We start from the raw sequence: 57,671 nt of genomic DNA, 5'->3' as shown, positions 1-57,671 counted from the left end.
GCGACCCAGGCTTTCCGGCTGGTCATAGCCGGTCCACACGGTGGTCACGTAATCAGCGTTATAGCCGGAGAACCAGGCATCCTTGGATTCGTTGGTGGTACCGGTCTTGCCCGCAATATCCGGGCGACCCAGGGCCAGGGCGCGGCGGCCGGTGCCTTTCTTGATCACGTCTTCCAGGATGCTGTTGAGGATGTAGGTGGTACGGCCATCCACGATGCGCTCGGCCACGGCGGGCGCCTGCGGCTCGGTTGCAGCAGTATTGGTGGCAGGTGTGGTACCTGGAGTCGGCTCAATGGTGATGCCGCCATTGCTCGGTGCTGCCAGGCCATCAGTCGCCGCCACGCCGTTGACCACATCCCCCGGAACGCGTGGCGGGTTGGCAGTAAACAGGTTGTCGCCGTTGCGGCTTTCAATCTTGTCGATCAGGTACGGCGAGATCTTGTAGCCACCGTTGGCGAAGGTGCTCCAGCCGGTGGCAATCTCCATCGGCGTCAGCGTTGCGGTGCCCAGCGCCAAGGACAGGTTCGGCGGCAGGTCCGACTTGGCGAAGCCAAAGCGCGTCATGTAGTCGATGGTCTTGCCGACGCCCATGGCCTGCAGCAAGCGGATCGATACCAGGTTACGCGACTTGTACAGCGCTTCGCGGATACGGATCGGGCCGAGGAAGGTGTTGGTGTCGTTCTTCGGGCGCCACACCTTGTCCAGGTACTCGTCGACAAACACGATCGGCGCATCGTTGACCAGGCTGGCGGCGGTGTAGCCGTTATCCAAGGCAGCGCTGTAGATGAACGGCTTGAAGCTCGAACCCGGCTGGCGCTTGGCCTGGGTGGCGCGGTTGTAGTTGCTCTGCTCGAAGGCGAAGCCGCCGACCAGGGCGCGGATTGCACCATTCTGCGGGTCCAGGGACACCAGGGCACCTTGGGCCAGCGGCACTTGGCTGAACTTGAGGCTGTCGTCCTTCTGGCGTTGCACGCGGATCAAGTCACCCACCTGGGCTACGTCAGACGGCTGCTTGGGCAGCGCGCCCATGCTATTGGTGTTCAGGAACGGGCGTGCCCATTTCATGCTGTCCCATGCCACATGGGCTTCGCCGGTGCGGGTCAGCACCTGTACGCCATCTTTCTTCACCTGGGTGACGATGGCCGGTTCCAGCCCGCTGATTGCGCGTTGCTTGCCCAGCTCGGTGGTCCACGCGCTCAGGGTCTTGCCCGGTAGCCGCGACTCAGGGCCGCGATAGCCGTGGCGCTGGTCGTAGGTGATCAAGCCGGAATGCACCGAGTCATTGGCGATTTCCTGCAGGTTGCTTGGCACCGTGGTGGTCACCCGGAAACCTTCGGTGTAGGCCTCGCTGCCATAGCGGCCGACCATCTCGGCGCGCGCCATTTCAGCAATATAAGGCGCGTTCACTTCGGGCGTCGGCACGTGGTAGCTGGCGTTCAGCGGTTCGGCGATGGCGCTTTCGTAAGCGGCCTGGTCGATCTTGCCCAGCTTGTACATGCGGCCCAGGATCCAGTCGCGGCGTTCTTTGCTGCGCGCCGGGTTGGCCAGTGGGTTGAAGCGTGAAGGGGCTTTGGGCAGGCCGGCAATCATGGCCATCTGCGCCAGGCTGGCGTCACGGATGGACTTGCCGTAGTAGACCTGTGAAGCCGCCTCGATCCCGTAGGCACGGTTGCCCAGGTAGATCTTGTTGACGTACAGCTCAAGGATCTCGTCCTTGGTCAGCTGGCGTTCGATCTGCAGCGCCAGGAGGATCTCGGTGGCTTTACGCGAGAAGCTGCGCTCGCTGGTAAGGAAGAAGTTCTTCGCCACCTGCATGGTGATGGTGCTGCCGCCGGACTGAATGTGTCCGCTTTTTACCAGCTGTGTCGCCGCACGCACCAGGCTGCTGGGGTCGACGCCATAGTGGTTGGCAAAATTATCGTCTTCGGCCGACAGCAGGGCGCTGATGAAATTGGGTGGAATATCGGCAAAACGGATCGGTGTGCGGCGCATTTCGCCGAACTCCGCGATCAGTTTTTCATCGCTGCTGTAGACCCGCAAAGGAATCTGCAACTGGATACTTCTGAGGGCCTCTACCGAGGGCAAACCCGGACTAAGGTAGAGGTAGGCCCCGCTGAGCACGAGCAGCAGCCCGCAAACGATGGCGACAATGGAGTACCCGAAAAACTTCAGCAGACGAATCAAGGCTTTTGGATTTCCAGAGAAAAGAATGAGTTAGGCGTCGGGGCATGCATGGCAAACGATGGATCGACCCGAGCGGCAGATAAAAAGCGGAAAAAAACGCTGGGCATTAAAGCATTTTTCGACTTGGGACGTCATTCGCACCTGTTCAACAAGTCGACCGAATGCATGGCGCCCAGCGGCAATCAGGCGGTATGACAGGTAAAGCTTTAGGGAGTTTTATGGGAAAGGGATTTTTCACGGGAAAAGCCGGCACCTTGCTGGGTGTCGACATCAATGACACGGCCGTTCGCTTGATCGAACTCGGCCGTTCAGCTTCAGGCTACACCGTTCAGGGCTACGTGACGCAGACACTGCCGGCGCAAGCGGTAGTCGACGGCACACTCCTTGATCTTGAGGGCGTAGGGCGCGCCCTGCGCAGCGCGTGGTTGCGGTTGTCGACATCGGTTCGTGGTGCTGTAGCTGCCGTGGCCGGGCCCTCGGTGATCACCCGGATGATCGAAATGGACGCTGGGCTCTCAGACGATGAGATGACCTGGATGATCCAAATGGAGGCGGACCAGTACATTCCCTATCCGCTGGATGACGTGGCTATCGACTTTCAAGTGCGCGGGCCGACGGCCCTGGATCCGAATCGGGTCGAGGTATTGCTGGCCGCATGCTTGAAGGAACACGTTGACGCCCGTGAGGCGGTTTTGTCCTTGGCGGGGCTGGTGCCGAAGGTGATCGATATCGAAGCGTTTGCATTGGCGCGCGCTTGCCGTCAGGATTTCGCCAGCTTCACGCCGAGCCATCGCGTCGATGGTGCACAATGGGCCGTGGATGCCCAGGGGATGGGAATTGCTTGCGGGTTGGCCCTGAGGAGTTTCGCTTGAAGACACGAATCAACTTACTGCCTTGGCGCCAGGCGCTGGCAGAACGGCGCCGCAAGTACTTGCTGGCGTGCTTGCTAGCGTTCGCCTGCGCGGCGCTCGCGGCCGTGTGGCTGGCGGACCAGGTCATCGACCAGGCCATCGATCGTCAAGTGACCCGCAATGACCATTTGGGCAAGGAAGTCGCCCGCCTGGATTCAAGCATCAGGACCATCGATGATCTGCAGGAGCAAAGCCAGCAACTGGCGCAACGCATGAAGGTCGTGCAAGACCTGCATGATGCCCGCTCGTCCGGTGCTCAGTTGTTGGACCAACTGGCACGGGCGGTACCCGACGGCGTGCACCTGCATGAAGTGGTGGCCAAGGGCGATACGGTGAGTATCAGCGGCAGCGCTGAGTCCAGCCAGGACATCGCCCAATTGATGCGCCGCCTGGAAGCGGCGGAAGGTGCCCATTCCACGCGGTTGCAACATGTGCGAACGGATGGCGCGCGCGGCAACAATGAATTCCAGCTGATGGTGCGTCAGGGAGAGTCCTCCGAGGCTCAACCTTGAGCCTGCCAAGGCTCAATCTTTCCGCACTCACTCACAACGCTGCAAAATGGCCCCTGACTGGCAAGGCCCTGTTGGGCTGTGCGCTGGCGGGCGTGGTGTTTGTGGTGGGCGACCTTGTGTACCTGAGCCCTTCGCGGGAGCGGTTGCGTCAGGTCGAGGCGCGGGAAGTGGCCCTGCAACAGCAAATCGCGCACAAGGCTGGCCAGGCTGTCAGCCTTGAAGCGCGCACGCAACAGCTTCAACGGATGCAAGCGAAGGTCGATGAACTGTTGCGGGCGTTGCCTGGCGAGTCCGGAATGCCTGGCTTGTTGGAAGACATCGCGTCTCTGGCACTGGCCAATGGCTTGCTGGTCGAGAGTGTCACGCCATTGGATGAGCAGTCTCGACCGTTCTTTCGCGAACAACCCGTGCAAGTCGGCGTCATGGGCGCTTATCACGACCTGGCCATGTTCCTGACGGGCCTGGGCAGCCTGTCGCGCATCGCCACGGTGCACGATTTGGCCCTGCGGCGTGATGGCGGGCTGTTACGCCTTGACCTGTTGGCCAAGACTTACTGGCATGCGCAGGGCGGTGGGCGAGCTGTACAGAGGCAGCCTTTTGTCTACGACTCGTCCGGGGTGCGTGATCCATTTCAGCTGTACGCGGTACAGGTTGACCCTCTGAAGGGGCGACCGGCACCTGCGCCGGACCTCTCACGGCCACGTGGCGTTCTGGAGAGCCTCGCGGTGGGCCAGTTCGAAATGGTCGGCACGCTGTCCCGCGGCGGGCAGGTTTTTGCCCTGCTACGTGCTGCCTCCAAGGTGCATCGCCTGGCGGTCGGGGACTACCTAGGGCCGGACCATGGGCGGGTCACGGTCATCCATGAGCGCGCCATAGAACTGGTCGAACTGTTTCCCGATGGTCAGGGGGCATGGCTGGAACGCCCGCGAACCCTGTTGTTAAACATCAACTCATAACGGAATCAAACAATGAAAAGGACTTTCTCGTCCTTCGGTGTGGCGCTATGGATAGCGTTCACGGCACCGATGGCTGCTGCTGTGCCCAATCGTATGGATCTGATCCATTTGCCGCCTCCCGGCGTCGGCACACTGAGCGCCTACACAGGCGACAAGCTCACCCTCAACTTCCAGAGCATCGAGTTGCGTACGGCATTGCAACAAATTGCCGATGTGGCGGGACTCAACCTGGTTGCCAGTGACGATGTGCAGGGCTCGATCACTCTGCGCCTCAAGGAGGTGCCCTGGGATCAGGCCCTGGACCTGGTGCTGCAATCCAAGGGCTTGGATAAGCGGCTAAGGGCCGGCGTGTTGCTGGTAGCGCCGGCCGAGGAGCTGGCCGCGCGTGAGCTGCTCACGCTGGAATCGCGCAAACAGATGGCCGAGTTGGCGCCGTTGCGCCGGGAGCTGCTGCAAGTCAATTACGCCAAGGCGGCGGACTTGGCCAAGTTGTTCCAGTCTGTCACCGGCCTTGAAGGCGTGACGGATGAACGGGGTTCGGTGGCGGTGGATGATCGCACCAACAACATCATCGCCTACCAGACCGGGGAGCGGTTGGAGGAACTGCGGCGGATCGTGGCGCAACTGGATATTCCGGTGCGTCAGGTGATGATCGAGGCGCGGATCGTCGAGGCCAATGTCGATTACGACAAAAGCCTGGGCGCGCGCTGGGGTGGGCGGCTCAATCGCGGCAACTGGGGCGCGGGAGGCATTCCGAAACCTCAGCCTGAAGGCGCGGAACCGCCGGAAAACCCATCCAGTTCACCCTTTGTGGACTTGGGATCACTCACAGGCACCTCGGGCCTGGGCATCGCCTACATCACCGACAACCTGCTGCTGGACCTGGAGCTCACTGCCATGGAGAAAACCGGCAACGGCGAAATCGTCTCGCAACCCAAGGTGGTCACGTCCGACAAGGAAACCGCACGCATCCTCAAGGGCACCGAGATCCCCTACCAGGAATCCAGCTCCAGCGGTGCCACCTCGGTGTCGTTCAAGGAGGCCTCGCTGTCCCTGGAGGTCACCCCGCAAATCACCCCCGACGGCCACGTGATCATGGAGGTCAAGGTCACCAAGGACGAGCCCGACTACCTGAACAAACTCAACGACGTGCCGCCGATCAAGAAGAACGAGGTCAACGCCAAGGTGTTGGTCAAGGATGGCGAGACCATCGTTATCGGCGGGGTTTTCTCCAATACCCAAAGCAAAGTGGTAGATAAAGTGCCATTTTTGGGCGATGTGCCGTATCTTGGCCGCCTTTTCCGGCGCGATGTGCTGGCGGAGAAAAAATCCGAGCTGCTGGTATTCCTGACTCCGCGTATTATGAATAACCAGGCGATTGCTGTGAGTCGTTGATTCTGTGCGAAATTTGATTCTTGTAGGACCGATGGGCGCTGGAAAAAGCACCATCGGCCGTTTGCTGGCCAAAGAGCTGCGCCTGCCGTTCAAAGATTCCGACAAGGAAATTGAATTGCGCACGGGTGCCAATATCCCATGGATCTTCGATAAGGAAGGCGAACTGGGCTTTCGTGACCGCGAGCAGGCGATGATCGCCGAGTTGTGCGGCCTCGACGGCGTGGTATTGGCCACCGGCGGCGGCGCAGTGATGCGCGAAGAAAACCGCCGCGCGCTGCATGCCGGTGGTCGGGTGGTCTATCTGCATGCCTCGGTCGAGCAGCAGGTGGGCCGCACCGCCCGCGATCGCAATCGTCCGTTGCTGCGCACAGCCAACCCGGAGAAAACCCTGCGGGACCTGCTCACGCTGCGCGATCCGCTGTATCGGGAAATCGCCGATCTGGTGGTAGAAACCGATGAGCGGCCACCTCGGATGGTGGTCCTCGACATTCTTGAGCGCCTGCAACGGCTGCCACCCCGTTAAAGCCCGGCTCGAAATGCGCTATTCTCGGCGGCGCGCTATCACCCTGTGGGGTGTGGCGTAGAGCCATCAGGTGACGTCAGAACGTGACGTCATCGGTCGTCACACCATCTCTAACGCGGGGACACATGCAGACACTTAAGGTCGATCTAGGCGAGCGCAGCTACCCGATCCATATTGGCGAAGGTCTGCTGGACCAGCCCGAGTTGCTCGCACCGCATATTGCCGGGCGGCAAGTGGCGATCATCTCCAACGAAACGGTCGCGCCGCTGTATCTTGAGCGTCTGAGCCGCAGTCTGTCGGCCTATTCGGTGATCTCCGTGATCCTGCCCGACGGCGAAGCCCACAAGAACTGGGAAACCCTGCAACTGATCTTCGATGGCCTGCTCACCGCACGTCATGACCGCCGCACCACCGTGATCGCCCTGGGCGGCGGTGTGATCGGCGACATGGCCGGCTTTGCGGCGGCCTGTTACCAGCGTGGCGTGGACTTTATCCAAGTGCCGACCACCCTGTTGTCTCAGGTCGATTCGTCGGTGGGCGGCAAGACCGGCATCAACCACCCGCTGGGCAAGAACATGGTCGGCGCGTTCTACCAGCCCCAAGCCGTGCTGATCGACACCGCGACCCTCAATACCTTGCCGCCGCGCGAGCTGTCGGCGGGCCTGGCGGAAGTCATCAAGTACGGGTTGATCTGCGACGAGCCGTTCCTGACCTGGCTGGAAGAGCACGTGGATGCCCTGCGCAACCTCGACCAATTGGCACTCACCGAGGCGATTTCCCGCTCCTGCGCCGCCAAGGCGCTGGTGGTGAATGCCGACGAACGGGAGTCCGGTGTACGGGCCACCCTGAACCTGGGCCACACGTTCGGCCATGCGATCGAAACCCACATGGGCTATGGTGTGTGGTTGCATGGGGAAGCCGTAGCGGCTGGCACGGTGATGGCATTGGAGATGTCGCAGCGCCTGGGCTGGATCAGCGCCCAGGAGCGTGATCGTGGCATCCTCCTGTTCCAGCGCGCTGGCTTGCCGGTCATTCCGCCGGAGGAGATGACCGAGGCGGATTTCCTCGAACATATGGCGATAGACAAGAAAGTGATCGACGGTCGACTGCGACTGGTGCTGCTGCGCCATATGGGCGAAGCGGTGGTGACCGACGATTATCCGAAAGAGATTTTACAGGCCACGCTGGGAGCGGATTACCGCGCCCTGGCCCAGCTTAAAGGTTAATAAGATCCCGATGACTAGTTTGCATGCCGACGAGGCGTTCCTCGGCCATTACCAGTTAAGCCACGACCCTTTTGCTCCACGGGTGCCTGGCTTCAAATTTTTCCCGGCCCAGCGCAAGCCAGTGCTCGGCCAACTGCACCACCTCGCGCGCTACAGCCAACTGCTGCTAGTCGTGACCGGCCCGCTGGGCAGTGGCAAGACCTTGCTGCGCCAGGCCCTGGTGGCCAGTACCAACAAGCAGTCGGTACAGAGTGTGGTGGTATCGGCCCGCGGTGCCGGTGATGCCGCAGGCGTGCTGCGCCAGGTCGCCCAGGCGCTGGACGTGGCCACTGCCGAGCCGAATGCGATCCTCAAGCAAGTGGTGCAACTGGGCCTGACCGGCCAGGAAGTCTACCTGCTGGTGGATGACGCCGAGCAGCTCGACGAATCCGCCCTGGAAGCGCTGCTGGCGCTGGCAGCCGGTACGCCGGAAGGTCGCCCGCATGTGTTCCTGTTTGGTGAGTCGTCGCTGATCGCCGAGCTGGAGCAGATCAGCGGTGATCAAGAGCTGTTTCACGTCATCGAATTGCAGCCGTACGAAGAGGAAGAAACCCGCGAATACTTGGCTCAACGCCTGGAAGGCGCAGGGGCCGGTATCGAACTTTTCTCCGCTCAGCAGATCTCTGATATTCACGAAAGCTCCGACGGCTGGCCTGGCACCATCAACCAGGTTGCCCGCGATGCCATGATCGAAGCCATGATTGCCAGCCGCACTGCGGTCAAGCGTCCAAAGATGGGGTTCACTATGCCTAAGAAACACGTATTGGCTATTTCCGCCGTTGTCGTGGTCGCTGTCGCCGCCGCCTGGTTGATCCCAGGCCGCAGCAAGGCACCGACCACGGCCGGCGCGCCAACCGAACAGGCGCAGTTGCCACTGGGCAAACCCACGCCAAACGTCGAGTTCGCCAACTCCGGCCAGCCGACCAACCTGCCGATGGTCGGCCAACCGGTGATGCGTGGTCCGCTTGCCGAAGAGGCCGGTGGGATCTCCGAAGGCGACGACGGCGTGCCGGTGGAAGGCTCCAGCGCCACTCCACCAACCGTGACCACCACTGCCCCGCCTGTGGGCGTGCCAGCCGGTCAGCCGGCTGCAGTTGCCAAGCCGACCCCGGCACCGACTGTCGCCACCGCCAAGCCAGCGCCAGTGACCAAACCGGTTGTCGCAGCGCCTGCTGCCAAGCCAGCTCCGGCTCCGGCCGCCAAGCCTGCTGAAAAGCCGGCCGCCACCGTTGCCAAAGCCGGCGCCGCTGGCAGCAGCTGGTACGCCAGCCAGCCGACCGGCAACTTCGTCGTGCAGATTCTCGGCACCAGCTCCGAAGCCAACGCCCAGGCGTTCGTGAAAGAGCAGGGCGGCGAGTACCGTTATTTCAAGAAAGTGCTCAACGGCAAGCCTCTCTACGTGATCACCTACGGCAACTTCTCCAGCCGTGCAGCCGCCGATTCTGCGATCAAAACCTTGCCAGCGAAGGTCCAGGCTGGTAAACCTTGGCCTCGCACTGTTGCCAGCGTTCAACAAGAACTCGCAACAACTCGCTGAAGATCCGGCGGCCTTACCCAGGCCGCCCTCCCGGCACCTCAAAAAATAACCGCAAGTGCGTGCAGTCTCTAGAGACCGCGCGCTTTGTGGTGTCTGCGTCACAGTAGCTTTTGAGTCGTAGCGGTCAGAATTAAAAAAGTTTTGACTAGCACAGCATATCGCTTTAAACCTTTCATAAATGCGACATAGATTTGCGACATTTCGTCGCTAAATTTGTGAGCGTCTGTGTCGGTGTGTACAATGACCTCCCTTTTGCCCCCGCTAAGCCGGCGTACGTTCGGCGTGGAAGGTAACCGGTTGAATTGAAAAGAAATTTGCCTCGATATAAGAGGCAGCCTGGTGAGAAAGTGTCTATGAAAGCAGGTCTGTACCAACCCGATGAATTCAAGGATAACTGCGGTTTCGGCCTGATAGCCCATATGCAGGGCGAGCCCAGTCATACCCTTTTGCAAACGGCCATCGAGGCCCTGACCTGCATGACCCACCGCGGTGGGATCAACGCCGACGGCAAGACCGGTGACGGTTGCGGCTTGCTGATTCAAAAGCCCGACCGGTTCCTGCGCGCTGTCGCAAAAGAGCAATTTGCGGTCGACCTGCCCAAGCAGTACGCCGTGGGCATGGTGTTTTTCAACCAGGACCCGGTCAAAGCCGAAGCCGCTCGCGAGAACATGAACCGCGAGATCCTGGCCGCCGGCCTGCAACTTGTCGGCTGGCGCAAAGTGCCGATCGACACCAGCGTACTTGGCCGCCTGGCCAACGAGCGCCTGCCGCAGATCGAACAAGTGTTCATCGCCGGCGAAGGCCTGAGCGACCAGGACATGGCGATCAAGCTGTTCACCTCGCGTCGTCGTTCGTCGGTGTCCAATGCCGCCGACACCGACCACTACATCTGCAGCTTTTCCCACAAGACCATCATTTATAAAGGCCTGATGATGCCGGCGGACCTCACCGCCTTCTATCCAGACCTGAGCGATGAGCGCCTGCAAACCGCAATCTGCGTGTTCCACCAGCGCTTCTCCACCAACACCCTGCCGAAATGGCCGCTGGCCCAGCCATTCCGCTTCCTCGCCCACAACGGCGAGATCAACACCATCACTGGCAACCGCAACTGGGCCGTGGCCCGTCGCACCAAGTTCGCCAACGACTTGATGGACCTGGAAGAGCTCGGCCCGCTGGTCAACCGCGTGGGCTCCGACTCCTCCAGCATGGACAACATGCTCGAACTGATGGTCACCGGCGGCATCGACCTGTTCCGTGGCGTGCGCATGATCATTCCGCCAGCGTGGCAGAACGTCGAAACCATGGACCCGGACCTGCGTGCATTCTACGAGTACAACTCGATGCACATGGAGCCGTGGGACGGTCCGGCCGGCGTGGTCATGACCGACGGTCGCTACGCGGTGTGCCTGCTCGACCGTAACGGTCTGCGCCCGGCGCGTTGGGTCACCACCACCAACGGCTTCATCACCCTCGCGTCGGAAATCGGCGTGTGGAACTACCAGCCTGAAGACGTGATTGCCAAAGGCCGCGTTGGCCCTGGCCAGATCCTCGCCGTCGACACCGAAACCGGGCAGATCCTCGATACCGACGCCATCGACAACCGCCTGAAGTCACGTCACCCGTACAAGCAATGGCTGCGCAAGAACGCCCTGCGCATCCAGGCGACCATGGAAGACAACGACCACGGTTCGGCGTTCTACGACGTCGACCAGCTCAAGCAATACATGAAGATGTATCAGGTCACGTTCGAAGAGCGCGACCAGGTGCTGCGTCCGCTCGGCGAGCAAGGCTACGAGGCGGTCGGCTCCATGGGCGATGACACGCCGATGGCCGTACTGTCCCAGCGCGTGCGCACGCCGTACGACTACTTCCGCCAGCAGTTCGCCCAGGTGACCAACCCACCGATCGACCCGCTGCGCGAAGCCATCGTGATGTCCCTGGAAGTGTGCCTCGGTGCCGAGCGCAACATCTTCCAGGAGTCGCCTGAGCACGCTTCCCGTGTGATCCTCAGCTCGCCGGTTATTTCCCCGGCCAAGTGGCGTTCGTTGATGACCCTGGATCGTCCAGGCTTCGACCGCCAGATCATCGATCTGAACTACGACGAGAGCCTCGGCCTTGAAGCCGCTGTGCGTAACGTCGCCGACCAGGCCGAAGAAGCCGTGCGCGCCGGTCGTACCCAGATCGTGCTGACCGACCGCCACATTGCGCCGGGCAAGCTGCCGATCCATGCCTCGCTGGCGACCGGCGCGGTGCACCACCGACTGACCGAAAAAGGCCTGCGTTGCGACTCCAACATCCTCGTGGAAACCGCCACCGCTCGCGACCCGCATCACTTTGCGGTGCTGATCGGTTTCGGCGCCTCGGCGGTTTACCCGTTCCTCGCGTACGAAGTGCTGGGTGACCTGATCCGTACCGGTGAAGTGCTGGGCGACCTCTATGAGGTGTTCAAGAACTACCGTAAGGGCATCACCAAGGGCTTGCTGAAGATCCTGTCGAAGATGGGTATCTCCACCGTCACGTCCTATCGCGGCGCTCAATTGTTCGAAGCCATCGGCCTGTCCGAAGAAGTCTGCGATTTGAGCTTCCGTGGCGTGCCAAGCCGTATCAAGGGCGCGCGTTTCGTCGACATCGAAGCCGAGCAAAAAGCCCTGGCAGCCGAAGCCTGGAGTGCGCGCAAGCCGATCCAGCAAGGCGGCCTGCTCAAGTTCGTGCACGGTGGCGAATACCACGCGTACAACCCGGACGTGGTCAACACCCTGCAAGCCGCCGTGCAGCAGGGCGACTACGCCAAGTTCAAGGAATACACCTCGCTGGTGGATAACCGCCCGGTGTCGATGATCCGCGACCTGTTCAAGGTGAAGACCCTGGACACCGCGTTGGACATCAGCGAAATCGAACCGCTGGAATCGATCCTCAAGCGCTTCGACTCCGCCGGTATTTCACTGGGCGCCTTGTCGCCTGAGGCTCACGAAGCTCTGGCCGAAGCCATGAACCGCCTGGGTGCGCGTTCCAACTCCGGCGAAGGCGGTGAAGACCCGGCGCGCTACGGCACCATCAAGAGCTCGAAAATCAAGCAGGTCGCGACCGGCCGTTTCGGCGTAACCCCGGAATACCTGGTTAACGCCGAAGTGCTGCAGATCAAGGTGGCCCAGGGCGCCAAGCCCGGCGAAGGCGGCCAGCTGCCAGGTGGCAAGGTCAACGGTCTGATCGCCAAGCTGCGTTATGCAGTGCCGGGTGTGACGCTGATTTCGCCGCCGCCGCACCACGACATCTATTCGATCGAAGACCTGTCGCAGCTGATTTTCGACCTGAAACAAGTCAACCCGCAGGCCCTGGTCTCGGTGAAACTGGTAGCAGAAGCTGGCGTGGGCACCATCGCCGCCGGCGTGGCCAAGGCCTATGCCGACCTGATCACCATCTCCGGCTACGACGGCGGCACCGGCGCTTCACCGCTGACCTCCATCAAGTACGCGGGCGCACCGTGGGAACTCGGCTTGGCTGAAACCCACCAGACCCTGCGCGGCAACGACCTGCGCGGCAAGGTTCGGGTGCAGACCGACGGCGGCCTGAAAACCGGCCTCGATGTGATCAAGGCCGCGATCCTCGGCGCCGAAAGTTTCGGCTTCGGCACCGCGCCAATGATCGCCCTGGGCTGCAAATACCTGCGCATCTGCCACTTGAACAACTGTGCCACCGGCGTCGCCACTCAGAACGAGAAGCTGCGCAAGGATCACTACATTGGCACCGTCGACATGGTGGTGAACTTCTTCACCTACGTCGCCGAAGAAACCCGTGAGTGGCTGGCCAAGCTGGGCGTGCGTTCTCTTGAAGAGCTGATCGGTCGCACCGACCTGTTGGAAATCCTCGAAGGCCAGACCGCCAAGCAACATCACCTGGACCTGACGCCGCTGTTGGGCAGCGATCACATTCCGGCCGACAAACCGCAGTTCTGCGGCGTCGAGCGCAACCCGCCCTTCGACAAAGGCCTGCTGGCCGAGAAGATGGTGGAAATCGCCGGTTCGTCGATCAACGATGCCAGCGGTGGTGAGTTCGAACTGGATATCTGCAACTGCGACCGTTCCATCGGCGCACGGGTTTCCGGTGAGATCGCACGCAAGCACGGCAACCAGGGCATGGCGAAAGCGCCGATCACTTTCCGCTTCAAAGGCACTGCGGGCCAGAGCTTTGGCGTGTGGAACGCCGGCGGCCTGCACATGTACCTGGAAGGCGACGCCAACGACTACGTGGGCAAGGGCATGACCGGCGGCAAGCTGGTGATCGTTCCGCCTAAAGGCAGCGTCTACAAGACCCAGGACAGTGCCATCATCGGCAACACCTGCTTGTACGGCGCCACCGGTGGCAAGCTGTTCGCCGCCGGCACCGCCGGTGAGCGTTTCGCCGTGCGTAACTCCGGTGCCCACACCGTGGTGGAAGGCACTGGCGATCACTGCTGCGAGTACATGACCGGGGGCTTTGTCGCGGTACTGGGCAAGACCGGTTACAACTTCGGTTCGGGCATGACCGGCGGTTTCGCCTACGTGCTCGACCAGGACAACACCTTCGTCGACAAGGTCAACCACGAGTTGGTCGAGATCCAGCGGATCAGCGGCGAAGCCATGGAGTCCTACCGGAACCACTTGCAGCACGTGCTGGACGAGTACGTCGAGGAGACCGGCAGCGAATGGGGCCGCAACCTCGCCGAAAACCTCGATGATTACCTGCGTCGTTTCTGGCTGGTCAAGCCCAAGGCTGCCAACCTGAAATCGTTGCTTTCCAGCATCCGTGCCAACCCGCAGTGATATGCGCCTGAAGAGTTTGATGAGGTTTTAACATGGCTGAACGTCTGAATAACGACTTCCAGTTCATCGATGTCGGGCGCAAAGATCCGAAGAAGAAACTGTTGCGTCAACGCAAGAAAGAGTTCGTGGAAATCTACGAACCCTTCAAACCCCAGCACTCGGCCGACCAGGCCCACCGTTGCCTGGGGTGCGGTAACCCGTATTGCGAATGGAAGTGCCCGGTGCACAACTTCATTCCCAACTGGCTGAAGCTGGTGGCCGAGGGCAACATCCTCGCCGCTGCCGAACTGTCGCACCAGACCAACACCCTGCCGGAAGTGTGCGGCCGGGTGTGCCCGCAAGACCGTCTGTGCGAGGGTGCCTGCACCCTTAACGACGGCTTTGGCGCGGTGACCATCGGTTCGGTGGAGAAGTACATCACTGACACCGCGTTCGCCATGGGCTGGCGTCCCGACATGTCCAAGGTCAAGCCGACTGGCAAGCGCGTCGCCATCATCGGCGCCGGTCCTGCCGGCCTGGGCTGCGCCGACGTATTGGTGCGCGGCGGCGTGACCCCGGTGGTGTTCGACAAGAACCCGGAGATCGGCGGCCTGCTGACCTTCGGTATCCCCGAGTTCAAGCTGGAAAAAACCGTCCTGAGCAACCGTCGTGAAGTGTTCACCGGCATGGGCATCGAGTTCCGCTTGAACACTGAAATCGGCAAAGACGTGACCATGGAGCAATTGCTCGAAGAATACGATGCTGTGTTCATGGGCATGGGCACCTACACCTACATGAAGGGCGGTTTTGCCGGTGAGGATCTGCCGGGCGTTTATGACGCGTTGGACTTCCTGATCGCCAACGTGAATCGCAACCTGGGCTTTGAAAAGTCGCCGGAAGATTTCGTCGACATGAAAGGCAAGAGGGTTGTGGTGCTGGGTGGTGGCGACACCGCGATGGACTGCAACCGCACCTCGATCCGCCAGGGCGCCAAATCGGTGACTTGTGCCTATCGTCGTGACGAAGCCAACATGCCCGGCTCGCGCAAAGAGGTGAAGAACGCCAAGGAAGAAGGCGTACGGTTCCTCTACAACCGCCAGCCGATTGCCATCGTTGGTGAAGACCGCGTCGAAGGCGTGAAGGTGGTCGAGACCCGTCTCGGCGAACCGGACGCCCGTGGCCGTCGCAGCCCCGAGCCGATCCCGGGTTCCGAAGAGATCATCCCGGCTGACGCCGTGGTCATCGCCTTCGGTTTCCGCCCAAGCCCGGCGCCGTGGTTCGAACAGTTCCAGATCCAGACCGACAGCCAGGGCCGCGTCGTGGCCCCGGAACAAGGTCAGTACAAGCACCAGACCAGCAACCCGAAGATCTTTGCCGGTGGCGACATGGTGCGCGGTTCTGACTTGGTGGTGACGGCGATCTTCGAAGGCCGCAATGCCGCCGAAGGCATCCTGGATTACCTGCAAGTCTGATCACCGCAGCCCCTGTAGGAGCCGGCTTGCCGGCGATGGCGATCTTGAGGACGCCATCGCCGGCAAGCCGGCTCCTACAGGTCGGGGTTACTCCGTTCTCCGCGACAAATTGACCCGATAGACAAAAGGCACGGCGCATTCCGTGCCTTTTGCGTCTGGCTCTGAGAAAATGCCCGCACTTTTTTTGCGGATGCCGACATGACTGCCCTCAAGAACGACCGTTTCCTTCGTGCCCTGCTCAAGCAACCCGTGGACGTCACCCCTGTGTGGATGATGCGCCAGGCCGGTCGCTACCTGCCGGAATACCGCGCCAGTCGCGCCAACGCCGGCGACTTCATGAGCCTGTGCATGAACCCGGAGTTCGCCTGCGAAGTCACGATGCAGCCGCTGGACCGCTACCCACAACTGGACGCGGCTATCCTCTTCTCCGACATCCTCACCATCCCTGACGCCATGGGCCAAGGCCTGTACTTCGAAACCGGCGAAGGCCCGCGTTTCAAGAAAGTCGTCAGCACCCTGGCCGATATCGAAGCCTTGCCGATCCCCGATCCGCACAAAGATCTCGGTTACGTAATGGACGCCGTCAGCACCATCCGCCGCGAGCTTAACGGCCGCGTGCCGCTGATCGGCTTCTCCGGCAGCCCGTGGACCCTGGCCACCTACATGGTCGAAGGCGGTTCGTCGAAAGATTTCCGCAAGACCAAGGCCATGCTCTACGACAATCCACAGGCCATGCACCTGCTGCTGGACAAGCTGGCGCAGTCGGTCACCTCCTACCTCAACGGCCAGATCATGGCCGGCGCGCAAGCCGTGCAGATTTTCGACACCTGGGGCGGCAACCTGTCCGCGGCGGCGTACCAGGAATTCTCCCTGGCCTACATGCGCAAAATCGTCAGCGGCCTGATCCGCGAACACGAAGGCCGCAAAGTGCCGGTCATCATGTTCACCAAGGGTGGCGGCCTGTGGCTGGAAAGCATTGCTGACGCGGGCGCCGATGCACTCGGCCTGGACTGGACGTGTGACTTGGGCGAAGCCCGCCAGCGCGTGGGCAACCGCGTCGCGCTGCAAGGCAACATGGACCCGACCGTGCTGTACGCCAAGCCGGAAGCCATCCGCACCGAAGTTGGCCGCATCCTCGCCAGCTACGGCAAAGGCAGCGGGCACGTGTTCAACTTGGGCCATGGCATCACGCCAGAAGTGAATCCGGAGCATGCGGGTGCGTTCCTGCGTGCAGTGCATGAGTTGTCGGCTCAATATCACCAGTAATAAACCCCTTCCTTCCCCCGGCGTGAACTTCATCACCCTCTTTGAATAATAAAGAGGGTGATGTTTTTGGTTGTCTTCGTAATTATTGTATTGCCTGTCCTATGCTGTGTGAGATTAAGAATCTTGCAGGGTTTATGTCGAGTGTTTAGTTGTATTTTTATAAGTGGGAAAGTTCTTTCAGTCTCGTCTGTTGGTTGAGTGCTGGGAAACTTCAATTAAGATAATTCAACTTTTCCTACATTAATTAATGGCCGCTGCTGTAATACTCCCCTCCCGAGCTATTGTAGAAAAAATCGGCCATGTCATCGGACATGGGCTTCTTTGTGGCTGTCTGGGTGAGTGTGAATTTTATGGTTGATAGAGTTGTTTCACGTTGGGCCGGCGTATCGTCGCTGACATTGTTGAGTGCAATGTTAGTGCCTGTCCAAGGCGTACAGGCACATGGTTATTTGAATGAACCGCCGTCACGCGCCTATCAGTGTCAAAAAGGGTTGAACACCAATTGCGGTGGCGCACAGTACGAGCCCCAAAGTGTGGGCGAGACGTTCAAGGGGTTTCCCGCCGGCGCCGGTGGCGCAGAGGGGCAGGGGCCGGTAGACGGCAAGATCGCCAGCGGCGGCATCGCGCTTTTCTCGGCCATGGATGCTCAGTCGGCCACACGCTGGTACAAGACCGAAATCAAGGATCGCAATATCACGTTCGACTGGAAGTACACGGCGGCACATCCGGCCACCAAGCATGAGTACTTCATCACCCGTAATGGTTGGAACCCCAACGAGCCGCTCAAGCGTAGGTCTTTTGACACAACGCCATTTTGCACAAAGGAGGGTGGTAACGTGCTGCCGGTCAGCGGCGACAAGCATGCTTGTGTGATCCCCCAAGACAAGACGGGCTCGCACGTAATCCTCGGCATCTGGACCGTCGGTGACACCGCCGCCGCGTTCCATAACGTGGTCGATGTCGACATTGTCGCCAGTGCGGAGTTGCCCGGCGGTTGGAGCAACGTCGGCAGCATCGCGCCGTCCACCGTGTTGCTGCCGGGCGACAAGGTCAAGGCCCGTGCCTTTACCGCCGCTGGCGAAAACGCGCCGCACAGCGTGGAAATCAGCATCGAAAATGCTGAAGAGGGCGCATCGCAGAACTGGGCGTTCAAGCTGGCGGAACAGATCAACAAGAGCCAGGCCTTGATTCAAGCGGGTATCCGCGATGAGGACGGCAGCATCGCCCCCGTCAAAGGCCAGAACAACCTGTTCGCCCAGAAAGAAAGCGGCGTGATCCGTTACGAACTGGCCCTCGACATGCGCGAGGATGAGCAAGCGCGAATGAGCTTGTCGACGCTGGCCTCGGAGTACGTGCTGGCTAAGGGACGCAACACAATGCGCTTTGCCATGATCGCCAACCGCGACATGAACGTCGAAGCCACCTTGTTCAATGCCAGCAACAAACCCGTCGGTAGCGTGAAAACGCTGGCTCAGGGCACCAGCAACTGGCTCGAAATGGACGTGCGTTCCGAGCCAGGTACTCATCACATGACGCTGGTCGGCACGACCGTTGATGGCCGAACCACCCGCCAGGATACGCAGGCGGTCAATATGACGGGCGAAGGTGGCGCCAAGGACTATCACTTCGTGTTCCCGGCGGGTCTGGCGACCTACGAAGCCGGTACCCGGGTATTGCACCCCAAAACCGGCGAGGTCTACGAGTGCAAGCCGTTCCCGGAGTCGGGTTACTGCAAGCAGTACCTGCCGACGGCCAATGGCTTTGAGCCGGGCGTGGGCCACCATTGGCAAACGGCTTGGAACCAGCTCTAACGATAGGTAAAAGAGGGGCTGACAAGTTTGAAAGAACTTGTCAGTGCTGTGTGCTTCGAAGTTTTTTTATAAATGGGATTTAAGTGTGACAACACCCAGGGTTTATTCGGGCAGCCAGGTGTGGCTTCATTGGATGTCGACAGTGGTTATTTTGTGGGCGCTGTTGTCGGGGTTTTATATGGCTGTATTCGACGTGGCAAAAAACATTAAAAATGGGTTGGCGTTTTTTAACATTTCACTGACGACGCTTTATATCCCGTTCTATATTTTCAGGTTGTACAGCTCTTTTTTTCATGGCTTTTCTTCGGGAGGTAAAAGACGCTCTTTGAGCGATTACATGGCGTTGTTAGTGCATAAATCAATTTATATGGTGCTGGGCGTTGTATTGGTGACCGGTGTGCTGATGATGGACCGCCCGATCAATGTGTTTAATTTCCTGCGGATTGCACAACCGCTGGCTGACCCCGTTGCCATTCACGGGTTTACTCAGGTGCATATTCAGGCCTGCATGGTGCTGTTGGCGCTGGTCGTCCTGCATGTGGGGGCAGTTATCGTCCATGAGTCATGTGGGCGCCCGGTCCTGAAAAACATGGGGCTTTCCCGGTCAGGGGACGGCAAGTGAGTACCTCATGAGGCCGATGGTGCGGCGCGCGCTCGTCTTGATGTGGCCGGTAGGCTACGGGCTGATGCTGGGATGGCAGGAATGGCAGTTTCGCCAGGTCGGCGGGGCGGTGGTGCACGGGGTGTCTGTTCCGACGGCGACGGCCGAGCCCTTGGCCACGCTCAATACACTGGCGATAGCAACGGTGCTGGGTTTTACCGAACCTGACGGCGTGTTGAATAGCGCCGAACCTTTGACACTGCGCGCTACCGTAGTCGCCAGCGACAGCGAATCACGGGCGTTGCTGGCCGGGCCAGACATTGAGCGGTTTTACCGTCCCGGTGAGCGTCTGCCGGGCGGTAGCGTGTTGCGCCGCATCGAGCCCACCCACGTGGTGGTGTGGCGCCAGGGCCGCGAGGAAGTGCTCAGGCTGCGTCCGCTGGTCGGGCGGTTTCTGCAGGCCGCCGATACACCACTCCAAGCGCCTGCAGCCCTTCATTTTCGACCTCATGTCGAACAACCCAGGAGTGACTAGGTTCATGCACAGCCATCTCGGGCTGCGGGCCATGACGGGCGTTTTCACGCTGCTCGTCATGGGTGCAGTGTTATATGTGGGGCCGTCCTCGGGTGAGGCGCAGCGCTGGCGATTGACGCTGAACAATGCCGAGTTGCGTGATGTGGTTGAGGAAATTTCGACCATCCTCGACACCACGGTCATCCTCGATCCCAAGGTACAAGGCCGCATCACCGTCATGTCCAACGAAGCGTTGGACCGTGAAGGCGTGCGACGGCTGTTTTACAGTGTCCTCGATGCGCATGATTTCAGCGTGATCGATCAAGGTGACCAGATCCTCATCGTGCCGGTGGCCCAAGCCAAGTCGTTGGCTGGCCCGCCAGGCGCGCACGCGGCGACGCCGCAGCAGTTCACCACCCAAGTCATCGCGTTGGGCGCCAGTCAGGCATCGGATCTGGCTGGGCTGGTACGGCCGTTGATTTCGCCCAATGGCTACGTCGGCCCATCGGCCTCGGCCAATGCACTGGTCGTTACGGATACGGCCAGCAACGTTCGTCGCATCAGCGAGGTCATTCGGCAACTGGACTCCGGCGCGAAAAATGCCTACGAACTGGTGGAGCTGCGCCACGGCGTCGCGCAGGATATTGCCCGGCTGATGGAAGCATCCATCGGCAAACAGAATGCCGACAGTGCGATCCAGGTCCTGGCCGATCCCCGCAGCAACCGGCTCGTCATCGTCGGTACGGCAGCGGTGCGTCAGCGCCTCGGCCAACTGGCGCGCCGCCTGGACACACCCACCCCCGCCCGCCTGGACAACGCGCGAGTCATTCGCCTGCGTTACAGCGATGCCAAGCAATTGGCGCAAGTGCTGGATACCCTGGACCAGGGCGCGAAGGCATCTCCTGCCGGCCTGGGCCTGAAAGACACGTCGGCCAGCACACCGTTCATGGTACGGGCCGACGAGAGCCAGAATGCTCTGGTGATCGTGGCCGAGGCGACGCAGCTTTCCACCCTCGAAGGGATTGTGCGCGAGTTGGACCATCCGCGGGCGCAAGTGTTGATTCACGCCGCCATTGTTGAAGTCACCGGCGATATCAGTGAGGCCCTTGGCGTGCAATGGGCACTCAACAGTGGCGACGCGCAGGGTTTCATCAACTTCCCGGGCACTGGCATCCCGGTACTCGGTGCGCTGAACTTTGATGAAAACACGGTCGCACCTGAAGGGGCTGTACTCAGGCTGGGCAGCGATCGTTTTGGCGCTTTGATATCGGCTCTTGCCAGCAATACCCACAGCAACCTGTTGTCGACGCCGAGCCTGCTGACCCTGGACAACCAGGAGGCAGAAATCATTGTGGGGCAGAACGTGCCGTTCAAGACCGGCTCCTATGCCACCAACAGCAGCGGCGCGGACAATCCGTTCACAACGGTGGAGCGCAAGGACGTCGGCATCAGCCTCAAGATCAAGCCCTATATCAACGAAGGCTCGACCTTGCGCCTGGAGGTCGAGCAGGAGGTGTCCGATATCGCGCCAGCGGTATCCGGTGTGGACTCCTCGGACCTGATCACAAACAAACGTGCGCTGAAAAGCACGATTCTCGCCAATGATGGCGAGATCATCGTCATCGGCGGCTTGATCAAGGACAGCGTACGTACCCAGAGCAGCGGTGTACCGTTGCTGCGTGATATTCCCTACCTCGGGGCGCTGTTCCGCTGGAGTCGCGACACCCAGACCAAGAGCAACCTGATGGTCTTCCTGCGCCCGACCATTGTACGCGGCGGGCAGGAGCTTTCCGAGATCAGCCGACAGCGCTACCGGGAGCTGCGGCAACACGAGGATGCATCGCAATTGTTCGAGCCGCGCGCGGTAGCGCCGCAAGCCCAATGAAAGCCTTGCCCTTTGGTTTCGCCCGCCGTCTTGGCGTATTGATCGATGATGGGCGATTGATGCTGCGCGGTGATACGCCATTGAGCGCCATCGGCGAAGTGCGCCGCTTGATGGAACACGAGTTGCCGCTGCGCGTACTGACCGCCGAGGCGTTTGCCGCACGCCTGGCCGAGGTCTACAGCGAGGGGCAGAGTGCCGCCGAGCAAGTCGCCCAGGGACTGGACGATGAACTGGACCTGCTCAGCCTGGTGGACCATGTGCCGCAGACGGCCGATCTGCTGGAGCAACAAGGTGATGCGCCGATCATTCGTCTGATCAATGCCTTGCTGAGTGAAGCGGTGCGCGAAAAGGCCTCGGATGTGCACCTGGAGACGTTCGAACACACCCTGACGGTGCGCATGCGAGTGGATGGACAACTGCGCGAAATGCTGCGACCCCAGCGCGAGCTGGCAACGTTGCTGGTGTCACGCATCAAGGTCATGGCGCGCCTGGACATCGCCGAAAAACGCATCCCCCAGGACGGCCGCATGGCCCTGCGCCTGGCGGGGCACGAAGTGGATGTACGGGTCTCCACACTGCCTTCGGCCCATGGGGAACGGGTGGTGCTGCGCTTGCTCGACAAACAGGCCGGCCGATTACAACTGGCGCGCCTGGGCATGTCGGCGCAGACCCAGGACGAGTTGCAGCAACTGCTGGGCAAGCCCCATGGGATCTTGCTTGTGACCGGCCCTACCGGCTCGGGCAAGACCACTAGCCTGTATGCCGCACTGAGCCATCTCAATGACCAGACCCGCAATATCCTGACGGTCGAAGACCCGATTGAGTACCACCTGCCAGGGGTCGGCCAGACCCCGGTCAACCCCAAGGTACAGATGACGTTTGCCCGCGGGCTGCGAGCGATCCTGCGCCAAGACCCCGATGTGGTGATGGTCGGTGAGATTCGTGACCGTGAAACCGCCGAAATTGCAGTGCAGGCATCGCTTACCGGGCACTTGGTGCTGTCAACGCTGCACACCAACAGCGCCATCGGCGCCGTCACCCGGCTGGTGGACATGGGCGTGGATGCCTATCTGCTGGCGTCGTCGCTGGTGGGGGTGCTGGCGCAGCGTTTGCTGCGCACCCTATGCCCGCACTGCAAGACCGCCATGGAAATGGACGCCGACGTTTGCCGGCGATTGGGGCTAGCCCCCGACCCTATGGCTCGCGTGTTCAAGGCGCGCGGGTGTGAACACTGCCGTCAGGGTTATCGCGGTCGCATGGGTATCTACGAATTGGTCAGTGTCACGCCGACGCTGTCCGAGCTGATTCATCAAGGTGCGAGCGAGCAGGCATTGCTGGCGCAGGCACGGCGCTCTAGCGCAAGCCTCTTCGAGGACGGCCGCCGCCGGGTGCTCGAAGGGCTGACCAGCGTGGACGAGCTGTTACGTGTGACTCAGGAGGGCTAGTCGTGCCGACCTATGACTATCGTGCCCAAGACCGCGAAGGCCGTTCGTGCAAGGGGCGACAAGAAGCCGACAGCCCGCGCCATGCCCGACAACTGCTGCGTGAGCGGGGGCTGCTGCCCAACCGAATACAGGCGGCGAACGCGCCGCGTGTCCGAGGGCGGGCGCGAGCGGCAGGGCTGAGTGCAGGCGATCTGGCCCTGCTGACCTTGCAGCTGTCCACTCTGGTTCAGGCTGGCTTGCCGTTGGAGCAGGCCCTGCTGGCTGTTGCCCAGCAAAGCCAGAAGCGGCACGTCAGCAGTCTGCTTGCTCAGGTTCGCGACCGTGTCATGCAAGGGCATCCTCTGGCGGCGGCACTTGGCGTGTTCCCACGGGCGTTTCCCGAGGTGTTTCGCGCGACCGTTGCCGCGGGCGAGCGCTCGGGTCACTTGGGCCACGTGCTTGAGCAACTGGCGGCCTACACCGAGGCCCGCCAGGCGTCGAGACAAAAGATACAACTGGCGCTGGTGTACCCGGCACTGCTGATGTTCGCCTGTGTGGCGATTGTTGGCTTTCTGCTGGGGTATGTGGTGCCCGATGTGGTGAAAATCTTTGTCGGCAGTGGCCAGCCGTTGCCCTGGCTGACCCAGGCCATGATCGTCGTGAGCCAAGGCATGCGGGCCTATGGACTGGTGTTGCTGGCGCTATTGAGCGCTGCCGTCGCTGCGCTGCGCTGGGGCCTGCGCCAACCCCACTGGCGTGAGCAATGGCATCGCCTGGCGCTGCATATCCCGCTGTTAGGCAGTGTGTTTCGGGCAATGGAAGCGGCGCGGTTTGCCAGCACCCTGGCGATTCTTGGCCGAAGTGCTGTGCCCCTGGTCGACGCCCTGGAAATTGCCGCAGCGGTGATTGGCAATGTGACTATCCGCGCACGTATGAGGGACGTCGCGCGCTCGGTACGTGAGGGCGGCACCCTGACCCGTGGCCTTGAGGCCGGCGGGGATATCCCACCGTTGATGTTGCACATGATTGCCAGCGGTGAACGCGCCGGTGAACTCGACACAATGCTGGCGCGCGCCGCCGAGCAACAGGAAAAAAACCTCGCCGCGCGCATCGCGCTGGTGGTGAGCTTGTTTGAACCGGCAATGCTGGTGGTGATGGGCGGCGTGGTGCTGCTGATCGTCATGGCCATTTTGTTGCCGATCCTCAGCCTTAACCAATTGGTGAATTGAATGCTGGAAATACCCAAGGGGCAACGCGGTTTTACTCTGATCGAAATCATGGTGGTGGTGGTCATCATCGGCGTGCTGGGGGCCATTGTGGTGCCGCAGTTCATGAGTCGGCCGGATCAGGCCAAGGTCACGGCCGCCAGGACCGATATCCAGGCGATAGCAACCAGCCTGGAAATGTATCGCCTCGACAACGCCGTGTACCCCTCGACCTTGCAAGGTCTGGAGGCGCTGAGCAAGCGGCCGGTGGGCACGCCTACCGTGCGTAACTGGAACGCCCAGGGCTATTTGAAAAGTCTACCGGTGGACCCTTGGGGGACGCCCTATCAATACCTGAACCCAGGTGTGCGCTCCGCCAACGGTGGCTATGACCTCTACTCCCTGGGCGCCGATGGTGCTGCCGGTGGTGACGGCCATGCAGCGGATATCGGCAACTGGGAAGGCTGATCGAGTGCGCAGGCATAGCCGAGGTTTTACCCTGCTGGAACTGATGGTGGTGATCGCCGTGATCGCTATTGTGTTGGGCTTGGTGGGCTTGGTGTCCGGCAGCAACCCGGCGCGTCAGGCCCGGGAGGAAGCCGGCCAGGTGTTGCAACTGATCCAGCAAGTGCGCGAGCAAGCGGTGATTGAAGGGCGAGAATACGGCGTGCGCGTGCAGCGCAATGAGTATCAGCTGTGGCGCCTCGAACCGCAGGGTTGGCGACAGGCTGGTGCGGTGCATCGGCTGGCGCAGGGCGTACACCTGCAACTTGAGCTGGAAGGGCAGCGTCTGGCTTTTGACAGCCTGGCGCCCCAACTGCTGCTGCTTAGCAGCGATGAAGTCAGCGCATTCACTTTGTCGTTCCTCTTCGAGGAGCTCGTGCGGGCGCGGCTTGTCAGCGATGGCGTCGGAGAGCTTGTCGTTGAAGCGTAGGCTGCGTCGCGGGCGCAGGTTCCAGGCGCACGCCCATGGCTTCACGCTGTTGGAGGTCATGATCGCGCTGGCCATTTTTGCCACGCTGGCGAGCGCGGTGCTGGCAGCCAGCCAATACTCGGTGCGCCAGAGTGCGCGGCTGCACGAACGGCTGCTGTGTGCCTGGGTCGCAGACAACCAACTGAGCGAGTTGCGCGTGCAGCCGGTTTCCCCGGGCCGACAGCAACTGTTGCGACGTTTTGACGGGCGTGAATGGCGTGTAGAGCAAACCGTCACTGCAGCCGCAGATCCGCGTCTGCAGCAGGTTGATATCAGTGTCAGCCGCAGCGACAGCGATCAACCGATCTACTCCATCAGCGCCTGGATACCTGCCCGCCATGAGTAAGCAATCAGGCTTCACCTTGCTGGAACTGGTCGTCGCGTTGGCCATCTTCGCCCTGCTGGGGCTTGCGAGTGCGCGCTTGTTCGACACCGTGGTGCGCGCGCACCACATTACCTCAAGCCATGAGCAGGCGTTACGCCGCCTGCAACGGGCGTTCGCTGTTATCGAGCGTGATGCCGTGCAACTGGCATCGCCGGTGCTGGTCCTCGGGCCTGGCACGTTGCAACTGCTGCGCAGTAACTGGCGCAACCCGCAGGATTTGCCGCGCAGTGAACGTCAGCAGGTGTTCTATCGCCTGAACAACCAAGTGTTGTGGCGTGAAAGCCGCAGCCTGGAGTCGGCGACGGTTGAACGGCAAAAATTGCTCGAGGATGTGCGCTTGCTGAATTGGCGTTTGTTCGCGCGTGACACCGGGTGGAGCAGCGTTTGGCCAGTGGGTAAGGGGGCTGCCGCGACCCCACCGCAGGCGCTTGAAATAGTGCTGTCGGTTGGCCGATTCGAGCAGGTACGCCGTGTGTTGCCACTGCCCCAGGCACAGCCATGAACGGGCGGCAAAGGGGCGTCGCGTTGCTTAGCGTCATGCTGGTGATGAGCCTGGCGCTGTTAATGACGGCGGGCATGCTGCGCAGCCATCAGTTGATGGTACAGAGCAGTGTCCATCAGGTGCATCAGGTTCAACTGCGCCAACTGGGGTGGTCGGCAGAAGCATGGGCCATGGCGATCCTGGCGGAGGATGCCGAGCTGGCCGTGGTGCATTCAAGCCAGGCGTGGGCTCGGCTCACCTGGCCGTTTGACACGCAGCCCGCACACATTGCGCTCAGGGTTGAAGACCTGGCAGCACGCTTCAACATCAATACCTTGCTGGGCGACGGGCAGGTGGATCAGGTCTCGCGGGAACGTTGGTCGCGCTTGCTCGCGTCTCGCGGGTTGCCGCCGCTGGACCTGTCGGCCGCTGGCCAGGTCCCGGAGCTTCAGGAACTGAGTCAATTGCGCGTGCTGCGAGGCGTTGACGGCGCTACGTTGCGACAACTTGAGCCCTGGGTGGCGCTGCTGCCCAAGGAGGCTGGCTTGAATATCAACACCGCCAAGCCAGAGGTGCTGGCGATACTAGACGGGGTGCCGCTGTCGGTCGCCAAAGCCTTGGTCAGCCAGCGACCGGCGGCCGGTTATGCGAGTGTCCAGGACTTTACCCATGATCCGTTGATCGCCGGATTTGGGGTGAACGGTCACGGGCTGAGTGTCAGCAGCCGCTGGTTTCGGATCACCGCGGACGTCCGCTTAGGCACTAGCCGCCTTCGCATGGTTTGCGATGTAGAGCGCGAGCGCAAGACCGGGCGCTGGCGTGTGGTGCAACGACGTTTCCTTCCTCCGATATCGAGCGATACCGCCTTATGAGAGTCTGGCTCCATTTAAGTCCCGAAGGCGTGGCGGATGCATCTGAGCAGTGGCCATGCTGCGTTTGGCGAGGGGTGGGTGACGTTCGCCAGACCACCCTGCTCGAAGCAGCGAAGGATCTGGCTGGGCAGCCGGTCCACCTGCTGTTGCCGATGGAAATGTGCAGTGGTTTGTACACAGACGTATGGCCCTCAACACGCCGGCCCGGCATCCAGGCCATTGCTTTTGCCATCGAAGAACAACTGGGCGAAGACCTTGAAGCCTTGCATGTGTGCGCGGGTCGGCGTGACGGCGCGGGTCGTTTTCCGGTGTTGGTGACGCACAAAGCGCGCCTGCGGGCGCTGCTGGACTTGCTGGGAACGTTAGGTATTGAGGTGCGCAGTGCCTACGTGGACGCCGATCTACTGCCCGAGGACTGCCAGGCAGCGGTTGACTGGTATGGTCGCCGGGTATTGGCTGGGCGCACGCGGCTGGCCATGTCCGCTGCGGCACTCGCCGTGCTTGAACCGTTGCTGGCGCAACCCGTGCAATGGCTGGATGCGGCACAAAGCCGCGCGCAGGTAGTGGACGCACTGTGGGCGCGCGACAGCCGTGGCATCAATTTGCTGCAAGGGACGTTCGCCCGCACCCGACAACCCTGGCCCTGGTCCACCATGGCGCTGTCGGCGGCCCTGTGGTTGGTGATGGATTGGGGTGGCATGCAGGTGCGTATCCACTCTGTCGAAGACCAAACCCAAAGGCTCTATGCGCAGAGCGTGGAGCGCTTCCAGGCGTTGCATCCAGAGCCGACCCGCATTGTTGACCTGGCCGCACAACTCAAGGCGTTGCAGGGCGATAGCACACACCCGCCGGCGTCAGTGCTGGCGCAACTGGTCAACCTGACTGAGCAGGTAATTGGCGCAGGTGATGTAGACGTACAACGCCTGGAATATCGCCGTGGCGACGGCTGGAAAATCCAATTGACCGCCAACGGCTTCAACGCGCTGGAGCGCTTGCGTGAACAGGGGCAACGCAGCGGCATGCCGGTGCGTATCGGTCATGCCAGCAAAGAGGGTAATCGCGTGCAGGCCATGTTGATGCTGGAGGATCCGTCATGAAGCACCTTCAAGCCTGGAAAGCGCTGTCAGCACGTGATCGTGTCTTGTTGAAAGGACTGGCTGTGTTTTTGCTTACGGTATTGGCCTTGCAGGCGTTGTGGCTGCCCAGTCGACAGCGTATGGACGACGCGCAGCAGGGCTATCAGCAACAACGGCTATTGGCACAGCAGGTGCAGCAAGCCCGGCCGTTGCGCGCTGTGTCGGTGGCGAGCCGACCGTCGGCATCGGCCATCAATGAAAGTGCCGAAGCGGCGGGTCTGGATGTGCAACAGATCGAGGTGCAAGGCGAGCAGTTGCGCCTGACCATCAGTGGGGAAGCGCAGGCTTTGTTGGCCTGGCTGGTGCAGATGGAGCGCGACGCGGGTGCCTTCCAGATGCTGATCCTGGAAAAGCGCGAGCGTCGTCTTGAGGCTCGCTTGGCCTTTTAACGGCTGCCCAACGGCGGCAATTTCGCCAACTTCAACGCCACCAGCAACGCGCCGATCAGCAGCGCCACGATAAACGCCCCAATCCCATTCCACCCGGCAAAATGCCAGAAGAACCCGCCGGCCGTCCCGGCAATACTCGACCCCACGTAATAGCAGAACAGGTACAGCGATGACGCTTGCCCCTTGGCCTTCACCGCACGACGGCCGATCCAGCTGCTGGCCACCGAGTGGGCGCCGAAGAAGCCGAAAGTGAAGATCAGCATGCCCGGTACCACCAGCCACAGTGGAGTGAACAAGGTCAGGGCCATGCCGGCCAGCATCAGCACGATGGTGCCCCACAGCACGCGACGGCGGCCGAGGCGGTCGGCCAGTGAGCCGATTTTCGCCGAGCTGTAGATGCCCGAGAGGTACACCAGCGACAGCAGGCCGACCACGGCTTGGCTGAGGTCGTAGGGATCGGCCAGCAGGCGATAGCCGATGTAGTTGAACATCGTCACGAATGCGCCCATCAGCAGGAAGGCTTCGAGGAACAGCCACGGCAGGCCGGCGTCCTTGAAATGCATGACGAAGCCATCCACCAGACTGCGCGGCTTGAGGCTGGTGGCGCGGAAGTTGCGCGATTCGGGGAGGATTTTCCAGAATACCGTGGCGGCGATCAGCGCCAGGGCGCCGATGATCAGCATGGAGGTGTGCCAACTGACGAAGTCGATCAACACGCCGATGATCAGGCGTCCGCTCATGCCGCCAATCGCGTTACCGCCGATGTAGAGGCCCATGGCCAGGCCGATGTGCTGCGGGTGGATCTCTTCGCTCAGGTAGGTCATGGCCACGGCGGCCAGGCCGCTCAGCGACAGGCCCACCAGTGCGCGCATCAATAGGATGCCTTCCCAGGTCGGCATCAAACCACTGGCGATGGTCGCCAGCGCGGCGCAGAACAGCGCGGAGACCATCACCGGCTTGCGCCCCAGACGGTCGGAAATCGGTCCGGTGATCAACAAACCGCACGCCAGCATCGCCGTGGCCACCGACAGGATCAGGCTGCTTTGTGCCGCATTGATGGAAAACTCCTGGGACAGCGCCGGCATCATCGGCTGCACGCAATACAGCAGCGCAAAGGTGGCGAAACCACCGGAGAACAGCGCCAGCACAGTGCGCATGAACATCGGCGTGCCTTTTTCGATGAACGCGTCATTGAGCTGGGCCACCACCTCATCCAGGGCGGTGGGCGGTACGTCTTGAGCGAGTGGAGCAACAGCAGCTTTCACGGGGACCTCGGGGAGGAAGAGCGTGCCAGGACCGGCAATGCAAAAAAGAATATAGCTCCCTAATGATTCTTTCCAATATATTGTTCGACCTGTTTGATAGCTTTAACGACCTAATGAGGCCCCCATGGAATTGCGTCACTTGCGGTACTTCATCGCCGTCGCCGAAGAGCTGCATTTCGGCCGGGCCGCGCAGGTGCTGGGCATCTCGCAACCGCCGCTGAGCCAGCAGATCCAGGCGCTGGAGCAGGAAGTGGGGGCGCGGTTGTTTGAGCGTACCAACCGTCGGGTCGAACTGAGTGAAGCAGGGCGGTTGTTCCTGCAAGAGGCGCGATTGGCGCTGGCACAGGTCGACAAGGCAGCGGACGTGGCGCGCCGGGCGCAGTTGGGTGAGCTAGGCGAACTGAAGATTGGCTTCACCTCGTCGGCACCGTTCAATTCCAGCATTCCCCAGGCGATCTTTGCGTTTCGCCAGGCGTTCCCGGCGGTGCATCTGAACCTGCAGGAGATGAGCAGCACCGAAGTGGCTGAGTCTTTGGTGGATGAGTCTATCCAGGTGGGCCTGATGCGCCCGCTGCCATTGCCGGATTCGCTGAGTGTGGTCGAGTTGATGCGTGAGCCGCTGGTGGCGGTGCTGAATGCTGGTCACCCGTTGGTGGCGGGCAGCGAGCGTGGTTTGCACCTGGCGCAATTGGCGCAGGAACCGTTCGTATTTTTCCCGCGCACCTACGGCAGTGGTCTCTATGCCCAGTTGCTCAACTTGGCGCGTGATGCCGGTTTCAGCCCGCACTTTGCCCAGGAGGCCGGGGAGGCGATGACCATCATCGGCCTGGTGGCGGCGGGGTTGGGCGTGTCGGTGCTGCCGGCGTCCTACCAGCGCATTCGGATCGATGGCGTGGTGTATCGCACGTTGCTGGATCAGGAGGCGATGACGGCGGTGTGGCTGGTGCAACGCAAGGGCGCGCAGACGCCGATGGCAGAGGCGTTTGTGGAGTTGTTGACGCGCAAGGCTGCCCAATAGCCTCCGGCAAGCAGGCAGGTTGTTGTGGCGAGCGGGCTTGCCCCGCGTTGGGCTGCGTAGCAGCCCCAATAAGACCACGTGTTTTTTCAGGCAGATCACGGAGCTAGGTTTTGGGGCCGCTTCGCAGCCCAACGCGGGGCAAGCCCGCTCGCCACAGGTACTGCGTTAGTCGTCAAATCGGCACTTTGCCACGGGTTGCCCCAGGGATGTTTTCAGGCATACTGCCCACGTTCCCGAAAGGGGCTTGTGAGACTCTGAGGATCCTGGGCAACCAGCAATCGCAGAGCCAGGCAGGAAGCGGCGATGACAAGCCAACCTGTTTGTGAAGAGGGCGCCGAAAGGCGCCCTTTGTCGTTTCTGTAGAGCCTGAATTCGTTTTACTTGGTGGTGCCGGTTTGTTCAAACAACTGCGCCGCCGTCCCCGCCTCATTCACGCCATTGCTGCGCAAGCCCGCCATGATGTCGCTGTCCAGATTGTTCACCCAACGGTTGTAATTGCGATGGATCTTGCCGTCCTTGTAGCCCAGGTCGCGACTGTCGCGGTAGGTGATGGCGTAACTGTTGCGGGTGTAGCGAATGTCGATGGCTGCGTAAAACTGGTTACGCACGTTGATCTCGGCCTGTACCAACTGCGGGCTCAGGCGTTGTACCGTCCACTCGCGCTTTTGCAGGGCGTTGACGATCACCGTTTTCATCTTTTCTTCGCTGACCTGGGCGTCGGCTGGCAGGTCGTGCTGGGTGTTGAGGATCGGCTTGCTGGTGCAACCGGCGGTGACCAACAGGGCCAGGGTGATCAGGGTGACGCGTAGCAAGGAAGACATTCCGTATTCTCCAATCGATTTAAAGGTCAGGACCAGCGGCGGAAGATCAGCGAGGTGTTGACGCCGCCAAAGGCAAAGTTGTTGTTCATCACGTAGTCGTGGTGCATCTCGCGGAACTCACCTTGCAGGTAATCCAACTCGCCGCATTGCGGGTCGACCGAATCCAGGTTGAAGGTGTGCACGTATTGGTCGCGGTTCATCATCTCGATGCTGAACCACGACTCCAGCGCGCCGCACGCACCCAGGGTGTGGCCGAGGAAACTCTTCTGCGAGCTGATAGGCATGCGGCTGCCGAACAGGCTGCTGGTGGCCAGTGTTTCGGCGATGTCGCCTTGGTCGGTGGCGGTGCCGTGACCGTTCACGTAGCCGATCGCAGAAGGCTCCAGCCCGGCATCTTCCAGGGCCAGTTCCATCGCACGGCGCATGGTTTTCTGCTCTGGGCGGGTGGTGTGCTGGCCGTCGGCGTTGCTGCCGAAGCCCACCAGTTCGGCGTGGATATGCGCACCGCGTGCCAACGCGTGTTCCAGTTCTTCCAACACCAGCATGCCGCCGCCTTCACCGATCACCAGACCGTCACGACCACTGTCATAGGGACGTGGGCTGGTTTGCGGCGCATCGTTCTTGAGGCTGGTGGCGTAGAGCGCATCAAATACCATGGCCTCAGTGGGGCACAGCTCCTCGGCGCCGCCGGCGAGCATCAACGGCAGGCGGCCGAACTTGATTGCTTCATAGGCATAGCCGATGCCTTGGCTGCCGCTGGTGCAAGCGCTGGACGTGGGGATCAGCCGCCCGGTCAGGCCAAAGAAGATGCTGATATTCGCCGCCGTGGTGTGCGGCATCATGCGCACATAGGAGTTGGCATTCAGGCCCTCGGCCACCGAATTCAGCAGCATGTTGCCGAACGCCTTGATCTCGTCGGTACTGCCGGTGGACGAGCCGCAGGCCACGCCCATGCGCCCGTCCTTGATCGACTCGTCGCCGAGCAGGCCAGCGTCCTGCAACGCCTGTTCTGCCGCCCATACCGCCAGACGCGAAACCCGGCCCATGCTGCGCAGTTGCTTGCGCGTCCAGTGCGGGGGCACGACAAAATCGTCAATCGGCCCGGCCAGGCGCGTGTTCAGTTCGGTAAAACGGTCCCACTCGTCCATGCGCCGGATGCCGCTGCGGTTGGCGCGGAAGTTGGCGGAAATGGTCGCCCAATCGCCGCCCAGGGAGGTCATACCGGCCATGCCGGTCACTACGACGCGTTTCATCAGCACAGGCCTCCATTCACGGCCAGGACCTGGCGCGTGATATAGCCGGCTTCGGCCGACATCAGGAAATTCACCGCGCCGGCCACTTCTTCCGGGGTGCCCATGCGCTGCGCCGGGATCATCTTCATCAGTTCTTCCACCGGCACGTTCTCATCCAGCATCGCAGTATCGATCAAGCCAGGGGCGACGCAATTGACGGTGATCTTGCGCTTGCCCAATTCGATGGCCAGGGCCTTGGCCGCGCCGATCAGACCGGCTTTGGAAGCGCTGTAATTGACCTGCCCACGGTTGCCGATCAACCCGGAAACCGAGGTGATGCACACGATGCGGCCGGCCGCGCGACGACGAATCATCGGCATCATCACCGGGTGCAGCACGTTGTAGAAACCGTCGAGGTTGGTGCGCATCACCACGTCCCAGTCGTCTTCCGACAAGGCCGGGAAAGCGCCGTCACGGGTCAGGCCCGCGTTGAGCACCACGCCGTAATAGGCGCCGTGTTGCTCAACGTCAGCGTCGAGGATTTCCTTGCACGCAGCACGATCCGCCACATCGAATTGCAGCACCCGCGCCTTGCGGCCCAGGGCTTCAACCTCGGCCTGCACAGCATCGGCGTCGCTACGGCCGCTGCGGCAATGCAGCACGATGTCATGCCCGGCCTGAGCCAGGCGCAGTGCGATGGCGCGGCCGATGCCACGGCTGGAGCCGGTGACCAGTACGGATTCAGTCATGGCGTTACGTCCTTCGATTCATCTAAATAGTTGGCCGCCTGGGGCGGTCGAAATACGTTCAAGCGGGCGCTGGCCTGGATCCCGTCGCCGGTCAGGTGGCATTCGAACACACCCATGCCGTTCTCGTCTTCCAGGGAACGCAGGCCGTGGATCTTCAGCTCGGCGCCCGCCGGGAAGTGCTCCACGTTGCATTCGAACTTACGTGTGCCGAGCAGGAAGCCCAGTTCCACCGCTTCGCCTTTCTGGCGCGCGCGGCAACCGGCATAGGCAGCGACGCTTTGCGCCATCAACTCGATGCCGACCCAGGCCGGCAGGCTGCCGTCCGCGCGGTTGAACAGGCCGCCGGGTTTGACCGTGACGCGGGTGTGAATCTGCTCTTCATCGAACGACAACACCTGGTCGATTAGGATCATGTCGCCCGCATGGGGCAGCAGTTCAGCGAGTGGCCAATCGATCATGGGGCCTCTCCGATAATCAGGCTGACGTTGTTGCCGCCGAAGGCAAACGAATTGCTCATCAGGCAGCGCTTTCCTAGGGTTTCTGCGGCCTGCGCCCACTGCAAGGCGGGCAGGGCCGGATCGGCCTGGCCGTCCCACACGTGGGGCGGGACACGGTTGTGAGCCAGGCTCAACCAGCAGAACGCCGCTTCCAGCGCACCGGCTGCGCCCAGGGTGTGGCCGCTCATGGGTTTGGTCGATGAGCAGGCCAAGCCGTGCGGGAACAGGCTGGCGACGGCCAGGCTTTCCATGGCGTCGTTATGTTGGGTGGCCGTGCCGTGCAGGTTCAGGTAGCCGATCTGCTCAGGCTGCAATCGGGCGCTGGCCAAGGCCTTGCGCATCGACTGCAACGCGCCTTTGCCGGTGGGCTCGGGCGCGGAGATATGGTGCGCATCGCAACTGGCGCCGCTGCCCAGCAGGGCGATGGGCGCGGGTTGCTTGCTCATCAGGAACAGCACGGCCGCTTCGCCGATGTTGATGCCGTTGCGGTTCACCGAAAACGGATTGCAGCGCTGGTTTGACACTGCTTCCAATGAGCTGAAACCGTTAAGGGTCAGCTTGCACAGGCTGTCCACGCCGCCGCAGATCACCGCATCGCACACACCCAGGTCCAGCAGGCGCTGGGCACTCATCAACGCACGGGCGCTGGAGGTGCAGGCGGTGGAGATCACATAGGCCGGGCCGCTCAGTTGCAGCCAGTCGGCGAGGAAATTCGCCGGGGCGCTGAGTTCCTGCTGCTGGTAGTCGTAGTCGCCGGGGAACTGGTGTTCCCGCAAAAAGTGCGCGATGCCGCGACTGGCTTCGTCGATGCCCGAGGTGCTGGTACCGAGCACAACGCCGACGCGTGATGCGCCGTAGGTGTGGATCGCCTGGCGGATATCGCCTTCGATCTGCAACGCCGCTTCCAGCAGCAACTGGTTATTGCGGCTGCTTTGCTGGCCCAGTTCGGCGGGGATGGTCGCCAGCTCGCCGTGCACACCGGCTACCGGCAACACGCGTTCCGGCACCCAGCCGCTTTCGGCGCGCATGCCGGAGCAGTCGCCGGCAAACAGGCTGCGGCTGACTTCATCCTGGCCACGGCCGAGGGCGCAGATCACGCCCAGGGCGTTGAGGTAGGCGCTCATCGGGCGGCCCCGAGCGGCGTGATGCGGTAGCTCAGCGGCTGGCCGGTCATGTTCACGCTGAAGACCTCGGACGATTGGTACACGATCTGCCAATGGCCCGGCAGGGTGCGCGTCAGGTCCATGGCCTGGGCGTTGGGGTAGAGTGCGCGCACGTCATCGGCCGACGTCAGGGCAAACAGCAGCGCGGCGAACAGCTCGCGCGCCTGGGGATTGGGCGGCAGCAAGCCGTCGGCTTGCCACTCGCCATCGATCAGTTTTTGTCGGGCCTGCGGGATGCCCAGCGGGTCCATCATCGACCAGCGAATACCGCCGCTTTCGCGCTGGATCACCAACAGCCAGTCCTGGCTCTGGCCGTCTGCCAGGCGCTGCACATGCAATTGCAGCGGCAAGGCCAGGGCTGGGGTTTTCTCCGGTAGCGGCGGCTGGCTGGCGCAGGCGCTCAGCAGCAACAGGCAGCCGATCAACAGCATGCGCATCATGGGGCAGCACTCTTCAGCGGTTTGCGTGCCACGCAGTTGACCAACGTTTCTTCGCGCTGACCCACCGGTGGCGCCTTGCGCAGGCCCCAGCGTTCCAGCAGGCCGAAGTCGCTGGAGCGGCTCCACCACAAGTACGGGTACGAGACGTTCTGCGGGCCAAATTCAAAGCCCTGCTCACGAAGCATCTCCAAGTATTGCTCGGCGCTTTTCTGCACATGCATCGGGTGGCGGAACAGCCAGCGGATCACCCAGGTGTCGATATAGGCTTCGGTGGATTCGGCAAACAGCAGATAACCGCCCGGCTTGAGCACGCGGTAGAACTCTTTGAGCGCGCGATGTTGCTCGACCAGATGGTGGAAGGTCTGGTGGCAGAACAGGATATCGACGCTTGCGTCCGGCACTTGCAAGGTGGCGCAGTCGCTGCCGATCAGCTCGATGGCCAGGCCTTGGCGCTGGGCTTCTGCACGGCTCAGCTCCAGGCTGTGCGGGTCGGCATCCAGGCCGATCAGGCGTGCGGGAGCGAACACCTGCTGCAAGTACTGGAACGACTTGCCCTGGCCACAACCGGCGTCGAGCAATACCGGCGCCTCTGGCAATGGGTCGGTAAACAGGCTGCGCAGGTCGTTGATCGCCACGCGCAGCACATGGTGCTGCCAGGTGTGGCTGCGCAGGAACCAGAAGCCGAACTTGGTTTCTTCGACGTAGTTTTTACTCAGGTACTGGCTCGTCATACCGGCTCACTCGCACAAATCTCCGACAACATCCGCAACCGCCGTTTTGGCTCACTCACAAACGGGTTGCGTTCGTCCCATGCGTAACCGGCGAGGATCGAGCAGATCATCCGGCGAATCTCCGGCGAGCTGTCCGGGTGGTAGATCACATCCTGGAACGTCCCGGCGTACCAGCCTTCGACGTAGCAGCGGAAGGTGTCCACGCCGCGTTTCAAGGGCACGGCAAACTCGTTCTCCCAGTCCACGGTTTCGCCCTTGAGCTGACGGTGCAACACAGCGGCCGCCATGCTCGCCGAACGCATGGCGATGGTTACCCCGGAAGAAAACACCGGGTCGAGGAATTCCGCCGCATTGCCCAACAAGGCAAAGCCCGGTCCGTGCAGGGTTTTGACGTTGGCTGCGTAGCCGCCGAGGGTGCGCGCCGGCGTATCCCACACGGCGTTTTGCAGCACGCCGGCAAGGCTCGGGGTTTCGCTGATAAAGCCGCGCAGGCAGGCGTCGAGGTCGCCATCGCGACCGTCGAAATGCTCCTTGGCCGCAACCACACCCACCGAACAACGCCCGTTGCTGAACGGAATGGTCCAGAACCAGATGTCACGCTGGGTCGGATGGGTGGTCACCAGAATCTTGGTGCGATCGAAGCCCGGATGTTCGATGCGGTCTTCGACGTGGGTGAACACCGCTTGGCGCACGGGGAAGTCGGACGGCAGATCCAGGTCCAGCAGGCGCGGCAACACCCGGCCATAGCCGCTGGCATCAAGCACGAATTTGGCCTTGAGGTGATACTCGCTGCCGTTCTCGCGCCGCACGTGCAGGTAGCGGCTCTCGCCGCTGAAATCCACACCGACGATCGTTTCGCCATACCGAATCTCTACGCCTTGCAGCGCGGCCTGATCCGCCAGCAACTTGTCGAACTCACCGCGCTGCACCTGGAAGGTGGTCGGCTTGCCGTTGCTGAAGGTGTCACTGAAATCAAACGCGCTGTAGCGCTCGCCCCAGGCGAACGCGGCACCGGTTTTCACCTGGAACCCTGCAGCCTGGACTGCATCGAGCATGCCGGCTTCTTCGATAAAGTCGATGCAGTGGGACAGTAGGCTTTCGCCAATCGAGAACCGTGGGAAATGCTGGCGCTCGATGATCAATACATCATGCCCTTTGCGCTTTAACAGCGCGGCGGCGATGGCCCCGGACGGACCGGCACCGATCACCACCACCTGGCGACGTTCCATTTCAACTGTGGGCACGAGGGCTCCTTGCCACATTGGCGATAATCACATTCATAAGGCGTGTTTCTGTTGCCCGGCCCAGGGTGCCAGCATAAAGCTGAATGCCAGGCCCAGGCTGACCGATAAGCCGAAATTGCTCACAGCCGGTGTACTGGATACCGCCAGTAGCCCAAACGACAACCAAGTCGTCAACGCTGCCAACAAGGTGCCCAAGAGACTGACCGCAGGGCCGCCGATCTGCTCGCGCATCAGGATTGCGTAGTCGACGCTGATGGCCGTGACCAACAGCAGGCCGAACAGGCTGAACAGCGTCAGCGGCTGGCCGAGCCAACCGAGGCTGGCCAGGCTGCACAGGGCCGCCAGCAGCGGCAGCGCGACGATGCGCAAGGCCCCGCCGAAGCCGAACGGCAGGATCAGCAACAGTACGATCAACACGCAGGACATCAGCTTCAGTTCAGCCGCGCTGATCTGTGTGTCCGCGAACACTCGGTTCAAGTCGCCCAGGCGGTCCACCAGTTGCACGCCCGGCAAGTCCAGCGCCTGCACACGCAGCAAGGCGGGGTTGTTCAAGCCCTGCAGGCTGACCATGGCCGCCACGCCGCCATCGACCTTGCCCAGCCACAGCGTGCGCCAAGGCTCGGCCATCGGGCCGGCCAGCGCGGCGTCGATATCTTGGGTAGACAGCGCTTGCAGGTGCGCGACTTCGGCTTGCAGGGCGCTGGCGGGTACGCCGAGGTCGAGCAGCGGCTGCCAGTGTTGTGGCAGGTTGTTCAGCGCATCACGCAGTTGCTGTTGCTCGGCGGGCTGGCTGACCAGTTGATTGAGCGCCAGGTAGCCCTGGAGCTTGTCCATATTCACCAATTGATCCAGGCGCTGCGCCAACGCGCTCTGACGCTCCAGCAGCTGTTGCTGGTTGTCCGCCCGCACCAGGAAGAACTGGCTGGTGGGCTGGAACCCGGTAATCCGCGCCACGGCCTGCGCTTCTTGCAGCAACTGCGGCGGCGCGCCGATCCATTGGCGGATATCGTTTTTGCTGTTCAGGTGCCACAGGCCACCGGTGCAAAACAGCAGCACCAGCGCCAGCAGTACCGGGCTCGGTACGCGCTTGAGCAGCGATTCGCGCACCAGCCACAAGCATTCGGCAATGCGCAGCGGCCATTGCGCCGGGCGCAGTTCGACACCCTTGAGCAGCGCCGGCAGCAGGCACACGGCGGACAGATAGGCGCCGACCAGGCCAGCGGCGGAGAATATGGCGATTTGCGTCAAGGCCGGGAACGGCGTCCAGGCCAATGCCAGGTAACCGATGCAACTGGTCGCCAGACTCAAACTCAACCCCGGCAAGGTGATGCGCAACGCCGGCCAACTGCGCCACGGGTTCATGCTCCAGCTTTTCGACAGGTAGTGCAGCGGGTAATCCACCGCCACGCCGATCAGGCTGGAGCCCAGCACCAGCGTCATCACATGCATATGGCCGAACAGCGCCACACAGGCCACAGCGCCAAATAGCATGCCCACCAACACCGGCACAAAGGCCAGCAACACGCGCCAGCGACGAAAGGCGAGCAACAGCAACAACAAGATGCCGACGGTTGCGCCGCCGCCGACCCAGGTGATTTCCCGCGTGGCTTGCTGCTGACCGTTGGCGGCATAGAGCAAGCCGCTGGCGGCGAGTAATTGCGCGCCGTGTTCGCTGGCTTGCGCGCGACTGGCCAGGAGCAGATCCGCCACTTGCAGCGGCAGTTTCATGTCGAAGGCATTGCCGGTGGTGCGCGCACGCAGCAGTACCCAGCTTTTGCCATCGGCATCGGCAATCAACGCGCCGCTGCCGATATCCAACTGCACCGAGCCGTGTTGCGGCTGGCTGTTCTGGATGCGCCCGGTGAGGCCCAGCCAGTCGTCCTGGCTCGGCACCAGGCTGAAGCCGGTAAAGGGGTCGAACAGCGCTTGCACGCGCTGTTGGATAAACGCGTCGGGCTGTTCGATCAGTTGCTCGCGGTCCTTGGCCGAGAGCATCGCCAGGCGCCCGCGCAGCAATTGTTCGCGCAGTGCCGGCAAGTCGGCTTGCAGGTTCCACTGCACTTTTTCAAACAGCCCACTGGCCTGCCAGCGCTCGCCCAATTGTTGTGCAACCGCCACCGCTTGCTGACGGTCGGCATGGCCCACCAGCACCAGCATCTCGCGGTTCAAGGGTTCTTGCATGCGTTGTTCGGCTTGCTGTTCCAAGGCGTCCGGCGTGTTGCCCGGCACCAGTTCCATCAGGTTGGCCGACAACGGCGCGCCATGGCGCCACTGCCAGCCGGCCAGGGCCAGCACGGCCACCAGCAGGATCAGGAACAGGCGCGGCAGCAGGCGCTCACTGGGCAAAGTCGTGTTGCTCCGCTTCGCTCAGGGGTTGGCCGGCGGTGCTGTCCTGCATGCGCAAAACAGTGCTGTCGCCTTGGGTTTCCAGCAGTTCGATGGTCTGCACCAAGTCGCCGCCGTCGATGTTGATCTGGGTGAAAACCTGCTTGAGCAACAGTGAACGCGGGATCAGCGTGAGATTCCATTGCTTCGCCTCGCCTTGCAGCTGCAATTCGAAGTCACGCTGCAAGCCGCTGCTGTCGCCCTGGAGCACGGCGAGGAACAGGCGATTCTGCTCGGCGCCGGCGCTCTTGTTCGGCAGCAGTTGCCAGCCATTAGCGTCACGGCGGGCAATGCCCTGGGCGCTGATGCGGTAGTCCTGTTGCAATGGGGTTTTCAGCAGCCACAGCAGGCCGTGGTCCTTGGCGAGGACGAAGGTGCCTTTGCTGACCAAGGGCTGGGGCAGGGCGCGCAGGTGTTTTTCCTGGGTGAAGCTGCCGTGGATCACTGAGGGTTTTGCAAGTTGGCCGCTCAGCTGCTGCAAGTCAAAAGCATGGGCACAGAAGCTCAGCAACAACCCGATCCCTGTAGGAGCGAGCTTGCTCGCGAAAAACCTGAGGGCGCTGCGCAGTGTCAGGCAGGCCGCGTTATCGTTGACGATTTTCGCCGGCAAGCCGGCTCCTACAGGGGGTCTCATTTCAGGGCCCTTTCGACGGCGTCGGTGAATATTTTGGGGGAGGCCAACTGCATCTCGCGACTGGCGATTTCCACTGCCACCTGCACGGTGCTGGCACGGGTCAAACGCTCGCCGCTGGCCAGGTCAGTGATCAGGTAATTGACCTTCAAACGGTTCTCCCACTCCACCAGGCTGGCGCGCACGTTGATCGTCTGGCCGAACACCGCGCCGCGCACGTAGCGCAGTTGCATGTCGATCACCGGCCAGGCATAGCCGGACTCCAGCATCGCCGTGTAGTTATGCCCGATCTTGTCCAGCAACGCACAGCGCGCCACTTCCAGGTACTTCACGTAATGCCCGTGCCACACCACGTTCATGGTGTCGACGTCAAAAAACGGCACGAGGATTTCGGTGTCGCAATGCAGCACGCCCTGGCTACGCATGCAGCCTCCAGTGTTGCTCGGCAATGCGTTGCAGGCAAAGGCGCAGTTCGCCTTCGAGGGCGCGGTCTTCGATCACGGGTGGGAAGTCCTTGGCCAGCTCTTCGTGCATCGCCGCTAATGCGGGTGGCAACGGTCGCGCATCTTCGGCCTGGGCGCGCAGCCACACGCCTTGGTTGGCGGCGAGCAGCGTGGCAGCGGCGACCTGTTCGGTCAGCTCCAGCACGCGGATCGCATCGCGGGCGGCGATGGTGCCCATGCTCACCTTGTCCTGGTTGTGGCACTCGGTGGAGCGCGAGAACACGCTGGCCGGCATCGTATTTTTCAACGCTTCGGCGGTCCAGGCGCTGGTGCCGATCTGCACGGCCTTGAAGCCGTGGTTGATCATGGCGCGATCAGCCGGTGCGCCGGACAGGTTGCTCGGCAGGCCGTGGTTGTAACGCACGTCCACCAGCAACGCGAGCTGGCGGTCGAGCAGGTCAGCGACGTTGGCGACCAGCGTCTTGAGGCTGTCCATGGCGAAGGCGATGTGCCCGCCGTAGAAATGTCCACCGTGCAGCACGCGCTCTTCTTCGGCGTCGATGATGGGGTTGTCGTTGGCGCTGTTCAGCTCGATTTCGATGAACGAACGCAGCCAGTTCAAGCTGTCGGCCAGCACGCCGAGGACGTGGGGCGCGCAACGCAGCGAATAACGGTCCTGCAGGCGATGCAGCGGCGCGGTCGGCGCGTCGATCGCCAGGTCCTTGCGCAGCCAGGCGGCAACTTGCATCTGCCCAGGGTGCGGCTTGGCAGCGAACAGGCGCTCGTCGAAGTGTTCCGGGTTGCCTTGCAGCGCCACCACGTTCAACGCGGTGATGCGCGTGGCCAGTTGCAGCAGGTAGTCGGCGCGGGCGAAGGCCAGGCAGGCCAAGCCGGTCATCACGGCGGTGCCGTTCATCAGCGCCAGGGCTTCTTTGGGGCGCAGCACCAGCGGTTCCCAGCCCAGCTCGCGGTGCACGTCGGCGGCTTGGCGACGTTCGCCACGGAACATCACCTCGCGTTCGCCGGACAGGGTCGCGGCCACGTAGGACAGTGGCGTCAGATCACCGCTGGCGCCCACCGAGCCCTCTTCCGGAATCAGCGGCAGTACATCGTGTTCAAGGAACGCATGCAGGCGTTCCAGCAATTCCACGCGCACACCGGAAACGCCGTGGCAAAGCGACTGCAAACGCGCCGCCAGCACCGCGCGGGTGGCTTGCGCATCCAGCAACTTGCCCAAGCCGCAACCGTGGAAGGTGTACAGATGACGCGGCAACGCTTCGACGTGCTGCAACGGCACCGCCACCACGCACGAGTCGCCATAGCCGGTGGTCACGCCGTAGATCACGCCTTCCTTGTCCAGCAGCGAGTCGAGGAACTGTGCACCCTTGGCGATGCGCTGGCGATACGCCGCGTCGCCCTGCAGTTGGGTCGGCGCCTGACGGTTGGCCAGGGCCAGCACGTCTTCGATGCGCAAAGCGCGTTCGCCAAAGGTTACCGGCTCAAGATGCGTCGTCATCGGTCTTCCAGAAAGGGTAAAAGTTGAACCATTGTTGGGGCGCTTCCAGGCAGAACTGGCCCAGGCGTGCAGCGTAGCGCGCGGTCCACAGGGCTATGACCTGCTCGCGGGTGTTGCGTTTCCATTCGATTAACTCAGCGAACGGCTCGATGCTCAGGCGATAGCGGCCTGTGTGCTTGAGGCACATCAGCAGGTTCACCGGGCATTTGAGCAGGCCGGCCAACAGCCACGGGCCCTGGGGGAAGGCGGCGTCATGGCCGAGGAAATCCACGCGCACCGTGCGCCCGCCGTGCAGCGGCACGCGGTCGCCGGCGATTGCCAGCCATTCGCCGTCGTCCAGGCGCTGGCTGAGCAGCAGCATGGTGGCCGGGTCCAGCTCGCTGACCTGGATCAGACGCAAATGGGTCGCCCCGGCTTCGCCAAGCAGGCGGTTGAATTGTTCGGCGTGCTTGGTGTGTACCAGCACGTTCATGGTGACCTGTTCGCCAATCTCGGCGAGCGCGCGGCACACTTCCAGGTTGCCCAAGTGCGCGCCCACCAGCATCTGCCCGCGCTTGCCGCGCAGCTGCCCGCGCAATTGCGCCGGGTCGTTGATCTCGATCTGTTCCAGGCGCAGCTTGCCGTTCCACACGTCGAGTTTGTCGAGCAGCGAGTCGGCAAATGCCATGAACTGGCCGAAGACTTTCCAGTGGCTGGGGCGCAGCTCGTCGCGCCCGCTCCAGTCGGCCAGGCGCTGCTGGTACTGCCAGGCGCTGCGGCGCGCGGTGCGGCCAAACAGGAAGAAGTACAACACGATGCCGTACAGCACCGGGCTCAACAGGCGGCGGCCAAGGACCTTGGCGGCGAAGGCGGTGAGTTTCATCAGCCAATAGCTGCCGCGTTCCTCGCGGTCGGCCCAGTGTTTGCCGCTGTCGCTCATGCCTGCCACCGTCGCCATAGGATCATCGGCGCCCGCACCAACATGCCGAAGAACAACCGGGTGTGCATAGCCGAGATGCGTACGTTGTCGCGGAACAGCCGGAAGTGCGACAGGCCGTCGGCCGGGTAATGCACCTGGGTCGGCAACCAGCGCAGCGGCTGGTTGCGCCAGGCCAGACGCACCAGGATGTCGGAGTCGAAATCCATGCGTGTGCCGATGTAGGCCGAGTCCATCAGTGCCAGCACCGGAGGCAGCGGGTATACGCGAAAGCCGCACATCGAGTCGCGGATCTGCAGCGACAGGGTGTTGATCCACACCCACACGTGGGTCAGGTAGCGCGCGTACAGGCGGCCTTTGGGCACGCTGTCGTCGTATTCGGGGTAGCCGCAGATAATGGCGTCGGGGTGTCGGCGTGAGGTGTCGAGGAAGGTCTCGACCTCGCGCAGGTCATGCTGGCCGTCGGCGTCGACTTGCAGGGCGTGGCTGAAGCCCAGGCGTGCGGCCTCGCGGAAACCGGCCATCACGGCACCGCCCTTGCCCTGGTTGGTGGGCAGGGTCAGCAGGGTGACGTTTTCCAGGACTGCCAACTCTGCCAAAACCGCCGCGCACGCCGGGCTGCTGCCGTCGTCGACCAGCAGGCACGGCAGGCCAGTGTTCAACAGGCTGCGGACCACGGCGGGCACGGCGGCTTCGTGGTTGTAGACCGGGATCAGGGCGCAGGGGTTATGCATGCGCGGCCTCCAGCAAAATCCGGCCGCTGGAGCAGGCCGCGACGCCGTTGCGGTAGGCGAAGTACAACTTGCCGCGCTCCCGGTCGAAGCGCAGATGCAGCTCGATTGCGTCGCCGGGGCGGACCAATTGCTGGAATTTGAGCACTTCCATCCCGGCAAAGGTTGTCGGTAAATCGAGCAGTTGCTGGCCCAGGTTGAACGCCCATTCCACCTGCACCACGCCCGGCAGCACCGGCGTGACCGGGAAGTGCCCGCTGAAATAGGCCAGGTCTGGCGGGACGCTCAGTTGCAAGGTCCATTCGCCATCGGCTTCGACCTGCTCCAGTACTTCCGGGGCTTTCGGTCGTGATGCCAACAACAGCCCCTCGACCTGCGCCTGGGGCAGTTTGCCTTGGCTGTTCAGCGGCAACTGTCTCAGCAAACGCCAGCGCCGTGGCAGCGCCAGGGCTTCGCAATGCTGGCTCAAATGTTGGCGCAGTGTTTGGGTGAGCGTGCGTCGGCCCTGATTGCGCAAGGCATGCAGGCCCTCGGCGCTCAGTACCACCAAGGCACCCAGGGACGCGCGGTTTTCCTGCACCACGCCCAGGCGCGTTTCCGCGACCCACGGGTGGGCCATCAGCGCGTTTTCCAGCATGGGCAGGGAGATGCGTTTTTCTTCCAGCTTGACGATGCGGTCCAGGCGGCCCAGCAGCTCGAAGCGACCATCGGCATGGATACGGGCAGCGTCGGCGGTTTGTTCGACATGCCCTTCAGGCAAATACGGTGAAGCGATACGCAAGGCGCCGTCGGCGTCCTGGCTCAGGTGTACGTCGGCAAACGGCTGCCACGGCTGCGCCCCCTGGCGCCACGCAATGCCGCCGGTTTCGGAGCTGCCGAGGATTTCCGTGGGCCACTGTTGCAAGCGGTCGTACAGGCTGCCGGCGGCGTCCACCGGCAGCGCGCCGCCAGATGAAAACACTCGCGACACCTGGCTCAGCGCCGGCCAGTCAAGGTTGTCGCCCATGCGTTTGAGCAATGCCGGGCTGGCGACCCAGGCGAACCGGGCATGCTCACGGCTGGCGCGCTGCAAGTCTTCAGGGAAGGCCAGTTGCTTGCGCACGAAGGTGCGGCCGGCGCACAGCGGCCACAGCACGCGGAACAACAAGCCGTAGATATGCTGGGTGGCGACGCTGCCGATGATGCAGGCGTCCTTGAGGCTAGGGCCCCATAGGGCTTCCAGGGCCTCGACTTCGTTGGCCAATTGGCGCAGGTTTTTGTCGATGCGCTTGGGTTCGCCGCTGGAGCCGGAGGTGCACAGGCTCAGTTGGCAAGCGTCCAGATCGAGTGCCGCAGCGCTCAGTGGCGCCTGGTACAGCGCGTCCAGGTCTGTCGTTTCGGTGAGCCAGGCATCGACGGCCTCGTCCCAGCGTTGGCGGGTCTGAGGTTGCAGGTCGGCGGGCAACAACACGCTGACCCCGGCGCGCCAGGCGCCCAGCAGGGCAATCGCCAGCAGGCCGGCGTCTTCCAGGTACACGGCCAGGCGCTGGATTCCGCGCGCTTGCAGGCCTGCGGCCAGGCTCAGGGACTGCGCCCACAACTGGGCATGATTCATTGCAGGTTCGGTGGTGACCGGACGCTGTTCCAGCGGCTCAAGCAACAAGTGCTCAAGTTTCAACCCATTCATACGCGGCCTCGAACCCTTTGTCGTACCAGCCATTCCACGGCAAACAACAGCCCCATCAGCCCATAGGCGATCAGGCCGTTGTACAACGTCCACCAGCTCAGCGGCGCCCACAGGGTGAGGGCGGCGGCGAGCAGGCCATTACACAGAAAAAACACGCTCCACACCACGGTGACCTGGCGGGTATACACAATGGCATGCGGGGGCAGCACCGGGTCGGTCATGCGCGCCAGGCGCTCGACCATCGGCGAGCCGTATTTGAGGCTCAAACCAAACAACGCCAACATGAATCCGCTGACCAGGCTCGGGTACCAGCGCAGCAAGTGCGGGTTGTCGAACCAGGCCAGTAGCAGGCAGAAAACGATTACCGCCACTGCCATCCAGCGGCTGCCGGGGCGTCGCGCACCGGTCAGCGCGCGCAGCAGCCACAAACTGCCGAGCAGCAGGCCGAATTGCCACGGGGCGAAATGTTCGGTGCCGTAATACACCGCAAAGGGGTACAGCAGCCCCGCCAGCAACAGGCCAAGGCCGATCAGCCGGCTCATGCGGCAGGCGTGACCAGACGGTACACCGCCTCAACCACGTCGTTGACGGTGCGCACGGCCTTGAATTCTTCGGCGGCGATCTTCTTGCCAGTCTGGCGCTTGATGTGGTCGATCAAGTCGACGGCATCGATGCTGTCGATTTCCAGGTCCTGGTACAGGTTGGCGTCAAGGGTGACGCGTTCGGGCGGCAGTTCAAACAGTTCCACCAAGGCGTCGCGCAAGGTGTTGAAAATATCGTCACGAGTTTGCATGGTCCGGTCTCAAGCTGCCTGTCTGGCCGTGACGAACGCCGCAAGGCTGGCCACGTTGGTGAAGTGATTGCGGGTGTCCTTGGCGTCGGCATCGATCTTGATGCCGTACTTTTTCTGGATCGCCAGGCCCAATTCCAGGGCGTCTACCGAATCCAGGCCGAGGCCTTCGCCGAACAGGGTCTGCTCGCTGCCGATGTCGTCGACACTGATGTCTTCCAGGCCCAGGGCCTCGATGATCAGGGTCTTTATGTCGTGCTCAAGGCGGTGTTGGTCGCTCATCTTCGGCGAGCTCCTTAATAAAAAAGTGATGCAGGTAATCGTTGAGCTTACGTGAGGCCTGGGGCGCGGGCCCCATTGATGCGAACGCCTGTGGTTCTATATCGGCACCCACCCGCAAACTGAAGTGCACGCGGCATTTTGGGATGCGATACCAGGGTTCGGCCTTGGTCAGCGTGGTGGGGCTGACCTTGATCACCACGGGGGTGATGATTGTCGCACCGCGCAGCGCAATGGCGGCGCCGCCGCGATGAAAGGCAGGCGCCGCGCCGGGTGTGGTGCGGGTGCCTTCGGGAAAGATGATCAGGGTCTGGCCGCTGCGCAGGGCATCCGCCGCCGCATCGAGCATTTCGGCACTGCCGTCGTTGCTGATATAGCCCGCGTCGCGCACCGGCCCACGGGTGAAGGGGTTCTGCCACAGGCTCTGCTTGACCACGCAGTTGGCCTGGCGCACCAGGCCGATCAGGAACACCACGTCGATCAACGACGGGTGGTTGGCGATGATCATCTGGCCCGGCCGGCCGAGTTTTTCCGCGCCTTCGACGCTGAAGGTGAGCACGCCGGCGCGCTGCATCAGGCGAATAAAGAACCAGAACAGCCAACTGATCGTGTGGCGGGCGCGGCTGCGATGTTTTGCAGTGTCCCCTGGCAGGCAACTGAGCAATGGAAACACCAGCAAACGCAGGCACAGGCCGCCGAAGCCGAACAGCGCGAAGCTGGCGGCGGTGGCGAACAGGCGCCAGTAGTAGGCGTCCCGGGGTTTGTCGTTCAGGGCTTGCGTTGCCAGTTCCATACACGGTTCTTCCAGGCATGTTGGCAGGCGACCTGTTCGGTGAGCAGGGTGCGCAGCAGGTTCAGGGCGTGGGGCCACTGGGTTTGAGTGGGTTGGACAGTGCCGCTGCTGAGTTCCAGCTGCCACTCGTCGCCCGGCGTCAGCAGCAGGCCCAGTGCGTAGGGGAACGGCACATCCACAATCCAGCTGGCGTAGGCCTCGGGCGGTTGTTCTTCGGTAATCACTAACAAAACCGCGGGCGCGCCTTCGTTGAGCAAGGCGGCGGCTTCGAGCATGCCGTGCTCCAGGCCGTCACCCGCGGCGGCGAGGGCAGTCATTTCGCTGGTTTCATTGCGCAGGATCGACCACAGGCCAATGACCGCGTTATGCACCGACAGGCTGAACTGGGTCGGCGACAGCGGTTGGTCGTTGGCCAGGTCACTGAGGATGTCGAGGGTGCGCGGGGTTTCGCCGTGACGGGAAATAAACACCAGCGGCAGATCCTGCAAACCCTCGGCCAGTGGCCAGCCCACGCTGAAGGCCATGCGCGCCAGGCGGTTCAGGCGACGACGTTGCATGGCCGGCAGGAACGACACGTCGGGGCAGGCATCGCTGGCAGGTAGCAACACTGGCGCCTGGCACCAGGCGTGCCAGTCATCCACGCTATCGAGCCCTGGGGCCCACGCGCGCCATTGGGCGATGTTGAAAGTGATCACTGAGAAGGTATCCCGCCCCTGCGGGCTTCCATGTGCGGCTTTTGGCCCCGAATACCGGGACAGGGAACAATAGCCGAATGGCGCGCATTATCCCGGTGACGTGGGGTTCTAGCAAACTTTGGTAAAGAAATGTGCACGGATGATTACAAAATAGTGGAAAGGAATTACAGATTGTCCTTTACCTGGGGACTGGTTGGATTGTCGGACCGTTCTTTTAAATCTGTCGGTTGCGTATGACAGACTGGTCGCCGATCGCCCGTGATGCAGCAGTGCATAGATGAACGAGGTAGCTAACAGGCGCTTTTGCCCTCTACACTCGGGCATTCATTGATACACGGAGGTTTTTCCATGCGGCGCGTGGTGTTCAATCAGAAAGGCGGCGTTGGCAAGTCCAGCATTGCCTGCAACCTGGCGGCAGTCAGCGCCAGCGAAGGCTATCGAACCCTGTTGGTGGACCTCGATGCGCAAGCCAACTCAACCCAGTACCTCACGGGGCTGACCGGCGACGATATTCCCATGGGGATCGCGGATTTTTTCAAGCAAACCTTGTCTTCCGGGCCGTTTTCCAAGAAGAACAAGGTGGATATCTACGAAACCCCGTTCGACAACCTGCACGTCATCACCGCGACCCCGGAGTTGGCCGACTTGCAGCCCAAGCTTGAGGCCAAGCACAAGATCAACAAGCTGCGAAAGCTGCTGGATGAGTTGAGCGAGGATTACGACCGGATCTACCTGGATACACCGCCAGCCCTGAATTTTTACGCGGTTTCGGCGTTGATTGCCGCTGATCGCGTGTTGATCCCCTTCGATTGCGACAGCTTCTCGCGTCAAGCCCTGTATGGCCTGCTGGCGGAGATCGAAGAATTGAAGGAAGACCATAACGAAGGCCTCGAAGTGGAAGGCATCGTGGTCAACCAGTTCCAGGCCCGGGCGACGTTGCCGCAGCAGATGCTTGATGAATTGATTGCTGAAGGGTTGCCGGTATTGCCGGTGTACCTCGCCAGTTCCGTGCGCATGCGCGAGTCACACCAGGAGAGCAAGCCGCTGATCCACCTGGACCCACGGCATAAGCTGACGCAGCAGTTTGTGGAGTTGCATAACCTGCTGGAAAACGCATGATCGATGTCGATCCTTCCTACATGGGGTGTAGGAAGGGTCTGGCTATAGGGGTTAAGCCTTGTAACGTTGCCTACAGGTACTCCAGAATCCGCTGGCTTGTGCGTCTGGATGGGCTTCTCTTAAGGTTCTCGGGCCGCTGAATTCTCAGTGGTCGGGTTTAGTAGCCCGTGTTGAGACGTACAGCAAAATCGTCGATCAGGACCTTCCTGAATTTGATGGTGGCTGTACGGAGGGCGCTCTTGAGCGCGCCGGTTGCGTCTCCCGGTCTACTAACCTGCGTACAGCTGCCACCCCCGTTTAGTAGCGGTCGGTTGCGGCTCCTGCTCGGAGACGATCCATGGTTAACCTTTATACCGTCACCCCCAACCTCCCCACCGAAACCCTAGTCCTCAACAGCTACGAAACCTTCTCCTCCGTCCGCACCCTGTTGCTCAACCTGTCCAACGACCTCACCGGCGAACACCGCGACGTGGCGCTGGCGATCCATCAATTGAGCGAACTGGGCGTACTGCTGGTCGGCCAGATGATGGACCGTGAAGCCCCACTGCCCTAAGTTGAAACACCGTCACTGTAGGAGCGAGCTTGCTCGCGAAAAACGTCAACGATAACGCGGGCAACCTGATTTGCTGCGGCGCCTGCGCGTTCTTCGCGAGCAAGCTCGCTCCTACAGGGAATCAGGCTGACACCCCCTGGCTACGCAACCAACTCATCAACTGCGGCAACGGAAACGCCCCGCTCTGGCGCGCCACTTCGCGGCCGTTCTTGAACAGAATCAAACTGGGAATCGAACGAATCCCCAACTGCGCCGACAACTGCTGATTGGCCTCGCTGTCCAGCTTGGCCAACCGGCACTTGCCCGCCAACTGCCCAGCCGCCTGTTCGAACACCGGTGCAAACGATTTACACGGCCCACACCAGTCGGCCCACACATCCACCAGCAACGGCAAATCGCCTTTGACCTGGCTGGCGTAGTCGCCTTGCTTCAGCTCAAACGGTTTGTTCAGTAAAACCGGCTGCTTGCAGCGCCCGCATTTGGGCGCATCACGCAGGCGTTCACCGGGGATGCGGTTGAGGCCGTTGCAGTGGGGGCAAGGGATTACAAGAGGTTCGGACATCGGGGGCTCCTAGGGTGTGGCCATTGGGTTCAATCTGGAGCCGGGAATGCGGTTTATCAAGACCAGATAAAAAGGACAACACATGAACGACGATCTAAAGCTGGCTATTGAGCACTGGCGCTTTGTTTCATCGCTGCTGACCAAGCCCCAATCTGAGGCCGACTATGACGCCTTGGCCGGGTCGCTTAATGAGCTACTGGATATCGTTGGAGAAGACGAAGGTCACCCACTTATGGGGCTGGTGGACATCATAAGTGACTGGATCGAAGCCTACGATCATGAGCATTGGCCGATGCCTGTTGCCAGTGGCGTTGATGTGTTGCGTTTTATGATGCAAGAGCATGGCTTGACCCAAGGCGATCTGCCGGGTGTAGGCCCGCAGTCCGCCGTTTTGGAAATCCTGAGCGGCAAGTGCCAGCTCAACATACGTCAAATTCGTTGGCTGGCCGAGCGATTCGGTGTTTCAGTAGAAACCTTCATCTAAAGGTTTTTACGACGAACAACTAATCTCCAAATGCTTCCCCCAATCCGGCGGCCGCTGCGCGTATTGCTCCATGCCCACCTGCTCCTCAAACGGCTTGGAAAGCACTTCGTGCAGCCGCCTCACCTCGCTGTAGTCCCCAGATTCGGCGGCCGCGATGGCGTTTTGCGCAAGGTAGTTGCGCAAGATATACAGCGGGTTCACCGCGTGCATCCGCGCACGGCGCTGTTCCTCGCTGTAGTCACCATCCCGTGCAACACGCGCCTTGTACTGCTCGGCCCAGGCATCAAACCCGGCCAAGTCGACAAAGTCATCGCGCAGCCGCGCCACGGCCAACGCCGCCGACTCGTCGCCCAGACGGCGGAAGAACAGGGTGTAATCCACGCCGCTGTTCTGCATCAGCTTCAATAACGGCTCGACCAGTTGCTGGTCATCGTCCTCGGCGGTGGTCAGCCCCAAGCGGCGGCGCATCAGGTCCAGGTAGTTCGCCTGATATAACGGCAGATACAGCCCGAGCGCCTCTTTCAAGGCGTCGACGCTGATAAACGGCGTCAGTGCTTGCGCCAATGCACTCAAGTTCCACTGCCCGATGGGCACCTGATTGCTGAAGGAATAACGCCCTTCGTGATCCGAGTGGTTGCAAATGAAGTGCGCGTCAAAATCATCCAGAAACGCAAACGGCCCGAAGTCGAAGGTAATGCCGAGGATCGACATGTTGTCGGTGTTCATCACGCCATGACAGAAGCCATAAGCCTGCCATTTGGCGATCAGCTCAGCGTTGCGTTCGACGATTTTGCGGAACATCGCCAAGTACGGCTCGGGCTGTTCGCGGCACTCGGGGTAGTGCAGGTTCAATACGTGTTCGGCCAGCAGCGCCTGCTGTTCGGGCTTTTTGGTGTAGTAGAAGTATTCGAAATGCCCGAAGCGGATATGGCTGTGTGCCATGCGCAATACCATCGCGCCGCGTTCCTGCTTCTCACGCCACACCGGGGTGTCGGAGCCGATCACGCACAGCGCGCGGCTGCTGGGGATGCCCAGCGCGTGCAGCGCTTCGGAGGCCAGGAACTCGCGGATCGACGAGCGCAACACGGCGCGACCATCGCCCATCCTTGAGTAAGGCGTCATCCCTGCGCCCTTGAGGTGCAGGTCCCAGTGTTCGCCGGCTGCGTTGTACACCTCGCCCAGCAACAAGCCACGGCCATCACCCAGTTGCGGGGTGTAGCCGCCGAACTGATGTCCGGAATAGACCATCGCCCGGGGTTCCGCCTCGGCCCACAGCTTGTGCCCGCCAAACAGCTCGGCAAATAACGGCGTTTCGGCCACGGCCGGGTCAAGGTCCAGCAGGGCCATGGCGGCCTCGCTTGCCACGACCAGGCGCGGCGCGTCGAGGGGCTCTGGCAATACGTGGGTCGAGAACGCGTCGCCCAGGCGTGCGAAGCGGTTGTCGAAGGTCAGTTCGTCGAGGGCTTTCACCGGCCATCTCCAGCAGAATGTCCGAGCATTCTGCTGGGGATAGCGCGGTTAGTCGAGTTTGCTCGGTGGCGGTTCCGGCGCGTCGTCGACTTTGCCGGGTGGCGGCTCGGGGGCATCTTGCTCTGTCGCAGGCCCGACGAGGGTCTTGCGGTCATCTTCGACCGGCACCAGTTTGTATTCCTGGCCATGCATGTTCTTCAGGTACACCTCCATCTGCCGGAACGAGATGTTGATGTGCTGCTTCTTGAACTCACGGTTGATGTAGCGGTTGACCTCGTCGAGCACCGGGTTACGGTCACCCAGGTCGCGCACGTGCATGCGCAGTTCGTGGTCGAGCGTGCTTTCGCCGAAATTGAGGAAGTACACGTGGGGTTCTGGTTCTTTCAGGACCCGTGGGTTTTCCCTGGCAGCCTTGAGTAGTAGTTCCTTCACCAGGTCCAGATCCGAGCCGTAGTCCACGCCCAGTTTCAGGGTGACGCGGGTGATGGTGTCGGTCAGCGACCAGTTGATCAGTTGCCCGGTGATGAACGTCTTGTTCGGAACAATGATGTCCTTGCGGTCAAAGTCAGTGATCGTGGTGGCGCGGATGCGGATCTTGCTCACCGTGCCCGACAGGTTGCCGATGGTGATGGTGTCGCCGATGCGCACCGGGCGTTCGAACAGGATCATGATGCCGGAGATGAAGTTCGCGAAGATCTCCTGCATACCAAAGCCCAAGCCCACCGACAGCGCCGCCACCAGCCATTGCAACTTGTCCCAGCTCACGCCGAGGGTGGACAGGGTGGAGACGAAGCCGACGCCGGCAATCACATACGACAGCAGCGTGGTGGTCGCGTAGGCACTGCCCTGGGCCAGGTCCAGCTTGGACAGCACCAGCACTTCGAGCAGGCCGGGCAGGTTGCGCGCCAGGGCGAAAGTGATGCCGATGATGATCAAGGCGCCGAGCAAGTCGCCGATGCTGATCGGCACCATGCTGATATTGGCGCCGGTGCCACTGGTGTATTCGTACAACGTGACGTTATCCAAATACGAAAACACCGAGATCAGGTCAGACCATACCCAGTACAGCGCGGCAATAAAGCCGCCGAGCAAGGCCAGGCGGATCAGGCGCATGGACTGTTCGTTGACCTGTTCGATGTCCAGGGTCGGTTCTTCGATCACTGCTTCGCCGTCGCCAGCTTCCTTGGCGGCCTGGCGTTTGGCCAGGGCGCGCGCATAGGCCAGGCGCCGGGCGGCAACGCCCAGGCCGCGAACGAAAGTGGCCTCGATCACCAGCCAGAACATCAGCAGGTACAGGGTGTTGATCAGGCGGTCACTGAGCTTGAGCGCGGTGTAGTAGTAGCCAAAGCACACGGCGATAAACAGCGCGACCGGCAGCGCGGTAAACAACAGGCCCACGGCTTTGCGGAACAGCGAGGCTTTTTCATGGGTCGGGCTGTTGAGCAACAGGCGACCGAGCAGCCAGGCCATCAGCGCGTAGCAGGTGAGCACCACGCCGATGCCCAGCACGTCATCGGCCAGCGCCGCCGGTTGGTGTTCGGCGATGGCCACCACGGCCACCAGCGCCAGTACCACCAACCCGAGCTTGCGCACCCAGCCTTGCAGGAATTCGACCTGAGGCTTTTCCCAACGGAAGTGCAGTTCCGCCACGCCACCCGGCGCCAGGATGCGATAAGCGGTGTAGAACACCAGCCAGGCCTGGGCGATCTGCAGCAGCGCCGAGCCGAGGTTGGCATTCTGCCCACGGGCGTCGATCTGCAGCGCGTAGCCGCACAGTGCCAGTCCCAGGGACACCGGCATCGCCAGCAGAATATTGATCAGGATGGCCTGCGGCGTGTGCCACTGGCTGTCACGCTTGAAGTGGCCGATGTCCAGGTGGACCTTGTTCAGGCGCTGGTACAGGTTTTTGCGGCGCCACAGCAGCGCGCCGATCAACAGCAGCAGTGGCAGGAACAGCAGTGGGCGCTGGGTCAGGCCGTCATACAGTTCGCTGACGCTGGAGGCCCAGGGCAAGGTGGCGACTTGCTTGCTCAGGTGCGTCGGCACCGTTTCCAGCCATTCGGTGTCCAGCGGCTTGTTGCTGGGGATCCAGAACATCTGCTCATCCAGCGTCGCGCGCAGGGTGGTGGCGGTGCTGAGCAGTTGTTTCTGGTTCAGTTGCAGGGTGATGGATTCATTGAGCAGCGCGCTCAGCTCACGGCTCAGGCGCTCCAGCAGGTCGCTGCGAGTGATCGCCAGTTCCAGCAGGGTACGGCGCAGTTGCGGGGTGACGTCTTCCGGCGCTTGGTTCGCCAGCAAGTTATCCACATAGGCGCTCGGCGAACTGATCAGTTCGCGTTGCTGGTTGACCTCGAACTGGTACAGGCGAATGTTGGCGATGTCGTCCGCCAGGTCGCGGTCCACGGTCAGGCGTGGCAAGGCTTGTTTCTGTTTGTAGAGGATCTTGGACAGCAACAGGCTGCCCTTGAGCACGTTGATCTGCTCGTCCAGGGCCGAGTCGCTCTGGGTTACGGTGTCCAGTTGCTGCTTGGTTTTCAGGTTCTTCTGGGTCAGATCGTTGAGGCGGTCGGTGCTTTTGAGCAGGTAGTCGGACAGCTTCAGGTTGGCCGCGCTTTCCGTGGCCAGCAGGCTGCTGCCGCCGGCTTTTTGCGCTTCGATGGACTGCTGGGTCACCGTTTGTTGGGACTGGGCCAGGCGTTTCTGGTTGATCAGGGTTTGCAGGTCCTGGATCTCTTGTTCCAGGCGCGCGGTTTTTTCCATCACCAGGTCGTGTTGGCTGTTGCCCAGGTCTTGCAGTTGGCTGTTGCCGGCCAGTTCCTGGCGGCGCAGCGGGATCAGTGCGTTGAGGGCGGCCAGTTCGGCATTGAGTTGGTTGCGCTGGTCGCCGCTGAGGGTCTTGCCGTTGTCCTTGCCGGCCTTGAGGATCGAGTTGATCTGCAGGATGCGCGTCTGGCTGCTGCTGATTTCGGTCTGGGCGCGCTCGGGGCGGGTCTGGGCGGCGATGGACAGGCTGTTGGCGTCGGCCAGTTCTTTTTGCAGGTCACCTTGCTGGGTGGTGCGTTGCACCAGCAACTGCTCAAGCTGCGGCACCGGCAGGGTGGCGTAGCGCTGGGCGACCGGGATGATTTTGGTGGCCTTGAGCCGGGTCAGTTCGCGCTGGTTGTCGGCGGTCTCGCGCGGTGCGTCTTCCAGCTGGCGCTTGAGGTCGACCAGGCGCTGCTCGTAATCCTGCTTGTTGCCCAGGTACGTCAGCGTCTGCTGCAGGATCGTCTGCAGGGCCTTCATGTCGGCGTCGGGCAGCTTGCGGTCGGGCAGCTTGTCCAGGGTTTGCTGGATGGAATCGGCGCTGGGTGGGTCGGCCGCGTGAACGGTGCCGACACAAAGGGTCAGGCCCAGCAGGGCAGTGGCGAGGAACGTGCGCAGGGTAGGCATAGAGACCGGTCTTGCAAGGTGAAGAATCGGGGGCGTCGTCGCCCCGCAGTTTAGAGGAAGAGTCCGGGGCCCGGGCGACTTCCTTCGGGGAATCTGACGCCCACTTTGCCGATCTTGTTCCCGTCCATGACCGCGACGGTCCAGATGGTGTTGTTCCATTCCACCTGGTCGCCGACGATAGGCGCGCCGCCGACTTTCTGGGTGATGAAGCTGCTCAGCGGCATGTCCGGGTCGATGCCGTCCAGCTTCAGCCCGTACAGCGCGGAAACCGCGCCCAGCTGGGCGTCGCCTTCCAACACAAAGTCGCCGAAGAAGCGCAGGTCCAGACCCCGTTGCGGTGCCTGGCTGAAGAGCTTGCCCAGTGCCGGAAGGTTGTGTTCATGGCCGATCACACAGAGCAAATCGCCGACTTCCAACACCGTACTACCCGACGGATGGAGCAGTTGCTGGCCACGGAACAGCGCGGCGATCCGCGTGCCTTCGGGCATTTTCAGCTCACGCAGGGCGGCGCCGATGCACCATTTTTCCGCGCCCAGGCGGTAGACGAAAAGCTCCCACTCGCTGGTGACATGCACTTCCAGCGCGGCACGGGAAATCGGCGCCGGGTCCGGCGGTACCGTGACTTTAAGCAGCTTGGCCACCCACGGCAGGCTCGTGCCCTGCACCAGCAGCGACACCAGCACGATAAAGAACGCCAGGTTGAAGTACAGCTGCGCATGGGGCAGACCGGCCATCAGCGGGAACACCGCCAGAATGATCGGCACCGCGCCGCGCAGGCCCACCCAGGCGATAAAGGCCTTTTCACGACCGTGGAACGCTTTGAAAGGCAGCAGGCCGACCATCACCGACAATGGCCGTGCAAACAGGATCATCCACAGCGCCAGACCCAGCGCCGGCAGTGCAATCGGCAGCAAGTCATGGGGCGTGACCAGCAGGCCCAGTACCAGGAACATGCCGATCTGTGCCAGCCAGGCCATGCCGTCGAGCATATGCAAAATGCCATGACGGCTGCGCACCGGGCGGTTGCCGATCACCAGGCCGCACAGGTACACGGCGAGGAAGCCGCTGCCGTGCAAAGCGTTGGTCACCGCGAACACGAACAGGCCGCCGGCGATCACCAGGATGGGGTACAGGCCGGTGGCCAGGTTGATGCGGTTGACCATTTGCAGCATCAGCCAGCCGCCGCCCAGGCCGACCACGCCGCCGATGCCGAACTCGCGCACCAAGTGAGTCAGCAGGCTCCAGTGCAGGCCGGTCTGGCCGCTGGCCAGCATGTCGATCAAGGTGACGGTGAGGAACACCGCCATGGGGTCGTTACTGCCGGATTCGATTTCCAGGCTCGCGGTGACCCGTTCGTTGAGGCCCTTGCCACCGAGCAGCGAGAACACTGCCGCGGCGTCCGTGGAGCCGACAATCGCGCCAATCAACAAGCCTTGGATGATATTGAGGTCAAACAGCCAGGCCGCGGCCATGCCGGTGAGGCCGGTGGTAATCAACACCCCCACCGTGGCCAGCGACAACGCTGGCCAGAGTGCCACGCGGAAACTTGCCACCCGTGTGCGCAAACCGCC

52 protein-coding genes and 1 pseudogene (2 of these 53 only partly in view) are annotated in these 57,671 nt (G+C 61.9%); 27 read left to right on the top strand and 26 right to left on the bottom strand.

All coding sequences use genetic code 11. The features are described 5' to 3' along the window. A protein-coding gene (locus HX868_RS01505; RefSeq protein ID WP_425504211.1) for a penicillin-binding protein 1A crosses the window boundary here: on the bottom strand, positions 1–2,181 show its 5' portion. The gene continues 279 nt to the left of window position 1, outside the view; only the first 2,181 of its 2,460 coding nucleotides appear in the window; the start codon lies at positions 2,179–2,181; its stop codon lies beyond the left edge, outside the window. A 221-nt stretch (positions 2,182–2,402) separates the two neighbouring features. Here HX868_RS01505 and pilM point away from each other — a divergent pair, with 221 nt between their 5' ends. The 23 genes and pseudogenes from pilM to gspM all read left to right on the top strand — a co-directional run bounded on the left by pilM (position 2,403) and on the right by gspM (position 28,475). Beyond that, positions 2,403–3,056 (top strand): type IV pilus biogenesis protein PilM, encoded by a 654-nt coding sequence (gene pilM, locus HX868_RS01500; RefSeq protein ID WP_177001684.1) that lies wholly within the window; start codon positions 2,403–2,405, stop codon positions 3,054–3,056. Next, on the top strand, positions 3,053–3,607 hold the full coding sequence (locus tag HX868_RS01495) for a PilN domain-containing protein (protein WP_095014387.1): 555 nt from the start codon (positions 3,053–3,055) through the stop codon (positions 3,605–3,607). The genes pilM and HX868_RS01495 overlap by 4 nt, the downstream gene beginning before the upstream one ends. Further along, entirely contained in the window at positions 3,604–4,563 is a 960-nt protein-coding gene (locus HX868_RS01490) for a pilus assembly protein PilP (protein ID WP_177001683.1), read from the top strand. The genes HX868_RS01495 and HX868_RS01490 overlap by 4 nt, the downstream gene beginning before the upstream one ends. A 138-nt stretch (positions 4,564–4,701) precedes the next feature. Then, positions 4,702–5,958 (top strand): annotated as a pseudogene (locus tag HX868_RS01485) (type IV pilus secretin PilQ); the annotation flags it as partial. Positions 5,959–5,962: 4 nt separating this feature from the next. Continuing rightward, a complete protein-coding gene (gene aroK / locus HX868_RS01480) occupies positions 5,963–6,481 on the top strand; it encodes a shikimate kinase AroK (protein WP_016979191.1) in 519 nt (172 codons plus the stop codon). A 125-nt stretch (positions 6,482–6,606) separates the two neighbouring features. Next, positions 6,607–7,707, top strand: coding sequence for a 3-dehydroquinate synthase (gene aroB / locus HX868_RS01475; RefSeq protein ID WP_177001682.1), 1,101 nt, complete (start codon positions 6,607–6,609; stop codon positions 7,705–7,707). 10 nt (positions 7,708–7,717) lie between these two features. Further along, the gene (locus tag HX868_RS01470; RefSeq protein WP_177001681.1) at positions 7,718–9,283 is read left to right on the top strand and encodes an SPOR domain-containing protein; all 1,566 of its coding nucleotides are present in this window, start codon (positions 7,718–7,720) and stop codon (positions 9,281–9,283) included. Between the two features lie 353 nt (positions 9,284–9,636). Continuing rightward, positions 9,637–14,082 carry a glutamate synthase large subunit gene (gltB, locus tag HX868_RS01465; protein WP_177001680.1) on the top strand — a complete coding sequence of 1,482 codons (4,446 nt, stop codon included), beginning with the start codon at positions 9,637–9,639 and terminating at the stop codon, positions 14,080–14,082. 32 nt (positions 14,083–14,114) lie between these two features. Further along, a complete protein-coding gene (locus tag HX868_RS01460; RefSeq protein ID WP_177001679.1) occupies positions 14,115–15,533 on the top strand; it encodes an FAD-dependent oxidoreductase in 1,419 nt (472 codons plus the stop codon). A gap of 198 nt (positions 15,534–15,731) precedes the next feature. Further along, complete coding sequence (gene hemE, locus HX868_RS01455; RefSeq protein ID WP_177001678.1) at positions 15,732–16,799, top strand: uroporphyrinogen decarboxylase; 1,068 nt, start codon at positions 15,732–15,734, stop codon at positions 16,797–16,799. A 350-nt stretch (positions 16,800–17,149) separates the two neighbouring features. Further along, positions 17,150–18,610, top strand: coding sequence for an N-acetylglucosamine-binding protein GbpA (gene gbpA / locus HX868_RS01450; RefSeq protein ID WP_177001677.1), 1,461 nt, complete (start codon positions 17,150–17,152; stop codon positions 18,608–18,610). A 43-nt stretch (positions 18,611–18,653) separates the two neighbouring features. Beyond that, positions 18,654–19,232 carry a cytochrome b/b6 domain-containing protein gene (locus tag HX868_RS01445; protein ID WP_343047954.1) on the top strand — a complete coding sequence of 193 codons (579 nt, stop codon included), beginning with the start codon at positions 18,654–18,656 and terminating at the stop codon, positions 19,230–19,232. 16 nt (positions 19,233–19,248) lie between these two features. Beyond that, positions 19,249–19,746: a type II secretion system protein N gene (locus HX868_RS01440; protein WP_425504210.1), complete on the top strand. Its 498-nt coding sequence runs from the start codon at positions 19,249–19,251 to the stop codon at positions 19,744–19,746. A gap of 4 nt (positions 19,747–19,750) precedes the next feature. Further along, entirely contained in the window at positions 19,751–21,610 is a 1,860-nt protein-coding gene (gene gspD / locus HX868_RS01435) for a type II secretion system secretin GspD (RefSeq protein WP_177001674.1), read from the top strand. Further along, a complete protein-coding gene (gspE, locus tag HX868_RS01430; RefSeq protein ID WP_177001673.1) occupies positions 21,607–23,055 on the top strand; it encodes a type II secretion system ATPase GspE in 1,449 nt (482 codons plus the stop codon). Before gspD ends, gspE begins: the two co-directional genes overlap by 4 nt. 2 nt (positions 23,056–23,057) lie before the next feature. Then, the gene (gspF, locus tag HX868_RS01425) at positions 23,058–24,263 is read left to right on the top strand and encodes a type II secretion system inner membrane protein GspF (RefSeq protein WP_177001672.1); all 1,206 of its coding nucleotides are present in this window, start codon (positions 23,058–23,060) and stop codon (positions 24,261–24,263) included. Beyond that, positions 24,264–24,707 (top strand): type II secretion system major pseudopilin GspG, encoded by a 444-nt coding sequence (gspG, locus tag HX868_RS01420; RefSeq protein WP_177001671.1) that lies wholly within the window; start codon positions 24,264–24,266, stop codon positions 24,705–24,707. A 4-nt stretch (positions 24,708–24,711) separates the two neighbouring features. Next, the gene (locus HX868_RS01415) at positions 24,712–25,173 is read left to right on the top strand and encodes a GspH/FimT family pseudopilin (RefSeq protein ID WP_177001670.1); all 462 of its coding nucleotides are present in this window, start codon (positions 24,712–24,714) and stop codon (positions 25,171–25,173) included. After that, a complete protein-coding gene (gene gspI, locus HX868_RS01410) occupies positions 25,163–25,558 on the top strand; it encodes a type II secretion system minor pseudopilin GspI (RefSeq protein WP_281364966.1) in 396 nt (131 codons plus the stop codon). The genes HX868_RS01415 and gspI overlap by 11 nt, the downstream gene beginning before the upstream one ends. Continuing rightward, positions 25,551–26,099, top strand: coding sequence for a type II secretion system protein GspJ (locus HX868_RS01405; RefSeq protein ID WP_177001668.1), 549 nt, complete (start codon positions 25,551–25,553; stop codon positions 26,097–26,099). The genes gspI and HX868_RS01405 overlap by 8 nt, the downstream gene beginning before the upstream one ends. Before the next feature lie 23 nt (positions 26,100–26,122). Beyond that, the gene (locus tag HX868_RS01400) at positions 26,123–26,950 is read left to right on the top strand and encodes a type II secretion system minor pseudopilin (RefSeq protein WP_343047912.1); all 828 of its coding nucleotides are present in this window, start codon (positions 26,123–26,125) and stop codon (positions 26,948–26,950) included. Further along, on the top strand, positions 26,947–28,047 hold the full coding sequence (gspL, locus tag HX868_RS01395) for a type II secretion system protein GspL (RefSeq protein ID WP_177001666.1): 1,101 nt from the start codon (positions 26,947–26,949) through the stop codon (positions 28,045–28,047). Before HX868_RS01400 ends, gspL begins: the two co-directional genes overlap by 4 nt. After that, positions 28,044–28,475 carry a type II secretion system protein GspM gene (gspM, locus tag HX868_RS01390; protein ID WP_177001665.1) on the top strand — a complete coding sequence of 144 codons (432 nt, stop codon included), beginning with the start codon at positions 28,044–28,046 and terminating at the stop codon, positions 28,473–28,475. The genes gspL and gspM overlap by 4 nt, the downstream gene beginning before the upstream one ends. Here gspM and HX868_RS01385 read toward each other — a convergent pair. Then, positions 28,472–29,692 (bottom strand): MFS transporter, encoded by a 1,221-nt coding sequence (locus HX868_RS01385; protein WP_218168501.1) that lies wholly within the window; start codon positions 29,690–29,692, stop codon positions 28,472–28,474. The genes gspM and HX868_RS01385 overlap by 4 nt on opposite strands. A 172-nt stretch (positions 29,693–29,864) precedes the next feature. Here HX868_RS01385 and HX868_RS01380 point away from each other — a divergent pair, with 172 nt between their 5' ends. Next, entirely contained in the window at positions 29,865–30,758 is an 894-nt protein-coding gene (locus HX868_RS01380; RefSeq protein WP_177001663.1) for a LysR family transcriptional regulator, read from the top strand. 377 nt (positions 30,759–31,135) lie between these two features. On the opposite strand, the gene HX868_RS01375 is transcribed toward HX868_RS01380, so the two are convergent. The 20 genes from HX868_RS01375 to HX868_RS01280 are packed head-to-tail and all read right to left on the bottom strand — an operon-like array spanning position 31,136 to position 48,480. Continuing rightward, complete coding sequence (locus HX868_RS01375) at positions 31,136–31,579, bottom strand: hypothetical protein (RefSeq protein ID WP_177001662.1); 444 nt, start codon at positions 31,577–31,579, stop codon at positions 31,136–31,138. A gap of 26 nt (positions 31,580–31,605) precedes the next feature. Beyond that, entirely contained in the window at positions 31,606–32,832 is a 1,227-nt protein-coding gene (locus HX868_RS01370) for a beta-ketoacyl-ACP synthase (protein WP_177001661.1), read from the bottom strand. Beyond that, on the bottom strand, positions 32,832–33,560 hold the full coding sequence (gene fabG / locus HX868_RS01365) for a 3-oxoacyl-ACP reductase FabG (RefSeq protein ID WP_061435001.1): 729 nt from the start codon (positions 33,558–33,560) through the stop codon (positions 32,832–32,834). Before fabG ends, HX868_RS01370 begins: the two co-directional genes overlap by 1 nt. Then, positions 33,557–34,018, bottom strand: a complete 462-nt coding sequence (locus HX868_RS01360; RefSeq protein ID WP_177001660.1) for a hotdog family protein — start codon at positions 34,016–34,018, stop codon at positions 33,557–33,559. Before HX868_RS01360 ends, fabG begins: the two co-directional genes overlap by 4 nt. Further along, positions 34,015–35,181: a beta-ketoacyl-[acyl-carrier-protein] synthase family protein gene (locus tag HX868_RS01355; protein ID WP_177001659.1), complete on the bottom strand. Its 1,167-nt coding sequence runs from the start codon at positions 35,179–35,181 to the stop codon at positions 34,015–34,017. Before HX868_RS01355 ends, HX868_RS01360 begins: the two co-directional genes overlap by 4 nt. Continuing rightward, a complete protein-coding gene (locus HX868_RS01350; protein ID WP_177001658.1) occupies positions 35,178–35,660 on the bottom strand; it encodes a hypothetical protein in 483 nt (160 codons plus the stop codon). The genes HX868_RS01355 and HX868_RS01350 overlap by 4 nt, the downstream gene beginning before the upstream one ends. Beyond that, positions 35,657–36,391: a class I SAM-dependent methyltransferase gene (locus HX868_RS01345; RefSeq protein WP_177001657.1), complete on the bottom strand. Its 735-nt coding sequence runs from the start codon at positions 36,389–36,391 to the stop codon at positions 35,657–35,659. Before HX868_RS01345 ends, HX868_RS01350 begins: the two co-directional genes overlap by 4 nt. Beyond that, the gene (locus tag HX868_RS01340) at positions 36,388–37,635 is read right to left on the bottom strand and encodes a tryptophan 7-halogenase (protein WP_177001656.1); all 1,248 of its coding nucleotides are present in this window, start codon (positions 37,633–37,635) and stop codon (positions 36,388–36,390) included. Before HX868_RS01340 ends, HX868_RS01345 begins: the two co-directional genes overlap by 4 nt. Positions 37,636–37,668: 33 nt before the next feature. Then, the gene (locus HX868_RS01335; RefSeq protein ID WP_177001655.1) at positions 37,669–39,981 is read right to left on the bottom strand and encodes an MMPL family transporter; all 2,313 of its coding nucleotides are present in this window, start codon (positions 39,979–39,981) and stop codon (positions 37,669–37,671) included. Further along, positions 39,971–40,654 (bottom strand): outer membrane lipoprotein carrier protein LolA, encoded by a 684-nt coding sequence (locus HX868_RS01330; RefSeq protein ID WP_177001654.1) that lies wholly within the window; start codon positions 40,652–40,654, stop codon positions 39,971–39,973. Before HX868_RS01330 ends, HX868_RS01335 begins: the two co-directional genes overlap by 11 nt. Then, the gene (locus tag HX868_RS01325) at positions 40,651–41,076 is read right to left on the bottom strand and encodes an acyl-CoA thioesterase (RefSeq protein ID WP_177001653.1); all 426 of its coding nucleotides are present in this window, start codon (positions 41,074–41,076) and stop codon (positions 40,651–40,653) included. The genes HX868_RS01330 and HX868_RS01325 overlap by 4 nt, the downstream gene beginning before the upstream one ends. After that, the gene (locus HX868_RS01320; protein ID WP_177001652.1) at positions 41,069–42,610 is read right to left on the bottom strand and encodes an HAL/PAL/TAL family ammonia-lyase; all 1,542 of its coding nucleotides are present in this window, start codon (positions 42,608–42,610) and stop codon (positions 41,069–41,071) included. The genes HX868_RS01325 and HX868_RS01320 overlap by 8 nt, the downstream gene beginning before the upstream one ends. Then, positions 42,594–43,529: a lysophospholipid acyltransferase family protein gene (locus tag HX868_RS01315; RefSeq protein ID WP_177001651.1), complete on the bottom strand. Its 936-nt coding sequence runs from the start codon at positions 43,527–43,529 to the stop codon at positions 42,594–42,596. Before HX868_RS01315 ends, HX868_RS01320 begins: the two co-directional genes overlap by 17 nt. Beyond that, entirely contained in the window at positions 43,526–44,260 is a 735-nt protein-coding gene (locus HX868_RS01310; protein ID WP_177001650.1) for a glycosyltransferase family 2 protein, read from the bottom strand. Before HX868_RS01310 ends, HX868_RS01315 begins: the two co-directional genes overlap by 4 nt. After that, positions 44,253–45,923, bottom strand: coding sequence for an acyl-CoA synthetase family protein (locus tag HX868_RS01305; RefSeq protein WP_177001649.1), 1,671 nt, complete (start codon positions 45,921–45,923; stop codon positions 44,253–44,255). Before HX868_RS01305 ends, HX868_RS01310 begins: the two co-directional genes overlap by 8 nt. Beyond that, positions 45,920–46,465: a COG4648 family protein gene (locus HX868_RS01300; protein ID WP_177001648.1), complete on the bottom strand. Its 546-nt coding sequence runs from the start codon at positions 46,463–46,465 to the stop codon at positions 45,920–45,922. The genes HX868_RS01305 and HX868_RS01300 overlap by 4 nt, the downstream gene beginning before the upstream one ends. Continuing rightward, on the bottom strand, positions 46,462–46,716 hold the full coding sequence (locus HX868_RS01295) for an acyl carrier protein (RefSeq protein ID WP_016979215.1): 255 nt from the start codon (positions 46,714–46,716) through the stop codon (positions 46,462–46,464). The genes HX868_RS01300 and HX868_RS01295 overlap by 4 nt, the downstream gene beginning before the upstream one ends. A 9-nt stretch (positions 46,717–46,725) precedes the next feature. Next, positions 46,726–46,995: a phosphopantetheine-binding protein gene (locus tag HX868_RS01290; protein WP_014716603.1), complete on the bottom strand. Its 270-nt coding sequence runs from the start codon at positions 46,993–46,995 to the stop codon at positions 46,726–46,728. Next, on the bottom strand, positions 46,973–47,785 hold the full coding sequence (locus HX868_RS01285; protein WP_177001647.1) for a lysophospholipid acyltransferase family protein: 813 nt from the start codon (positions 47,783–47,785) through the stop codon (positions 46,973–46,975). The genes HX868_RS01290 and HX868_RS01285 overlap by 23 nt, the downstream gene beginning before the upstream one ends. Next, positions 47,761–48,480 (bottom strand): beta-ketoacyl synthase chain length factor, encoded by a 720-nt coding sequence (locus HX868_RS01280; protein ID WP_177001646.1) that lies wholly within the window; start codon positions 48,478–48,480, stop codon positions 47,761–47,763. Before HX868_RS01280 ends, HX868_RS01285 begins: the two co-directional genes overlap by 25 nt. A gap of 348 nt (positions 48,481–48,828) precedes the next feature. Here HX868_RS01280 and HX868_RS01275 point away from each other — a divergent pair, with 348 nt between their 5' ends. Beyond that, positions 48,829–49,599, top strand: a complete 771-nt coding sequence (locus HX868_RS01275) for a ParA family protein (RefSeq protein ID WP_177001645.1) — start codon at positions 48,829–48,831, stop codon at positions 49,597–49,599. Positions 49,600–49,936: 337 nt separating this feature from the next. Beyond that, positions 49,937–50,152, top strand: coding sequence for a DUF6124 family protein (locus HX868_RS01270; RefSeq protein ID WP_016979219.1), 216 nt, complete (start codon positions 49,937–49,939; stop codon positions 50,150–50,152). A 121-nt stretch (positions 50,153–50,273) separates the two neighbouring features. On the opposite strand, the gene trxC is transcribed toward HX868_RS01270, so the two are convergent. After that, complete coding sequence (gene trxC, locus HX868_RS01265) at positions 50,274–50,714, bottom strand: thioredoxin TrxC (RefSeq protein WP_177001644.1); 441 nt, start codon at positions 50,712–50,714, stop codon at positions 50,274–50,276. 82 nt (positions 50,715–50,796) lie between these two features. On the opposite strand from trxC, the gene HX868_RS01260 reads away from it, so the two are divergent. Next, complete coding sequence (locus tag HX868_RS01260; protein WP_177001643.1) at positions 50,797–51,198, top strand: helix-turn-helix domain-containing protein; 402 nt, start codon at positions 50,797–50,799, stop codon at positions 51,196–51,198. A gap of 6 nt (positions 51,199–51,204) precedes the next feature. On the opposite strand, the gene selO is transcribed toward HX868_RS01260, so the two are convergent. The 3 genes in view from selO to HX868_RS01245 are tightly spaced (at most 50 nt apart) and all read right to left on the bottom strand, a layout consistent with a single transcriptional unit that may run on beyond the window. Further along, on the bottom strand, positions 51,205–52,668 hold the full coding sequence (gene selO, locus HX868_RS01255) for a protein adenylyltransferase SelO (protein WP_177001642.1): 1,464 nt from the start codon (positions 52,666–52,668) through the stop codon (positions 51,205–51,207). A gap of 48 nt (positions 52,669–52,716) precedes the next feature. Beyond that, positions 52,717–56,100: a mechanosensitive channel MscK gene (mscK, locus tag HX868_RS01250; RefSeq protein ID WP_177001641.1), complete on the bottom strand. Its 3,384-nt coding sequence runs from the start codon at positions 56,098–56,100 to the stop codon at positions 52,717–52,719. A 50-nt stretch (positions 56,101–56,150) separates the two neighbouring features. Further along, positions 56,151–57,671: the 3' portion of a potassium/proton antiporter gene (locus tag HX868_RS01245; protein ID WP_177001640.1), read on the bottom strand. The gene runs 222 nt beyond the window's last position; only the last 1,521 of its 1,743 coding nucleotides appear in the window; its start codon lies off the right edge, out of view; the stop codon is at positions 56,151–56,153.

Source organism: Pseudomonas reactans, assembly GCF_013385825.1.
Taxonomy (GTDB): domain Bacteria; phylum Pseudomonadota; class Gammaproteobacteria; order Pseudomonadales; family Pseudomonadaceae; genus Aquipseudomonas; species Aquipseudomonas reactans.
The sequence above is the reverse complement of the archived record's forward strand: the minus strand, read 5'-3'. Positions and strand labels throughout refer to the sequence as shown.

Bases quoted from the DNA above. Each gene is read 5' to 3' on its own strand.
- HX868_RS01345 (WP_177001657.1), bottom strand. From the start codon at position 36,391: ATGACGAGCCAGTACCTGAGTAAAAACTACGTCGAAGAAACCAAGTTC.
- gspL (WP_177001666.1), top strand. From the start codon at position 26,947: ATGAGAGTCTGGCTCCATTTAAGTCCCGAAGGCGTGGCGGATGCATCT.
- HX868_RS01350 (WP_177001658.1), bottom strand. From the start codon at position 35,660: ATGATGCGCATGCTGTTGATCGGCTGCCTGTTGCTGCTGAGCGCCTGC.
- HX868_RS01460 (WP_177001679.1), top strand. From the start codon at position 14,115: ATGGCTGAACGTCTGAATAACGACTTCCAGTTCATCGATGTCGGGCGC.
- fabG (WP_061435001.1), bottom strand. From the start codon at position 33,560: ATGACTGAATCCGTACTGGTCACCGGCTCCAGCCGTGGCATCGGCCGC.
- hemE (WP_177001678.1), top strand. From the start codon at position 15,732: ATGACTGCCCTCAAGAACGACCGTTTCCTTCGTGCCCTGCTCAAGCAA.
- HX868_RS01270 (WP_016979219.1), top strand. From the start codon at position 49,937: ATGGTTAACCTTTATACCGTCACCCCCAACCTCCCCACCGAAACCCTA.
- gbpA (WP_177001677.1), top strand. From the start codon at position 17,150: ATGGTTGATAGAGTTGTTTCACGTTGGGCCGGCGTATCGTCGCTGACA.
- HX868_RS01370 (WP_177001661.1), bottom strand. From the start codon at position 32,832: ATGAAACGCGTCGTAGTGACCGGCATGGCCGGTATGACCTCCCTGGGC.
- HX868_RS01470 (WP_177001681.1), top strand. From the start codon at position 7,718: ATGACTAGTTTGCATGCCGACGAGGCGTTCCTCGGCCATTACCAGTTA.
- HX868_RS01305 (WP_177001649.1), bottom strand. From the start codon at position 45,923: ATGAATGGGTTGAAACTTGAGCACTTGTTGCTTGAGCCGCTGGAACAG.
- HX868_RS01360 (WP_177001660.1), bottom strand. From the start codon at position 34,018: ATGATCGATTGGCCACTCGCTGAACTGCTGCCCCATGCGGGCGACATG.
- HX868_RS01380 (WP_177001663.1), top strand. From the start codon at position 29,865: ATGGAATTGCGTCACTTGCGGTACTTCATCGCCGTCGCCGAAGAGCTG.
- HX868_RS01285 (WP_177001647.1), bottom strand. From the start codon at position 47,785: ATGGAACTGGCAACGCAAGCCCTGAACGACAAACCCCGGGACGCCTAC.
- gspG (WP_177001671.1), top strand. From the start codon at position 24,264: ATGCTGGAAATACCCAAGGGGCAACGCGGTTTTACTCTGATCGAAATC.
- HX868_RS01440 (WP_425504210.1), top strand. From the start codon at position 19,249: ATGGTGCGGCGCGCGCTCGTCTTGATGTGGCCGGTAGGCTACGGGCTG.
- HX868_RS01300 (WP_177001648.1), bottom strand. From the start codon at position 46,465: ATGAGCCGGCTGATCGGCCTTGGCCTGTTGCTGGCGGGGCTGCTGTAC.
- HX868_RS01320 (WP_177001652.1), bottom strand. From the start codon at position 42,610: ATGACGACGCATCTTGAGCCGGTAACCTTTGGCGAACGCGCTTTGCGC.
- HX868_RS01375 (WP_177001662.1), bottom strand. From the start codon at position 31,579: ATGTCTTCCTTGCTACGCGTCACCCTGATCACCCTGGCCCTGTTGGTC.
- gspD (WP_177001674.1), top strand. From the start codon at position 19,751: ATGCACAGCCATCTCGGGCTGCGGGCCATGACGGGCGTTTTCACGCTG.
- HX868_RS01325 (WP_177001653.1), bottom strand. From the start codon at position 41,076: ATGCGTAGCCAGGGCGTGCTGCATTGCGACACCGAAATCCTCGTGCCG.
- gspE (WP_177001673.1), top strand. From the start codon at position 21,607: ATGAAAGCCTTGCCCTTTGGTTTCGCCCGCCGTCTTGGCGTATTGATC.
- HX868_RS01315 (WP_177001651.1), bottom strand. From the start codon at position 43,529: ATGAGCGACAGCGGCAAACACTGGGCCGACCGCGAGGAACGCGGCAGC.
- gltB (WP_177001680.1), top strand. From the start codon at position 9,637: ATGAAAGCAGGTCTGTACCAACCCGATGAATTCAAGGATAACTGCGGT.
- mscK (WP_177001641.1), bottom strand. From the start codon at position 56,100: ATGCCTACCCTGCGCACGTTCCTCGCCACTGCCCTGCTGGGCCTGACC.
- pilM (WP_177001684.1), top strand. From the start codon at position 2,403: ATGGGAAAGGGATTTTTCACGGGAAAAGCCGGCACCTTGCTGGGTGTC.
- trxC (WP_177001644.1), bottom strand. From the start codon at position 50,714: ATGTCCGAACCTCTTGTAATCCCTTGCCCCCACTGCAACGGCCTCAAC.
- HX868_RS01355 (WP_177001659.1), bottom strand. From the start codon at position 35,181: ATGAGCGCCTACCTCAACGCCCTGGGCGTGATCTGCGCCCTCGGCCGT.
- HX868_RS01290 (WP_014716603.1), bottom strand. From the start codon at position 46,995: ATGAGCGACCAACACCGCCTTGAGCACGACATAAAGACCCTGATCATC.
- HX868_RS01275 (WP_177001645.1), top strand. From the start codon at position 48,829: ATGCGGCGCGTGGTGTTCAATCAGAAAGGCGGCGTTGGCAAGTCCAGC.
- HX868_RS01260 (WP_177001643.1), top strand. From the start codon at position 50,797: ATGAACGACGATCTAAAGCTGGCTATTGAGCACTGGCGCTTTGTTTCA.
- HX868_RS01310 (WP_177001650.1), bottom strand. From the start codon at position 44,260: ATGCATAACCCCTGCGCCCTGATCCCGGTCTACAACCACGAAGCCGCC.
- HX868_RS01295 (WP_016979215.1), bottom strand. From the start codon at position 46,716: ATGCAAACTCGTGACGATATTTTCAACACCTTGCGCGACGCCTTGGTG.
- aroB (WP_177001682.1), top strand. From the start codon at position 6,607: ATGCAGACACTTAAGGTCGATCTAGGCGAGCGCAGCTACCCGATCCAT.
- gspM (WP_177001665.1), top strand. From the start codon at position 28,044: ATGAAGCACCTTCAAGCCTGGAAAGCGCTGTCAGCACGTGATCGTGTC.
- HX868_RS01330 (WP_177001654.1), bottom strand. From the start codon at position 40,654: ATGAGACCCCCTGTAGGAGCCGGCTTGCCGGCGAAAATCGTCAACGAT.
- HX868_RS01405 (WP_177001668.1), top strand. From the start codon at position 25,551: ATGAGTAAGCAATCAGGCTTCACCTTGCTGGAACTGGTCGTCGCGTTG.